This window comes from Eisenbergiella porci, from assembly GCF_009696275.1.
GTDB classification, from domain to species: Bacteria; Bacillota; Clostridia; order Lachnospirales; family Lachnospiraceae; genus Eisenbergiella; species Eisenbergiella porci.
Genome location: NZ_VUMI01000006.1, coordinates 57,672 through 115,342 on the forward strand (window position 1 = coordinate 57,672; position 57,671 = coordinate 115,342).

Consider the following 57,671-nt stretch of genomic DNA (forward strand, 5'->3'; position numbering starts at 1 on the left):
AGGTACTTTCTCACCTGCATCAGCTTCGGAGAAAGCTCCCTTCCCTCCCCGGCCTCAGCCCTGTTTTCCAGAAAACAAAGCGTAATCAAATCCGTAAGATATTTATGCGCGCTCAGCTCCATCAAAGAAGGCTTCTCCTGCATCAAACCGAAAAGGTCGGTTAAACTATCCGTAAAGGCCGCGGCATTGGCCGGATGAAAAATCGATCCCCGATCCTGTTCCTGATAAGCCTTATAAAAATCATCCGCCCCATTCCCGTTAAAATGCACCCACATCAAAGTCCACGGATGCTCCGCCGTACTTTCGTGGGCATACTGGTTCCGGCAGTTGATATACACACAATCCCCCGCCCGGATAAAATGCTTCTTCCCCCGGTAAGTCAGATATCCTTCCCCCTGAATTACCGTCAGAAAAAGATAAGAACTGATATTTTCCCTGGAGCTGATATGCGGCTCCATACTCGTCAGCGTCCCGATCTCCTGCACATAAAGATAATGCTGCCTTGCATAAGCAGAAGGCGTCGCCAACACACGATCCGACAAAGACTTCCCCATAACCATAAAACCTCCTTTTGGGTGGGGGATATCTTTGAGGTGAGTATCGGTTTCCCGGGCGCCTTCCCGGGCGGGGGTGAGGGGATGGTGTGTGGGCCGGGTGGGGACATGGGGCTGGGGGAGGGCTGTTTCTGCTGCGGCCTCTGTTCCCGGTCCCTGTTCTGTGCGGTCGAACTCAAAAATGGGGGATTCCTAACTGTTTCTTTTTCCCGCAGCCAGTCTGGTCGGCTTGAACTCCTCGCAGACGACTGGCGTCGTCTGTTCGTCAGACAAAGCCTCCCGGGCAGACTGGCTGCGGAAAAAAGAAACAGTAAGGAATCTCACCATTTTTTCGTGACTCCCTTACAGAATCAGGGACCGGAAACAGAGGCCGCAGCAGAAACAGCCCTCCCCCAGCCCCATGTCCCCGCCCGGCCCACACACCATCCCCTCACCCCCGCCCGGGAAGGCGCCCGGGAAACCGATACTCACCTCAAAGCCCACTACATTACGCAGTCCGTAAGGTTAAAAAGATAAAAGACAAAAAATAAAGGACTAAAAAACAAATGATAAAAGATTAAAAACCAAGGTACACTTTCGCTAAAGAAACTTTTTCCATATTACTATCGATTGCTTTATTCTGCTGGGCTATTGAGAAGGAACTTGGCGCCCTGTGGCGGCGGGGGGTTTGGGGGCGGGAGGAAGGCGGGGGCGGCGGGCTGGTCTGCAAGGGAGTCGCGAAAAAATGGTGAGATTCCTTACTGCTGCTTTTTCCCGGAAACGGTCTGCCCGGGAGGCTTTGTCTGACGAACAGACGACGCCAGTCGTCTGCGAGGAGTTCAAGCCGACCAGACCGTTTCCGGGAAAAAGCAACAGTTAGGAATCCCCCATTTTTAAGCCCGACCGCGAAGACCAGCCCGCCGCCTCCGCCTTCCTCCCGCCCCCAAACCCCCCGCCGCCACAGGGCTCACAATTCCTCCCTCAACAACCCTCCTACATTATAAAGCAATCCCCACCAGATAGCAATATATTACTATTTGTGGGCAAGATAGTAAATTGTAATGAGGAAAATTAAGTGGTATATTCTTTTGCAGTCACAGCAAAATAAGCCTAATAGATTAAAAACAGAGAGGTAAACAGTATGAATAACGTTGCATTGATTACAGGGATTAACGGGCAGGATGGTTCTTATCTTGCGGAGTTTTTATTGGAGAAGGGGTATGAGGTGCATGGCCTGGTGAGGCGTCACAGTATTTCTGTTACCAGCAGGATTGACCATCTGATTCATTCCCCCTATAATAATGTTAAATTCTTTCTTCATTATGCGGACACGACGGATTCCAGCGGACTGATGCGGCTGATGGCGGAAATCAAGCCTACCGAAGTGTATAACCTGGCGGCGCAGTCTCATGTTGGTATTTCCTTTGAGGTCCCGGAATATACGGCGGATGCTACAGGAATGAGTACGCTGAAGCTTTTGGAGGCCATTCGGATCAATGGGGGGCCGTGCCGTTTTTATCAGGCGTCTACCTCCGAGCTGTTCGGCGGGCTGCCGGAGACGGCTCCCCAGAGTGAGAAAACGCCTTTTTATCCCAAGAGCCCTTATGGTGTGGCGAAGCTGTATTCTTACTGGATTACGGTGAATTACAGGGAGTCTTATAATATGTTCACCTGTAACGGGATTCTGTTTAATCATGAATCACCCAGAAGGGGCGAGAATTTCGTTACCAGGAAGATTACGCTGGCCATTGCCAATATTCTGGCAGGAAAGCAGGAGAAGCTTTCCCTGGGGAATATGAATGCCAAGAGGGACTGGGGCTTTGCAGGGGATTATGTGGAAGGTATGTGGCTGATGCTGCAGCAGGATAAGCCGGGGGATTATGTGCTGTCTACGAATGAAACCCATACGGTAAGAGAATTTGCGGAGGCGGCTTTCCAGGAGGTGGGCATTACTGTCCGCTGGGAAGGGACCGGGGTGAATGAAAAGGGTTATGATTCCCGGACCGGCAGGCTGCTTGTGGACGTAAATCCTGAATTTTACCGTCCGGCGGAGGTGGAGTTCCTCTGGGGAGATTGTTCCAAGGCGGAGAAAGAACTGAACTGGAAGAGAAAAGTGGATTTTAAAGGCCTTGTGGCTATGATGATGGATGCGGATATGCAGGCCGTTGTCGGCGTGGGCTGTGAGGAATTTAAAAACAGAAAGTAGGATTTTATGTTAACTGTGCTGTTCAACTGGGGATATATTTTCGTTACGGCATTTCTGATTGGCTTTGCGGTATTGCTGCCTTTTGAAAGGGGCGGCGCGGCGGCCGGCAGGGCGCCCGGAGGCGGGACGGGTGCTGTCCGCCGGAAGATGACGGCGGTCCTGATGGCGGGGCTTGCGGCGGTAACGGTATATTCCCAGGTGTTCAGCCTTTTTGCGGGAGTGGGGCTTTGGGCAAATGTGCTGTTGGTGGCGGCGTGTGCGGTCATTGCGGTGGTCTGTCGCCGGCCTTTGGCTGTTTATTGGCGGGAAAGGGCCGGTCAACGCAGCAGGGGGTATGTGGTGTTTTTGGCGGGACTGGTCCTGCTGATGGCCTATGGGACCTCCAGAGGGTATATGCATGTGGATACCGGGCTGTATCATGCCCAGGCCATACGGTGGATCGAGGAGTATGGCGTGGTTCCGGGGCTGGGTAACCTGCACAGCCGGTTTGCCTATAACAGCGCGGCGTTTCCGTTGTGCGCGATTTACAGTATGCGGTGGCTGGGAGGAAGCCTGTTCCCGGGGGGAATCCATGCGGTGCAGGGTTTTCTGGCGCTGCTGGTGGGTATCCAGTGCAGCGGGATCCGGACGTTGGCGGCGCGCAGAAAGGTGAGGGTCTCCGACTTTGTAAGGGTGGGAGGCATCTATTATCTGACTGTGCTGTTTGGTGAGATGGTGTCGCCGGCGTCGGATTATTTTGCCATGCTGCTGCTGCTTTTTATCCTGATTGACTGGCTGGATTTGCTGGAGAGCGGGGAAAAGGAGGCGGCGCCCTATGCCCTGCTTTCCCTGCTTCTTGTATTTACGGTTACAGTGAAGCTGTCGGCGGCGGTGATTCTGCTGCTGGTGCTCAAGCCTGCGGTGCAGCTGCTGTGGGAAAAAAGGTGGAAGGAAATCGGGCTGTATCTGGGGCTTGGTTTTGGGATTGCGCTTCCCTGGCTGATACGGGGCGTGCTGATTTCCGGCTGGCTGTTTTATCCTTTTACTTTTCTGGATCTGTTCCCTGTGGACTGGAAAATCGAAAAGGGCTATGCGGATTGCGATTCCAAGGAGATCCAGGTGTTTGCCAGACTGCTTTATGATGTAAATCTGTATGACACGCCGTTTTCCGGCTGGGCGGGCAAGTGGTTTGCTTCCCTGAAGGGGCTGGAAAAGCTTTGGGTGGCGGCAAGCGCCGCATGCACCGGGCTGGGGGCTGTAACCATTGTGGGAGCGGGCCTGAGAGTATGGAAAGCAGGATTGGAAGAACGGAAAAACAGGGCACGGGAAAAGGAGATACAGAAAAAGGATACACAGGAAAACAGGCCGGAGGCGGACGAAATTCTTCCCTGGGACTGGATTTTGTATGCGGCGGTCCTGATAACAGGTTATTTTTTCTGGCAGTTTTCCGCGCCATTGGTGCGTTATGGTTATGTCTATGTGCTGGCGCTGCCTATGGCGGTGCTGGGCTGCTGTTATACATGGGTGCAGGGGAAAATTGAAAAGGGCAGCCGGTACGGATATTATGTATTCGAAGCCGGTTTCCTCCTGTTCCTTATATTTAAGGCTGTGGGCCTGGCCGGCGGCATGGCGGCGTCTGCGGGGGAGCCTTATTATGTGAGGCAGCAGGGCTATGGAAGCTTTGACGCTGTCACCTATGATGTGGACGGTGTGACGGTTTATGTGCCTGCGGACGGCGGGCAGATTGGATATGATAAATTCCCTTCCTCCCCCAGGATCCAGAATATTGAGCTGCGGGGAGAAGGAGAGCATGCGGGAGATATCAGGTATGGCTTCCGCGAGAATAGAAAAGAGGAAGATGCACAATGAGTACAATCGAAAAATCAGATAAAATATATGTGGCGGGTCACCGGGGACTTGTGGGCAGCGCTATCGTGAGGAACCTGCAGGCAAAGGGCTATGAAAATGTGATCGGCAGGACACACAGGGAGCTTGATCTGACAAGCCAGGCGCAGGTAAGGGATTTTTTTGAAAAGGAAAGGCCGGATGTGGTGGTACTGGCCGCTGCGAAGGTGGGCGGAATCAATGCCAATAATACCACGCCTGCGGAGTTTGCCTATGAAAATATGCAGATTCAGTGCAATGTCATTAAATGCTGCCATGATTTTCATGTAAAAAAGCTGCTTTTTCTGGGAAGCACCTGTATTTATCCGAAAATGGCGCCCCAGCCCATTCCGGAGGATGCGCTTCTCACCGGACCTTTGGAGGAAACGAATGAAGCCTATGCGATTGCCAAAATTGCGGGGCTGGAAATGTGCAAATTTTATAAAAGGCAGTACGGCGATGATTTTATCAGCTGTATGCCCACGAATCTGTATGGCCCCCATGATAACTATGATCTGAAGGGAAGCCATGTGCTGCCCGCCATGATCCGGAAGTTCCATGAGGCAAAGGTGAACGGCGCGTCCACGGTGGAGCTGTGGGGCACCGGGACTCCCCTGCGCGAGTTCCTTTACGTGGATGATATGGCGGATGCCTGTGTGTTCCTTCTGGAAAATTATAGCGGTGAGCAGCATGTAAATATCGGCACCGGCAAAGAGATTACAATTAAGGAGCTGGCGGAGACCGTGCGCAGGACGGTGGGCTTTACCGGTGAAATCGTATGGAACAGCGCCATGCCTGACGGAACGCCCCGGAAGCTTACCGATGTGACCAAGCTGCACGGGCTGGGCTGGACACATAAGGTTGAGCTGGAGGAAGGCGTAAGGCTGGCTTATGACTGGTTCAGGGAAAATGTGGAGGCGGCAAGGCTGTAATTGACGGCAGCATGGAGCTGCGGGAATTTTAAAGAAATGGCGGCAGCCGTAAACGAACAGTTAAAGTAACGGTCCGGTTATCTGAGCCGTTACCGGTTAAGAATGGAGAATGGACATGAAAACATACGGAGTAGTAATGGCCGGGGGCGGAGGCACCAGATTGTGGCCGCTTTCCACGAAAAAGCTGCCCAAGCAGTTTCTGAACCTGTCCGGCAGGGAAACGCTGGTGAATGAGGCTGTGGACCGGCTTCTGGGCGTTGCGGACAAGGACGATATTTTTATTGTGACCAATGCCTCGCAGACGGAGGTGATGCTTTCGCAGACCGCAGGACGGGTGAAGGCGGATCATATCCTGGCGGAGCCGGCGGCGAGGAATACGGCGGCCTGTATCGGCTATGCGGCCATAACCATTTTGAAAAAGTACGGCGACGGCATCATGTGCGTGGTGCCCTCCGATCCTTATATCAGGGATGAAAAAGGGTTCCAGGCAACGCTGCAGGAAGCGGTAAAGGCCGCTGAGGAAACGGACGCTCTTGTGACCATCGGCATCAGCCCCACCTTTGCCGCTACCGGCTACGGCTATATCCGGAGCACTGCGGTGGAAGGGAAAGCGTACCGCAAGGTAGAGGAGTTTGTGGAAAAACCGGATGAGGAAACGGCAAGGGGATACCTGGAGGCAGGCAGCTATGCCTGGAACAGCGGCATGTTTATCTGGAAGGCTTCCACCATCCTTTCTTATTATAAGAAACTGCTCCCGGATATTTACGAATGCCTGATGAAGCTGGCGGAGGGCTTTTGCACTCCCGGAGAGGAAGCGCTTCTGTGGGAGGTTTATCCTGCAATCCCGAAGATTTCCGTGGATTATGGCATTATGGAAAGGGCGGATCATGTGCTCATGTTGACAGGCGATTTCGGCTGGAGCGACGTGGGCGGCTGGGACGCTTTTGACGCGCTGAAAAGCAGGGATGAAAACGGAAATCTGACCGTGGGAAAAACTTTGCTTCTTGACAGCAGGAACTGTACCGCGTATTCTGTAGACAAGCTGATCGCTGCCGTAGGCGTTGAGGATCTGATCATTGTGCAGGCCGGGGAAGCCGTTCTGGTATGCCCGCAGGCCGAGGCGCAGAGAGTGAAAGAGATCGTGGAGGCCCTGTCGGAAAAAGGAGAAAATTCGTATCTGTAGCGCGAAATTTCTCGATCGCTAATCATTCTATTTCCGGTGATACCGTGATATCATTGTAGATGGACCTGGAAAAAACTACCTTTAAGCAGGTCTGCGCACCTGTTGCGCTGACTGTAAGAAAGTGATTCAGGAGTGCCGAAATCCATCGCCAAAGGTGATACAGGCCGGATTTTGGCTGTAACTGTGAAGGTACTGAACAGTTACCGTCACGCACGGACATCAGGAGGAGAAGAATGGTTACGGAAAATTTAACGCAGGCACAGATAGAACGCTACGTATCGGAATTCATGCTGGAGCTGGGAGTGCCGGCTCATCTGAGGGGATATTATTATCTGCGGGAGGCCATTGTTCTCACTGCTTTGGATATGGAACTGGTAGGAAGCGTAACCAAGCTTCTCTACCCCGGTATTGCAAAAAACAACCATACCAATATCCAGCGGGTGGAAAGGGCGATCCGTAATGCCATAGAGGTTTCCTGGGAGAGAGGAAACCCGGCCGTATTCGAGGATTTATTCGGCTACAGCGCCGCTTCCGGGGCGGTAAGGCCGACAAACAGCGAATACATAGCCCGGATAGCGGACCGTATACGTATGGACGGGCCGCTGGAGCCGGAAGCTTAATAAGGCTGCCTGCCTTACTGCTGTGCAGAAGGACAAGCGGCCGGTTACGTCAGGAGGAATACCCATGAGTTTACTGAGCGTCATTGTCCCATGCTACAATGAAGAGGAAAACGTAGATTGTTTCTATGAGGAATTGATGAAAAATACCCCTTTTTTTGAAAAAGAAGGGCTGGAACTGGAAATCCTGTATGTGGATGACGGTTCCAAAGACAGGACTGTGGAGGAAGTTAAGGACTTAAGGAAGAGGGATGAGAGGGTGCATCTGATTTCCTTTTCCCGGAATTTCGGGAAGGAATCCGCTATTTATGCGGGGCTGCAGAAAGCGAAGGGCGATTATGTGGTTATGATGGATGCGGATCTGCAGGATCCGCCGTCCCTGCTTCCGGATATGTTTTCATATATAAAAGAAGGTTATGATTCCGTGGCAACCAGAAGGGTGACGAGAAAGGGAGAACCGCCAATCCGTTCCTTTTTTGCACGGATGTTTTACCGCCTTGTGAACCGGATTTCCAAAACGGAAATTGTGGATGGGGCCAGGGATTACCGACTGATGACCAGGCAGGTGGTTGACTCCATTCTTCAGATGACAGAGTATAACCGGTTTACCAAAGGGATTTTCGGCTGGGTGGGATATTCCACCAAATGGCTGGAGTTCGAAAATGTGGAGCGCGCCCATGGAGAAACAAAGTGGAATTTCTGGAAGCTGTTCATTTATGCGCTTGACGGCATCACTGCTTTTTCCACGGTTCCGCTGGCATTGGCCTCCTTTATGGGGGTTCTGTTCTGTTTTGTGGCATTTCTGCTGATTCTTGTTATTGTGATTAAGACGCTGGCGATAGGAGATCCGGTGGGCGGCTGGCCTTCCATGGTATGTATTATCTGCATGGTCAGCGGCGTGCAGCTTTTCTGTCTGGGGATTGTGGGGCAGTACCTGTCCAAAACCTATATGGAAGTGAAGAAGCGGCCTATTTATCTGGTGAAGGAAGAGCTGTAATGAAGAATGATTTAATAAGTATTGTCATGCCTGTTTACAACGCTTCAGCGTATCTGGAAAAAACAGTGGAAACGGTACGGCAGCAGACCTGTACAAGCTGGGAGCTGATTGCGGTGGATGATTGTTCCACGGATGACAGCTTTCAGGTTCTCCAAAGGCTTGCCGGGGAGGATGCAAGAATCCGTCCGGTCAGGCAGGAGGGCAACCAGGGAGCGGCAGCGGCGAGAAACAGGGGTGTTGCGCTGGCTGAGGGCAGATATCTGGCCTATTTGGATGCAGACGATTTATGGATAAAAACAAAACTGGAAAAAGAGCTTGCTTTTTTAAAGGAAAAGCAGGCTGCTTTTGCATTTACAGGATATGAATTCGGAGACAGTGAGGGCGTGGGGAACGGAAAGGTAGTCCATGTGCCGGAAACCCTCACCTATAAAAAAGCGCTGTCCAGAACTGTGATTTTTACAACCACAGTCCTCTTTGATTTGGAAAAAATCAGTAAGGATCTGGTGAGCATGCCCCGGGTAAAGAGCGAGGATACCGCCACATGGTGGAGGATTCTGCGAAACGGTTATACTGCCTATGGCCTGGATGAAAACCTGGCGGTTTACAGAAGGCCCACAAGCTCCCTCTCCTCCAACAAGCTGGAAGCCATCCGGCGGATCTGGCATCTGTACCGGAAACAGGAGAAGCTTTCCCTGCCTGTGAGCGCATGGCACTTCTGCTTCTGGGCGTGGCGCGCGGTTGCAAGGAGAGTTTAGGTATGGTAAACTATTAACGATTGCTGCCACGCTGCACAAAGCGTATGAAATAAGGGCATACTATACAAAAGAAAAGGAACTGCGGCTGTGAAGAAGCACAACAGCCCCAGGGAGCTGCTGAAGGAGAAACGATGAATCAGAAGGAATCCAGAAAAAGACTGCTGATTTTGCTACTGTCATATATTGGTTTGCTGGCTATGCTGGGAGGATATGTCATAGCCTATTTCGGTTATTATTATCCGGTGATTATCAGGCATGATACGAAGCTTTATTTTAAGGGACATCTTCTGATTTTTGCTTTTTACCTGGTGGTTCTGTTCCTGTTTATGAAGACCTACGGCGGGCTGAGGATTGGATATCAGAAGCCCATGGAGGTTTTTGGTTCCCAGGTATTCGCACTTCTTTGCACCAATGTTTTTTCTTATCTGCAGATGGCGATGATCCACGGCTGGCTGATTCCTCCGGTTCCGCTGCTGCTGACGCTTATTGGGCAGATTGTGTTCGGCGCATTTTATACCTGGCTGTCCTACCGTATCTACAGGAAGCTTTTCCCGCCAAGGCAGCTGCTGCTGATTTACGGCGATCGTCCCACGGAGGATATCCAGCGTAAATTCGCCAGCCGCAAGGACAAGTATAATATTGTAAAATGTATGAACATTTCAGCCGGAGCCGACGCGATTCTTGACGAGGTGGAAAAGGGCTACGGCGGCGTGGTTCTGTGGGACATCCCCACGGCGGTGAGGAATAAGCTGATCAAGTACTGCTACAGCCGCTCCGTCCGTATTTATATGATGCCTAAAATTCCGGATGTTATCATCAAGGGATCCGAACAGCTGCATCTTTTTGACACGCCGATTTTTCTGACCCGGGAATTTGCGCTCACCGTGGAGCAGCAGATTTTCAAGCGCTGCATCGATGTTGTGTGCGCGCTGATTTTGCTGGTGCTCGCTTCGCCCTTCATGCTGATTACGGCCATTGTAATCAAGCTTTATGACGGCGGTCCGGTCCTGTATAAGCAGATACGTTGCACCAGGGATGCAAAGGAATTCAAAATCCTGAAATTCCGCAGCATGAGAGTGGATGCGGAGAAGGACGGCGTGGCTAGGCTTGCCGCCAAAAATGATTCCCGTATCACACCGGTGGGGAAATTCATCCGTGCGGTCCGGATTGACGAGCTTCCGCAGCTTATCAATATACTGAAAGGGGAAATGTCCTTTATCGGTCCCCGTCCGGAACGGCCGGAAATCATCGCCCAGTATATGGAGGAAATGCCGGAATTTGCGTTCCGCATGAAGGTGAAGGCAGGCCTGGCCGGTTACGCGCAGGTTTATGGAAAATACAATACGACTCCCTATGACAAGCTGAAGCTGGATCTGACCTATATCGAAAATTATACTGTATGGCTGGATATCAGGCTGATGCTGCTTACGCTGAAGATCCTTTTCAAGGCGGAAAGCACCGAGGGTGTGGAATCCACACAGATCACGGCGATAAAGTCGGAATCCGATGAGGACAATAAATAATGAGAGAAGAAAAATTCTGGCAGGAGGGCATGGACGGAAAGCGTTTTGCCCTCTGTCTTTTCAAAAAAGGATGGATTATCCTGGCGGCAGCGCTGGCGGGAGCCGCCGCGGCTGCGGGGATTTATCTCTTTGCGGCGCTGGTGCTTGGCGGAAAGCCGGAGTATCAGGTGTTTTCCCAGTACCGGATCTATTTTGACAAGGAGAAATACGGGGAAATCGAAGACTATTACAATGCTTATACCTGGGGGGAAATCATGAAGACCGACCAGGTGGTGGATTTTGTCATGGAGGCGCTGCCGGAGGGAATCAGCAAGGCCCAGGTAAAGGCGTCCGTTTCCGTGGGGCAGATGAACGATGTGAAAATTATGCCCTTGTACATCACCACGCAGGATGCCGGGCTTTCTCAGGAAATTGCTAAGGCCTATGTGTATGGCCTGGATAAGTTTGCCAAATCCATCGAGGGGCTTAGCGGGATGCAGTGCTGGACGGTGGAGCCTGTAACGCAGGTACCCCGTGCAACAAAAACCTTGAATGCCTTTATGTTCGGCAGTATTCTGGGTGCGGTGCTTTCTTTTCTGGTTCTCGTATTTTTTTATATTCTGGATGATTCCATTTATCTGGAGGAGGACTTTGCGAAGCGTTTCCGTATTCCGGTGCTGGGGATCCTGACCCGGGGGAAGGATGCGGATTATCTGGAGGAACTGAAAGGGAACGCGGCATTCCTGTTAAAAGGAAGCAAACGGATCTGCCTGGTGGACGGGAGCTGCCTGAAACAGACGGGGCGGATGGAGAAATCAGGGCAGACGGAAAAGACAGGTCAGACGGAGAAATCAGGGCGGACAGGAAAAACGGGTCAGACGGAGATAACAGGTCAGATGGAAAAAACGGGTCACGAAACCGGACAGGGAGCGGCTGCCGGGGCCTCTGCCGTCCCGTCGTCCTGCCGGGAGGCCGGTGAACTGCTGTCAGCCGCGGCGGGGGAAAATGCGGAGACCTTTGTTACTGCCTGGCCCTTCGGGGAAAAGGAAGTGCGCATGCTGCACAGTGCGGACAGCGTGGTGCTTGCGGTTCCCTGTGGATTCGGAAACGGCAGGGCGCTTTTTCATCTGGCGGCGCAGCTGGAAAAGCTGGGAATCACAGCCGCGGGCGCTGTGCTCACGGATGCGGATGATAAATTCCTCAGGGCCTATTACGGGAAGAAAAAACGTAAAGCGTCCGGAAAGAGAAAACAATGGACATGAAAATGCAGTTTCTTGTTTCCGCCGTGAAGGAGGATGTGGAAACGCTTGCGGAGCGTATGAACCTTCAGGCGGATGCGATTATTGTAAATCAGTGTGATGAAAATGCATACAGGGAGTATATGTATCAGGGACATACCATGAAATGCTACAGCTTTGCGGAGCGCGGCGTGGGGCTTTCCAGGAACAACTGTCTGATGCGTGCGGACGGGGATTTGTGTGTGTTCGCGGATGAGGATATCGTTTACCGGCCGGGAGCGGCGCGGGCGATTGCGCTGGAATTTGAAAAAAATCCGAAGGCGGACATGATCCTTTTTGATATGGAGGTGCCCCAGGATCGGGCTACCTATCACATTGATACGTACGGAAGGGTACGCTGGTACAACTGCGGCAGGTATCCGACCTACAGCTTTGCGGCGAGGACGGAAAAGCTTCATGAAGCCAATGTGACATTTTCCCTGCTTTTCGGGGGCGGGGCCAGGTACAGCAACGGCGAGGACAGCCTGTTTTTAGCGGAATGTATCCGGAAGGGGCTGAAGGTGTATAAGGCGCCGGTGACCATCGGAAAGGAAAACGGAAGGCCGTCCACCTGGTTTCATGGCTATAATGAAAAATTTTTCTATGACAGAGGGGTTCTGTATCATTTCCTGTATGGCAGGGCCGCTTTGCTTATGGCGCTGCGTTTTCTGTATAAGCACAAGGGCGTCATGTGTAAGGAGATGCCCTTTTCCAGAGCATTTTCGCTGATGTGCAGGGGAATACGCAGGAAAAACGGCCGGCAGGAGTAATTGGGACCGCACAGTTACCCGCAGGAGACGGAAGGTGAAGGCGGATGATATTTTATGGACTTCTTGGCGCGGTGACCATCGCGCTGGCATGTTTGGTAGAGAATAGAGCCTCCTGTTGTGCCAAAGCAGTGGGTAGAATGGGGATGACGAGGCGGCAGGCGCGCAGCTGCGCCGCGCTTTTCACTCTGTTTCTGGTGCTGGCAGGTACGGCGGCGCTGCGTATTGATGTGGGAAATGATTACGGAAATTATGTGAACATCTTCCATGAGATCTATGTGGGAGGCTATGTGGTGACGGAGCCGGGCTTCAACTGGCTGGTACGTTTCCTGTTCCTGCTTTCCGGCGGGGAGAATTACCTGCTTGTTTTCGGCTTGTTTGCGGTGGTTACGGCGGTAATTTTCCTGAAGGCCATGTATGATCAGAGCGTGGATTTTACGTTATCCTTTGCTCTGTTTATGCTGCTTGGCCTGTATTTCCGTACCTTCAATACGGTGCGTTATTATTTTGTGCTGGCGGTTACGCTGTACAGCCTCCGCTATGTGCTGAAACGGGAATACAGTAAATTCGTGCTGCTTATACTACTGGCGGCGCTGTTCCATAAATCGGTGCTGGTAGTCATTCCCCTTTATCTAATCGCCGCGCTTCCCTGGAAAAAATGGCAGGTGGCTCTGGGAGCGGCATTCGCGGTCAGCCTCCCGCTGTTTCAGGGGTTCTGGATGAAGGTAGTGCTGTGGCTGTATCCTTCCTACCAGAACACGGTATATCTGCAGAAGGAAACCGGGCTGGAGGGAAGCCTGATGGGCATCATCCGCTGCGCTGCGGTGCTGCTGCTGGGACTTTCCGCCTATCGGGAGACGATAAAGGAGAACCGGGCCAATCTTTTTTATTTTAAGCTGAACCTGCTGGGGCTGGCGCTTTATACCTGTGCTTCCTTTCTGCCTCTTGTGTCCAGGTTTGGCTACTATCTGATTACGGCGCATGTGCTCCTGGTGCCGGGGATTTTAATGGGAATGCCAGATGAGGCGCCGGAGCCTGGGGGCGCGTCCGCTTTGCGGCTCCTGAAAAAAGGCGCCGGAAAGAAGAAAAAAGTGATGTTCTTCCTGACAGCGGCTTTTTGCCTGCTGTATTTTGCCTATTTCCTCCTTACGGCCCATCAGGAGGGAGTGCGCGTGCTGCCCTATCACAGCTGGATTTTTACGGAGAAGGAATGGTTGAATGGCTCATTTATTTTTTAGTATTGTGGTCGTGTCGCTGAATCCGGGAGAAAAGCTTGTGCCCACGCTGAAGAGCGTGCTGGATCAGGACTATGGGAATTTTGAAATCATAATTAAGGATGGAGGCTCTACGGACGGCTCCGTTGAGAAGCTGGAAGAACTGCCGGCGGACAGCAGAATCCGTTTTTTCCGGGAGCCGGATAAGGGCATTTATGACGGGATGAACCAGGCGCTTGCCCAGGCCCGGGGGCGTTTCCTGCTTTTTTTAAATTGCGGCGACCGGCTTTACAGCAGAAGCGTGCTGTCGGAAACAGCCGAATTTATCGAAAAAACGGAGAAAGAAAGCCTGTGCCGCACGAGGCCGTATATTTTTTACGGGGATCAGTATAATGAACTGCAGGACTGTCCGGTGCATTCCGCGCCGCGGATGAATGATTTCGCCTGTTACCGGAATGTGCCCTGCCATCAGGTCTGCTTCTATGACGCCGGCCTGTTTGCGGAGCGGGGATATGATACGGATTTCCGGGTGCGGGCGGATTATGAGCATTTCCTGTACTGTATTTATGACAGGAAGGCGGAGGCTGTGTATATGCCGGTGACAGTGGCCTTCTACGAGGGAGGCGGTTTTTCGGAAACCAGGGAAAACCGGAAGCGTTCTGCGCTGGAGCACAGGGTGATTACACGTTTTTATCAGGGCTTTTGGAAAAGAAGCTTCTATTCCTTCCTCATGCTGGCTACTTTGGCGCCGCTGCGCACGAAAATCGCGGAAAGCCCTTCATTGTCAAAGGGCTATAATGCGGTTAAATCTGCGGTCTACAGGAGGAAAAAAGGATGAGGGAAGAAAGTAAGCGGTTGCGGGTGTTATGGCTGTGCAATATCTGTCCTCCTTCGGCGGCTGCCGCGCTGGGGCGCAGCTACAGCGTCAGGGAAGGGTGGCTGACCGGGGCGCTGAACCGTTATCTGGCGGATGAGGAGCAGGATTTGGAGCTGGGCATCTGCTTTCCTTCTGAAGAAGAGGAGCTTTCGCAGTTTAGCGGCAGGATAAAGCTTAAGGAGCTGACGGATGCGCCGGAAGCGGGAGAAAAAGAAGTATTCGTGTATGGCTTCCGGGAAAATCTGAAGAGGCCTGAGCTATATGATTTGGCGATGGAAAAGCGGTTTGCAGGAATTCTTGCAGATTTCAAACCGGATCTGGTGCATATTTTCGGTACGGAGTTTCCCCATGCGCTGGCCATGGTGAGAAGCTTTCAGCGGCCGGAACGGACGCTGGTGGGGATCCAGGGGCTGATAGGCGCGTGCGCAGAAAGCTATATGGCGGATCTGCCGGAAACCGTACAGAAAAAGACGACCTTCCGGGATTTGCTGAGAAAGGACAGCCTGCGTATGCAGCAGGAAAAGTTCCGTATCCGGGGAGAACGGGAGCGGCAGGTGCTCCAGGGCAGCGGCCATGTGACCGGGCGGACCGTTTTTGACAGGGAGGGATCCCTTGCATGTAATCAGGGGCTTGTTTACCATAAAATGAACGAAACCATGCGTTCCTGTTTTTACCAGGGAAGCTGGCGGCGGGACAGCTGCAGGAGCTATGAAATCTTTGCCAGCCAGGGGGATTATCCGCTGAAGGGATTCCATTATCTGCTGCAGGCCATGCCGGAAATCCTGCAGAAATTTCCCGAAGCGCATATCAGCGTGGCGGGAATCGGTATTACGGCCTATGGCAGCCTGAAGGAAAAGTTGAAAATCTCCGGCTACGGCAAATATCTGCGGAAGCTGATGGAAGAAAACGGGCTGGAGGATAAAATTACCGTGTTAGGCCAGCTTTCGGATGTGCAGATGAAGGAGACTTATTTGAACAGCCATGTATTCGTCTGTCCCTCCGCGCTGGAAAATTCCCCTAATTCCCTGGGGGAGGCCATGCTGCTGGGGGTTCCCTGCGTCGCCTCCTGGACGGGGGGCATCCCGGATATGGCGGAGGATCAAAGAAGCGCGCTGCTGTTTGGGAAAGGCAATGTGCATGAGCTGGCCCAATGCGTGATCCGGATATTTGAAAATGACGGGCTGGCGGACAGCCTTTCCCGGGAAGCGGCGAAGCAGGCCGGACGTAATCACGACGGGGATGAAAATTATGCCGTCCTGATGGGGATATACCGGGATATGATTAACCGGGGGAGCGTTCATGAAAATTAACTTTATTTCCAATTACATCAACCATCACCAGATTCCTTTCTGCGACTGCCTTTACCGGAAGCTGGGGGAGGATTTTACGTTTATACAGACGGAGCCTATGGAGGAGGAGCGGGTGAAAATGGGCTGGGCGGTGGACGCCCGGTCAATTCCCTATGTGCATCTGCTTTATGAAGAACCGGAGGTCTGCAGGGGGCTGATAGGGGACTGTGATCTGCTGCTTGCCGGCTGGATGGAGCAGGAGGAGCTGATTGCCGGAAGGCTTGGCAGCGGAAAGCCGGCCATACGCATCAGCGAACGGATTTACCGGGAGGGGCAGTGGAAGGCGGTTTCTCCCAGGGGGCTGGCGCATAAATACAAAGAACACATCCGGTACAGGAACAAGCCGGTCTATCTGCTTTGCGCGGGCGCATATGTGGCTTCGGATTTTTCACTGATTCATGCATATCCGGGGAAACGGTTCCGGTTCGGGTACTTTCCGGAAACCAGACATTACGATGGGAAGGGACCGGAGGATCGAAAAGCTGAGGATGGGCCGGTGCAGATTGTCTGGGCGGGCCGGATGATGCCGTTAAAGCACCCGGAATTTGTGGTGAGGCTGGCGGAGGATCTGCGGGAAAAGGGGCTGGATTACCGCATTCATTTTATCGGCAGCGGGGAGCTGGAGGATCAGCTGAAGGGCGAAATCGAACAAAAAGGCCTCTCGGACCGGGTCGTTCTGTACGGCTTTCTTGAGCCGGGTGAGGTGCGAAAGAAGATGGAGGAGTGCCATATCCATCTTTTTACAAGCAATCATCTGGAGGGCTGGGGCGCCGTGGTGAATGAAGCCATGAACAGCGGCTGCGCTGTGGTGGCGAATTCGGAGCCGGGCGCGGTGCCGTATCTCATTGAAAACCGTGTGAACGGGATGATTTACCGGGAAGGAAGCTATGAGCAGTTCCGTGAGGCGGTGGTTTATCTGATGGAGCATGAGGAGGAACGGCGGCAGATGGGACGCAGGGCCTACGACACCATCTGTTCTCTGTGGAATGCGGAAAATGCGGCCGCGCAGTGTATGCGTTTTTATGAAAACTGGCAGAAGGGAAGGGTGGAGCCGCCCGCAGAGGGGCCTTTTTCCATCGCCCCTGTCATCTGGCCGGGAAGGAGATCGGTATGAAGAATGAGAATCCGCTTATCACTGTCATCATCCCGATTTATAATATCATGGACTGTCTGGAGCGTTGTGTGAGCTCGGTGTGCGCCCAGACCTACCGGAACCTGGAAATCCTGCTGGTGGACGATGGATCCACCGACGGCACGGGGGCGCTGTGTGACCGGCTGGCGGAACGGGACGGGCGGATCCGGGTGTTCCATAAGGAAAACGGCGGCTCCTCCTCCGCCCGGAATTTAGGGCTGCAAAAGGCGCGTGGGGAATATCTGGGATTTGTGGACAGCGACGATTTTATTGAGCCGGATATGTATGAAAGGCTGATGGAACAGGTAAAGGCGGGCGGTTACAGCATCGTCCAGGCTTCCAGGGATGAGATTGATGAAAACGGGCAAAAGAGGGCGGATGTATGTACGCCGCCCGAAGAGGTAACGTTTTTGTCCGGGGAAGCCTTTCTGCGGGAGCTGCTGCTGCACAGGGGGGACTGTTCCTTCTGTACCAAGCTGACGGTACGAAGCCTTTTCGGGGAGAAACGGTTCCCGGAGGGGGAGCTGAACGAGGATTTTTACCTGCTGGTGGAGCTTTTGCAGGAGACGGAGGGCGTCTGTATCCTTCCTCAGCAGCTTTATCATGTATATTACCGCATGGGCAGCAATACCAGGCGGAAGGAGCGGAATGATTTTTCCAGGGTTTTTGTGGATATTGTGAAGAATGCAGACTTTGTCCAGGGGATAGTGGAGGAAAAATATCCGGCGCTGCAAAAGGAAGCGGTGCGCTTCGGCCTGTATCAGCGGCTGGATTATCTGCTGCATATCCCGGTGGGACTTATGGTGCGGGAGGATAGCTTTTATACGGCGGTAAAAAAATACTGCCGCAGGCATGCCGCCGATACGGTGGTTTCCCCCTATCTGACGGCAAAGCAGAAGGTGTATCTGCTGCTTCTGTCCGCCGCGCCGAAAACGGTGCGGCGGCTCCATGGCCTGACAATGCGGGCGCGGGGCGTGTAGAAGGGGGTATTATAAAAAAGGAGGGGCGGATGCTTCATTTCGAGGAAATAGATAAATACAGGGGAAATAACCGGATTGAAGCGAAACGGGCGCAGGGAGGCTTCCCGCGCAGCCTGTGGGAGACCTATTCCGCTTTTGCCAATACCATCGGCGGCGTGATCCTCCTGGGGTTGGAGGAGCTGCCGGATAAATCCTTCCGTCCGGTTAAGCTTCCTTCGCCGGAATGGCTTGTTGAGGAGTTTTGGCGTCTTGTAAATGACAGGCAGATCGTAAGCGCCAATATCCTGGAGGAAAGCCAGGTGCAGATTGTGGAGGCGGGAATCGGCGGACAGGGCGCTGGGGAGGTTCCCTTACAGGCGCAGGGCAGCAAAACTTCCCCTTTTCCGGCGGAAAACAGCGGTAGGGGAAGGATTGTGGTAATCGAGGTTCCCAGGGCGGACCGCAGAAGGGGATCTTGTGCCTGGCCTTATTGGAGAAGGAAAGTATGATTGTCCATGAGGAGGGCAAAGAAGAGGTGCGGTACCGCCTGCGAGATTGAGGGACTGTTTTTCGGGGAAAACAGTTCGGACACAGAGCGTTTCAGTTCAGCCAGGTCTGCGCATTTACCGCGCTGACGGATTCAGGTGCATTGCATTAGCCGGTAGGCTATGTTATAATGCCGATAGAAACCGGCTTTTCCTTGAAGGGTCCTGAACTCTCGGCAGTACCGGCCGAAAAGCAGAAAGGGAGCAGCTGTGATGATGCGGGGCGGCAGGCTGTTTTGTCTGCGGCTTCAGCTACACGAGTGCTTTTGTGCGCAGATGAGAGTAAAGATGTATAGACCATCAGAAGAAAAGGGAAACTATACACAAATGGAGGAAAGTTCATGTTAGATAATAAAACGATACTGATAACCGGCGGGACCGGCTCTTTTGGCAAATGTTTTACCAAGTATGCGCTGACCCACTACAATCCAAAGAAAATCATTATTTATTCCAGGGATGAATTCAAACAGTACCTGATGCAGAATGAATTCAAGGAATATGAATCAAAAATGCGTTACTTTATCGGTGACGTAAGAGACAAGGACAGGCTGAAAAGGGCTTTTGAAGGTGTGGATTATGTCATCCATGCGGCGGCCCTGAAGCAGGTTCCTGCCTGTGAATATAATCCCAACGAAGCCATTAAGACCAATATAAACGGTGCGCAGAACGTGATTGATGCGGCGCTGGATTCCAATGTAAAAAAGGTGGTGGCCCTGTCCACAGATAAGGCGGTCAATCCCGTAAATCTTTACGGCGGAACCAAGCTGGTGAGTGATAAGCTTTTTGTAGCGGCTAATGCCTATGCGGGCAATAAGGACATCAGCTTTTCCATCGTGCGTTACGGGAATGTGGCGGGAAGCCGCGGCTCCATCATCCCTCTTTTTAACAATATCATTAAAAACGGGGGCACGGAGCTGCCTATTACGGATTTCCGCATGACACGTTTCTGGATCAGCCTGACAGAGGGCGTGGAGCTTGTTATCAAAGCGCTGAAGGAGGCGAAGGGCGGCGAAACCTTCATCAGCAAGATCCCTTCCTTTAAAGTGACCGATCTGGCTGAGGCTATGCTTCCCGGCTGTACGAAGAAGGAAATCGGCATCCGTCCCGGTGAAAAGCTCCATGAAATCATGGTGACACCGGAGGATTCCTTCAATACCTACGAATATGACAAGCATTTCATCGTATATCCTCAGGTGGTATGGAATGACAGGCAGGTTCCGGATCTGAGCGGCGTAAAGGTGGAGGAGGGATTCTCCTACAGCTCAGGGAACAATAAGGAATGGCTTACCGTGGAGGATATCCGCGAGCTTCTTAAGAACGTGGAACTGGAGAAATAAAAATCAGAGGGGGCCTTTACGCGGCTGCTCCGGGTATCGCTTCCGGGAGACAGGAGCTGCATAAGGCGCCCTTCTTTTTGCAGCTTAAACAGGCCAGGCTCTGGGAAAGGACAATTTTATGGAAGAAAAAATATGGGGGCTTCCGGCGGCGGCAGGCGGATCGCCGGTCAGGGAGACAAAAATATATTACGGACATCAGTATTTGGACGAGGCAGATTATCAGGCGGTTTTGGACGTGCTCAAAAGCGACGCCCTCACCTGCGGTCCCAAAATCGGAGAGCTGGAGGAACGGCTTTGCAGTATTACGGGGGCGAAGCATGCCGTATCGGTATCTAACGGCACAGCGGCTCTACATATCGCCTGTCTTGCTGCGGGAGTGGGCCCGGGGGATGAGGTGATAACCACGCCTATCACCTTTGCGGCTTCCGCAAACTGCGCCCTGTACTGCGGCGCAAGACCTGTATTTGCCGATATCGATGACAAAACCTACAATATAGATCCGAAAAGCGTGGAGCAATGCGTGACGGAAAAAACGAAAGCGGTGGTTGCCGTGGATTATACCGGCCAGTCAACGGATTTGAAGGCTCTGCGGAAAATCTGCGACAAATATGGACTGATTTTAATTACGGACGGCGCCCATTCCATTGGCACCTGTTATGACGGGAAGGCTACCGGCTCGATTGCGGATATGACCACCTTCAGTTTCCATCCGGTGAAAACCGTAACTGCAGGAGAGGGCGGCGCCGTAATGACAAACAGCGACGAACTGTATAAAAAGCTGGTACTGTTCGGAAGACACGGCATTACCAGAAATCCGGACTGGATGGAAAACACACCGGAAGGGCCATGGTATTATGAGCAGATCGAGCTTGGCTATAATTACCGTATGACGGATATCCAGGCGGCTTTGCTGCTCAGCCAGCTGGACAAGCTGGAGATGTTCAAGGCCCGCAGGAAGGAAATCGTGAAGTGCTATAACGAAGCCTTTTCACAGATGCCACAGATTACGGTGCAGGAGGAAATCCCGGAATCCGATACTACAAGGCATCTGTATATCCTGAGAATCAGGCCGGAAGCGCTGACCATAGACAGAAAGGGATTTTTCGAGGCGCTGGCGGCGGAAAATATCTGCTGCAATGTGCACTATATCCCCACCTATTATTTTCCATATTATCAGAAACTTGGATATCAAAAGGGGCTGTGCCCGAAGGCGGAAAAGCTGTATGAGGAAATCATCAGCCTGCCTCTTTACTATGGAATGAGCGATGCGGACGTGGAGGATGTGATTAAGGCGGTTGGAAAAATAGCTTCCTATTATGCAAAATAGAGAGAAAAAGCCAGCCGCTGCATCCTGATGATAACAGGATGAGTCTGACAGGCCGGAGGAGAGTATATGCAGACAGAGGTGAAAAAAAAGAGTTGGCATCTGCCGAATGGAAAGCAGAAAGGAATATTAATCTGGGGCAGCGTAATATTTTTTACACTGCTGTATTTGTCCCTGATTTTTAATAACAATGTATGGACGGATGAAATTTTCAGTATGAATCTGTTCAAGGCGGGCTTCGGAGAAATCGTATTGGAAACGGCAAAGGATGTGCATCCGCCGCTGTATTATTTCCTGGGACGTTTGTTCCGGCTTCTGTTCGGGGAAAGCCTGCAGGTACAGAAGGTACTGACGCTGATTCCCATGAGCCTGACGCTTGTTCTGGGAGCGACGAAGGTGAGAAAATATTTCGGAGACAGAACCTCTTTTCTGTTTATCATCCTGCTTGGCTGCATTCCCTGCTCCATGGTTTATGCGGTCCAGGTGCGTATGTATTCCTGGGCTCTTTTCTGTGTTACGGCCTGCGGGCTGGCAGCCTGGGAAATCTACGTGAATGACAGATGGAGCTGTTGGATCTGGCTTACCGTAACGGCTGTGGCGGCGGCCTATCTGCATTATTTTGCATTTGCATCCGTTATCATTATTAACGGACTGCTGTTCCTGGCGCTGCTTTTTTCCAGGGAAAAAAGAAAGAAGCTTGGGAAATGGGTGCTGTTTTCGCTGCTTATGACGGTGCTTTACCTGCCCTGGATGCCTTATTTTTACGAACAGGTAACCAGGGTGGAGGCCGGTTACTGGATACCGCCCATCACCGGGGAAACGGTGTGGAGCTACTTTTTATGGGCGTTCGGACTGGCTCCGGTGCCGCAGACTACCTATGTCTTTCTTTTGATTTCCCTGCTGGCGGGAATCAGCTGCCTGGTTTCTGTGAAAAAGGGCGGAGAGGATGGAAAAGCCGGTGTATTCGCCCTGCTTTGTATGGCCGTGCCCACGCTGACGGCGGGCGGCGGCATTTTGCTTTCCCTGCTGAAGCAGCCGATTTACAGAGATCAGTACGTGTTCCCGGCCATGGGCCTGTTCTGCCTGTTTACAGCCATTGGCTGCCGGCGGTTCCGTAAGGAAATCGCTGCTTTGTTTCTTGTATTTTTCTTGGCTGTGGGGGCGATTTCCTACAGAGATAATTACCGGGCGGAATATAAGGCCACGCTGACCGCCCAGACAGAGGAGTTTTTCTCGGAAAACCTGGGCGAACGGGACCTGGTGGTATATAATTACCAGGCGTATTATTTTAACTATAAATACTATTTCCCTGAGGAACGCCTTTTCTATGTCAGGGATGTGGATTTGTCCCGGGATTTTGACCGGATCTGGTTTTTGGATACGGAAATGGAGTGGGACTTTGTGCCGGATCAAATCATTCCCTATCAACTGCAGATAGAATATGTGGGACACTATGGGATAGAGGATAACGAGTTTGATTTATATCAGGTGACCAAAGGGGCGGCGCCGGAGGCCGGGGAACCGTAAAGAGAGGAAAACTGAGAATGAAGCTGAGTGTTATCGTGCCTGTTTATAATACGGCGGCAGACGGAAAACTGGAATACTGCCTGAATTCCCTGGTGGGACAGACGCTGCAGGACATGGAAATCATCGCAGTGGATGACTGCTCCACGGATCAGTCCTGGGACATCCTTCAGCAGTTTGAAAAAAAATACCCCGGCCGCTTCCGGGCGGTCCATTCCGAGGTAAACCGAAAACAGGGGGGCGCCAAAAACATAGGCCTTACCCTGGCATCGGGGGAATGGATCGGCTTTATCGACAGCGACGACTGGATTACACCGGATATGTACGAAAAAATGCTGGCCCGCGCAGAAGAAACAGGCGCGGACATGGTGGGCTGCGACTACTGCCTGACACAGGAACACAGCATGAAAACAGGACAGGTGGTCCATAACAACAGCCCGGAGCAGGCCGGAAGCCTGGATCATGACAAATATGCCTCCCTGATACTGGACAGCGGCAGCCTTGTCGTGAAAATATACAGACGTGATATTATCCTCGGCTGTGAAAGCCGCTTCCCGGAAGGAATTTTCTACGAGGATAACGCGCTGGGAAACACCTGGATGCTACGGGCAAAGCACTTTGCATACATGCCGGAGCCCATGTACTACTATTACCAGCACGAGGCCTCCACCGTTCATACCATCACCCGCAAAAGATGCGAGGACAGGATGGAAGCCGGCAGAATCATGATAGCGGAGGCAAAGCGGTACGGCTACCTTGAGGAATACTACAAGGAACTGGAATGCAGCTTTTCTGTCCTTTTCTACGTGAATACCCTGTTCACCTATATGTTCGGCGTAAAAAAGAAGGAGCTTTCCTTCGTAAAAGCGTTGGGCGATGAAATGCGCAGCACCTTCCCGGATTTCCAGGAAAATCCCTATTATCAAAAACGTTTTAATGAGGAGGAGAAAAAACTGGTGCGCATGCAGCAAAAATCCTCCCTGTTCTTCATGATATATTTCAGCCTGCTCTGGACCTACAGAAATTTCAGAAAAAGATTAAAGCCATAAAGAACCGAGAAATTACGAAACATATAAAACATGCAATACGGGAAACCGGCGGAGGAGAAGCAGATGAAAGCAGCATTGATAGGCGCAGGAGAGGAATCCCTGCATACCATCCAAAAAGCACAGGAGCTGGGCGTCTACGTAACAGCCCTTGACGGCAATCCGGAGGCGGAAGGACTGAAAGCGGCAGATGAAGGACTTGCCATAGACATTTCGGATGAAAAGGCCGTACTGGACGCCCTGCAAGACAGAAAGCCGGATTTCCTGATCACCGGCCCTATCGGCAGATACCTGACCACGGCAGGCGCGGTAAATGACGCCCTGGGACTTGCCGGCATCAGCAGGCAGGCCGCCGAATACTGCACAGACAAATACCTGTTTCACAAAAAACTCCAGGAAAAGAAACTGAGGAACTGCCGCTGCTTTCTCATATCCGCAGAAGCAGCCCCGGCGCAAACAGGGGATCTTGCCAGAGATTTCAGTACCCTCCAATACCCCGCAATCCTCAAGCCAAGATACGGCTCAGGAAGCAGGGGCATCTTCTTCCTGAATAATCCCCGGGAACTGGAACACGCCCTTACCTGCATCTTCCCCGAAAACCAGGACACAGCAGCCCCTGCAGAAGACTACGTCCTGGAGGAAGCCGCGCCGGGCGTGGAATACGGCGTGGACGCCTGCATGGACAAGGACCGCTTCCGCATGATATTGCTGCGCAAAAAACTCATCACCCCACCCCCCGCCAGACAAGCCGTAGGCTACCTGAGCATATCCCCCCAGGAAGATGAAACACAACGCCTCCTCTGGGAAAGAGCAACCGCCTACCTGACGGAAACCACGGCCCTGCTGGGCCTAAAAGACTGCCTCCTCCACGCAGACCTCATGATCACCGAAAACAGTATTTTCGCCATCGAACTGTCAGCCAGGCCCTCCGGCCACAACCTCCACAACCTCTTCACCCCCCTGGCCACAGGCATCGACATGGCGGAACAATACATCAGAAGCCAATGCAACATGGACTACGCCTACAAGCCCGCAAAAACAGAAAAACTCCTGATTCACTACTTCAACCTGGAACAATGCCGCATCAAAACAATCCCCCAGGCCTCCCAACTCCGCCTCCCGCAAGGAATCACCCTCAAAGCCTGGAACTGCCGCATAACTCCCGGAGACTACATGCAGAAAGTAACCACCGGCCACTCCCTCATGGGAAGAGGCTACTTCATCCTCCAGTCCGCCCCGCTCCGCCCCTCTGCTTCCGAAACCACAGAAACCAACCTCATAAACGCCGCCGACCACATCCTCACCCAATTCGAAACAGAGTAACCCACCCGGGAAAACATAAGGGGGTGTCACGGATGCTTATGAAGTTTTGGAGCAGTTTCTTAAAGTATCCCAGGAAAGCTTTCCCCCTAAGATACGGCAGCTGTCTGAGGAGCCTGCGACGAGTTCCTGCCGTATCAGGGACGCCAAAGCTATCCTGGGATACTTTTAGAAACCGCCCAAAACTGAGTAGCATCCGTGACACCCCCTCACAGCCGCCCCCCCGCCCTCCAAAGCCCTCTCCCCAACGCCCCCACCGGATACCAGGACAGCAGGCCCCCTTCGGGACCGCCCCCGCCGGAAGGATGTGGATTTATTTACTTTATCTTGCTATGTTCCATACTTTCTTTTATAATATTCTTATAGAAATCCCTTTTGATATTTATTATGATTTGGTTTGCAGAAGCGATTTTTTCTTGAAAAATACAATATTCAAGGAGAGCAATTGCCATGCAGACAAAAGAAGCAGCACTGACCCCAAAACCCCAGAAACAGTATAAGGACCGCCTGTTCCGATTGTTATTTTCGGAGCGCAGTGACCTGCTGGAGCTGTATAACGCATTATGCCAAAAATGCTATACTGATCCGGACGCCCTGGAGATCACCACCTTCGATGATGTGATTTATATGGGGATGAAGAACGATATTTCCTTCCTTCTGGACGGAAGAATGGGGTTATTTGAACATCAGAGTACCTTAAATCCCAATATGCCGCTGCGGGGACTGTTTTACTTTTCCGATTTGTATAAACGTTTTTTCCATGACAGAATGATTTATTCCACAAGGCTGCTGCGGATTCCCACGCCGGTATATGTTATTTTTTACAATGGGGAGAGCAGGATGCCGGATACATCGGTTTTGAAGCTGTCGGATGCATTTATGCAGGGAGAGGATATGGCCTGTCTGGAAGTGCGTGTCCGTATGCTGAATATCAATGCGGGGCACAATACGGAATTGATGGGACGGTGCAGGAGGCTGGAGGAATACGCTGTTTTCATTGAACGCGTCAGGGAGAAACTGAGGGCTATGGAGCCTGCCGCGGCGATCCGGGCGGCAATGGAACAGTGTATTGAGGAAGGGATCCTTGCCGAATTTTTAAGCCGGAGGAGGGCTGAGGTTATGAATGCACTTTTAACGGAATATGACGAAGAAAAGGTTATGAAGAGCCTGAGCGGGGAATTTTACGAGGATGGATATGAAGCCGGTAAGGAAGACGGCAGAAAAGCCGGTTTGACGGAGGGTATCCGTATTTTTGTGGTGGATAATCTGGAGGAGGGAGTCGGCAAGGACAGGATTATCAGTAAGATAGAAAAAAGGTTCTCTCTGTCAAAGAAGCAGGCGGAAGAGTATTTCGCAGAGTTCTCGGAGAACTTTGTGAAAAATTACCTTTGAATGGAACGGGAAGAATAAATATAAAATAATTACAGCGTGTGGCAGGACTGCGTAAATCCAGTTGAAGGCCGCACGCTTTTTTGTGTCCGGAAACGGACCGAAATCCCCGGAAGTGTGGAGGATTAGGCAGTTTTCTGCCACAGATTTTTCTTGCGGTATAATAACTGCCAAAAATCAGACAGGGCCTCCGTTTTCTGCGTAAGACCCTGTTGGCATAATGCGCCCGCAGGGCGTTTTAGGGAAATTTGGATTATAAAATTTCGTTTCGGCTTTAATCCGTAATCAGGTTCCAGGCAAGGGGAGTACCCCTGCTGATATCGCGCGCTGCGTGCTGCCCGAGAATCTGTTCATAATACATGGTATGCAGGCCGTTTCCGGGACGGATGGAACGGACATTTTCCGGAGTCAGGGCCTCGCCTTTTGCAATATTCTTAACGGCAAAAAGAGAACGGGAGCCTTCATGCTCAATTTCCTGTTTTTCCGTTAAATGGAAATCAGAGCTGCCCAGGGCTTTTTCCATGATGCGGATATTTTTCACCATTTCGGCAAATTCTTCCGGTTCCATGGAGAATGCGCCGTCGGGGCCGCCGTCGCTGCGGCGCAGCGTCAGATGCTTTTCCACCATTTTTATGCCGAGAGCAATGGAGCCGGATGCCACCGCGGTTCCCATGCTGTGATCAGACAGGCCCATAACGCAGTCAAACATATTGCCCAGCGTTGGAATCATGTTCAGGTTAATATCTTCATAGGGCGTGGGATAGGAAGAAACACATTTCATCAGAACCACATTTTCGTTTCCTTCTTCCCTGCAGACGCGGAGCGCGCGTTCAATATCCTCCAGATGAGCGATGCCCGTGGCAAAAATCACAGGCTTATGCAGGCGGGCGATTTTGCGTATCAGGGGAATGTCGTTGATTTCGTAGGAAGCCAGCTTATAGGCGGGCATATTCATGGATTCCATAAAATCAACAGCCGTAAAATCAAAGGGAGAGGAGAAGCATTCCATTCCCAGGCGGTTCGCCTCTTCCATCAGCTTCGGCTGCCAATCCCAGGGAGTGTAAGCCTCTTCGTAAAGTTTATAAAGGGTGGTGCCGTCCCAGATAGTTCCCTGTGTTATCTGAAAACAGGATGACTCGCTGTCCAGGGTGATGGTTTCAGGCCTGTAGGTTTGAAGCTTCACGGCATCGGCGCCGGCCTCTTTGGCGGCATGGATGATTTCCACCGCCCGGCCGTAATCCTGCAGGTGATTGGCGGACATCTCCGCCACGATAAAAACGGGAGCGTTATTTCCCACGGAGTGGGAACCTATGGTAAACTCTTTATTCATGGAAATCCCTTTCTTCGGTATAATTTTTCTGCATAAATTCATCCACGTCCCACTGGTCACGGGCTTTAAAAAGCGTGCCGTCACGGTGTTCCACATAAACGGGAGGGAAATAATTGATGAAGAGCGGATTCAAACACATGGTATAGCCGCCGGCGGTGTCGTATACCACCTTATCCCCGGGCTTCATGGCCGGACCGTTCTTGATTTCAAAAAGACGGTCATACTCCATACAGGTAAAGCCGGTGACCCATTGGCTTTTTATTACGGGCCTTTTTTCAGGCTCATCCACATAAACCATATGGTGGGGATAAACATGTCTGGTGACAAGCGGGTTCAGGTTTGTACGGCTGCCGTCAGTGATGAGGAAGGAATGGTTACGGATTTCCTTCACATCTTTTACGGAGGTGACGAATGTCGTAGCCCTGGAGATCAGGGATACGCCGGGTTCAGCGATCAGCGTGGTACATGCGGGATCGAATTTTCTGCGCAGCTCCTTACAGATGGCGTAAAAATAATCCCGGTAATCCGGCTTGTCCTCCCGCCCCCCGAAATAACCGCCTCCCATATCCACATAGGAAAGCTCCAGATTATATTCCTCCGCTATCCTTACGGCCATACTGGCCAGCGCGGCATAGACGGAAACGGTGCGGGACTGGGTGGAGGAATGCAGGTGCAGACCGGCGACTTTGACATTGGGGAGCCTGTTTATGCGGGAAATAACTTCCTCCAGCCTTCCGTTTTCATAACAGTAGCCAAAGCGGCCGCCTTCTTCCTCCACCAGTACCTCCTCCGGACAAAGGGCGGCGATATCACAGTTTACACGTACGCCAACAGAAAAATTACGCTGAGGGTAAGCTGCGCTTAATTCCTCCAGCCATATGGGTTCTTCAGTGGAATCTATGTTGATATATCCGCCGTCAAGAAGAATGGAGTTAAAAATTTCTTTTTCTTTAATCGGCCCGTTATAAATCATATGGGCATTGTCAAAGCCAAGCTTTTTGACCAGGCGGTATTCCGTGTCGGACACGATTTCTGCAAAAAAGCCCTGTCCCTTCATATATTGAAGCAGCCAGGGGAGGGAATTGGTTTTTACGGAATAGCCCACGAGATGGTTCGGCCCCCAGTTTTTGGAGAGGGCTTCCTTCAGGATGGCTGCATCCGTATCCAGGCCGGTTTCCCGGATGTAAAAATAGGGGGTCTGCAGTGTATCAGAATTCATTGGTTTTCCTTTCTTTCTGTCGCAGAGGTCAGCGGTGTCGATCCGTGTATCACTGATGGATTTACTTCAGGTTCTGCATTTTGCGGTATTTTAATTCGGCAATGGCCCAGTCTTCTTCGGTATCGATATCCTGTACTTCCATTTCCGGCATGATCATGGGGACGAGGTCGTCCACGTCCGTTGTGCTGTCACGGAAGAAGGCATCCGTACGGCAGGCGTAGAACTGTCCGCAGTCATGATACAATTTTTCCAGATCCTGAGAGCGGGCGGTGAGAAATTCCGGGTATTTGCGGCGGATTCGGCCATTCTCCAGAATAATGCCCCGCTGTGGCGGATAGGAAAACGCAACTACCGGCATGACGGATTCGGCCTGGTCAAGAAGTGCCATGGCATTTTTCAGTTTCTCCGCCGTCACAAAGGGGGCGGTGGGATAGATGCAGCAGAACCGGTCAAAGCGGGTGCCGCCGGCTTCATAGGTCCTCAGGACTTCGGCGATTACATCATCCGTGGAGGCATAATCATTTGCGGACTCTGCAGAACGCATGAAGGGGACTGCGGCCCCAAAGCTCCTGGAAATGGAAGCAATTGCCTCATCATCCGTGGAAACCATGACCTCATCAAAGACGCCTGACGAAAGCGCGGCTTCGATAGAATAGCTGATAATCGGTTTTCCGCAGAAGTCACGGATATTTTTATGGGGAATCCGCTTGCTGCCGCCTCTGGCGGTGATGATGGCAACGGATTTTTTTTGAGGTTGTATGGTGGCTTGATTCATGATGTTTATTTTACTCCTTTTTGAAGTATTTTAATCGATGAGGGTGTTTAAGCCTTGACCGATATAAGTCTGCAGGCAAACTAATGTGCACTGTACATTCGCACTAATATAACCAATATAAATCGAAAATGAATCGTAACTGTTCAGTACCCCTCACAGTTACTGCTAAAATCCATCCTAAATCGCCTTTGGCGATGGATTTTAGCACTCCTGAATCACTTTCTTACGGTCAGCGCAAAGCGCTGGCCTGCGCAGCTAAATGCGCTGACCTGCTGAACAGTTACAATGAATCTACATATATTATACATGCGAAGCCTCAGAACACAATAGCTTTTCCAACCCTTCCGCAATTCTTACGCTTCCATTTCCGTCAACCATTTTATGCATGGAATGTGCCAGGAAATATCTGTTATCATAACTGCTGCTCAGAGAAATAATGGCTTCCGCCAGCTTTTCTATAAAATCAGTCGCAGTCCTCACATCGCCAACATAAGGGATTCCGGCAAAACGTTCCATATCCCTGGCTCCGGTCAGCTGATTATCCGCCATAGTAAAGCTGACGGCCGGGACTCCTGCGGCACACAGTTCATATAATGTGGTTCCGGCCGCGGAAACGGCAAGATCACACCGGCATATCAATGCCGCCATATCTGAAACCTTTTCATAGAGCCTGATAGCTGGATTCCCATCTGCCAAAAGGTTCAGGGCGGCGCGGCCGGAATGCATGGGACCGGCCAATATATGATAGCATATTTCCTGTTCCCCGGGGAGGCAAAGAAGCCTGTTTATGAGACGTTCCGCCACGCCACAGGGGTCGGTGCCCCCGGTAGAAATAAGAATGTCCTTCGCTTGCGGCCTTACTTCCGGATGAAGGCCGCGGAACTGTTTCCTGAGGGGAGTATAAGACAGCCCCAACAGTTTGTAAGGGCAGTTTCTGTAAAAATCCGCCGGAGGGGCGGCATCATAGTTTATAATCAGATCCACCGGATAATCAAAGGAATAGATATCGTCAATATAAGCAGTTTTCGCCGCCTTATGAAGCCCCTCCAGATATGGCGGGGTAACAAAATAGGAATCTATCAGCACACAGCCGATATTATTTTCAAATACGGCAGTGAAAAGCCTGTCCAGTTCAGCGGCAGGATTGCGGTAGTCCGTATCCAGACATATCACGGGAAAATTTTCTCCCCCAGCCATAAAAGAACGGAGCAGCTGTCCGCTGTTGTGATCAGCGACCGCAAAAAGAACAGGAAGATTCCGTTCCTTCAATGCTTGCGCAACAGACAGGCAGCGCATCAGATGCCCCGTTGCAATTTCCTGATTACCGTCTGCCCGGATAAGAATTCCCTTTTTCCCAGTCTCCATTTAACAGTCTCCCAAAAACGGATATTAAATTATCCTCTTTTATTTTCTTTTATTATTATACCTGCTGGAATAAATCCGGTAAAGGAAAAAGTAACAGTTCGGCCGAAGACTGAACTGTTACAGGAAAAAAGAGAAGACTTGTTTTTTATTTGCCTGCAATCCCGAAAAGTGCTATACTTGCATCAGTTAACGGCACATGATACTTTACCACGTTGAAGTGCATGGAAAGCCGGAAACAGGGAGGTATAAAGGATACTGTGCAGGCCGGTTTAAATTATTGGAAAAAGAACAATGTGTTGATACTTGGCACATTGGTTGGAATTGTTACGTTTATCTGTATATTTGGGGTTCATGTACTGAATGTCACCTACACGGACTGGCTCCTGGGTGGCGGGGATCTGACTCAAAATTATCTGGGCTGGTGCCTTTTCAGGAACAGTGACTGGTTTTTCCCTTTTGGGCTGATGGATAATGCATCTTATCCTAATGCGGTATCCGTTATCTTTACGGATTCCGTGCCTCTGTTTGCCGTATTTTTTAAAATATTCAAGGCGGTTCTGCCGGATAGATTCCAGTATTTTGGTATCTGGGTCATGCTTTGTATGGGCGCCCAAGGCGCTTTTGGGGCGCTTCTGATTTATCATTATGTAAAAAAGAAAGCGGAAGCAGTTGTGGGCAGCCTTCTTTTTGTAATTACGCCTGCGATGCTGGGGCAGATGTCCCTGAACCTGGCGCTGGGCGCTCAGTGGCTGGTGTTGTGTTCTCTGTATCTGGGAATCCGCAGAATGGAAATGAGCGAAAAAAGGTTTGAGCTTGCCTGGGGAATTGCCGGGTTTTTGACGGGAAGTATACAGATGTATTTTATTCCCATGTGCGGTTTTGTCCTTCTCAGCTTTCTGCTTTCCGATCTGCTGCGGAGAAAAAAAATCAGGCAGGATGTCCTTGCACTGCTGGCATACCTGGGAGCTGCGGTTGGAGTTGTAGCATTGCTGGGAGGTTTTTCACACAATCATATGCCGGATACGTCTCAGTTCGGACAGTCCAGCTTTAATCTGAATGGCCTGTGGAATCCGCAGGGGTGGTCTCAGTATCTGTCGGATCTTCCGGTTTACGGCGCAAATCCCTCAGAAGGGCTGGCCTTCCCTGGTACCGGAATTGTACTTACACTGATTGCGGCGGCCGCAGCCTGTCTGATACATACCATTTATAAGGTATTTATAAAAAAAGAAAAAAAGCTGACTCATCTTCGTTTTGACTGGGGCGAAAACGGTGTTGCATTTCTGATACTGGCAATGATTTCTCTTTCTGTGGCTCTTTCCCCTCAGGCCGCCTGTGGAAGCAGTCTGATCTGGAACTATGAGCTTCCGGCCTGGCTATCCTCTCTGTGGCAGAGAATCAGCTGCTGCGGCAGGTTTATCTGGCCGGTGCTGTACCTGATAATTCTTGGCAGCGTTGTATGGATGGAGAAGGAAATGCCATGGGAAACCATGGCGGCAGTTCTTCTGGTGATTTTTGCCGTCCTGCAGATTGCCGACGGAAAATGGCAGCTGATGCAGCGGCAGGTGCAGTTTGGAACCGAGTTTGCTTACGACAGCCGCCTGGAGGATGAAAAGTGGGATATGTGGGCCCGGGAGGGTGATAATAAGCATATGGTTTTTGTGGGCCTGGATGACGAGGATTTATTGAATGACCTGAGCGCATATGCGGCTGAAAATGGTATGACGATTAATTATTTTAATGCCGCCTGCCAGACGATAAGGACAAAGGCAGTGGAGGATTTGGTGGAGTCGCTGATTAATCCGCGGGAGGATACGATGTATATTTATAAGGCGGCTGATGAGGGGAACTGTATTGATACACGCATGGAGTATGATGCGGTGGATGGGGTAATTGTGGGGATGGTGAAGAAACAGGGTTAGTTTTGACGGGAAAGGATAAAAACAGCTATGAATGAAAATAGAGATACCTTTAAAGAAATATTATTAAAAATCCCCTTCCATATCAGGTGCTGCCTGGTTTCCGGAATCCTGTGGGGAATTATAACTCATGCCTATATGCTGACCAATAAGCTGCCGAACTGGGATGACATCAATAATGTGGGCGGGTATGCAGTCGGCTCGGAATTCGGCAGATGGTTTTTGAAATATGTCAATCCGCTGGATGGGATTTGGAGCGTACCCTGGCTGAGTGGGATTTTCTCCATCGTCCTGATTTCCGCTGCCGCCTGCTTTGTCCTTTCCACGCTGCATCTTAGAAGTACAACCTCCGCGGTCCTGATTCCGCTGATGATGCTGTCCTTCCCCAGCATGTGCAGCCTGTTTACCTTCATGTTTACCGCGGACTGCTATGCCGTAGGCATATTGCTGGCCTGTGCGGGTGCGTGGCTGATTAGGAAATACCGCTTCGGTTTCCTGCCAGGGATAGTCTGCCTGGTTCTGAGCATGGGAATCTATCAGGCATATCTGTGCCTGGCGCTGGGCATTCTGGTAATGGGGCTTTTTCTGGATATGCTTGAGGAAAACAGCCGGACCGCCGATGTTTTCCGAAGGGGAGTGAAGGCCTTTGTCGTGGCCTGCATTTCCGTCGTTATCTATACGATTGTTTCCAGAATCGTATATCCCCAGCTGGATGCCTATAACGGCCTGGATCAGATGGGGAAAATTGATTTAATCCGTCTTCCCAGGCTGATACTTCGTTCCTACAAATGGGTGGTGCAGTATTTTATTCTGAAGCCCTTTTCCTTTGTGACTGCGGCCGCCTGGGCGCTGAATGTGGCTTCCTGCCTTCTTACGGCTGGCCTGGTTATCGCCTTTTTTATAAGAAAAAAAATATATAAAGATTCAGGCAGCGCCATCCTGTACATTTTTCTTGCCATGATGGTGCCCCTGGCTATGGGTTCTATCATTATTATGGCGCCGGATGCCAGCATAAGCATGCTGATGCTTTACCAATACCATATCCTGTATACCTTTCTTGCCGCCCTTCTGGAAAAAAGCCAGGATACCCAGTCCGGCCTGTTCCTGGCGGATGCGGGAAAGGTGAGGGCAGGCAGGATACTGGGCTATGTGGTTGCGGCAGTTCTTCTGCTGGTGGGCTACCAGAATTTTGTTGTGACAAACCAGGCCTATTTCCGGATGGGAATTGCCTATGAAAGATCCTATGCATATTACAACCGTATCATGGAAAGGATTGAAGCCACAGCAGGCTATCAGCCGGGCGACCCCTTTGCGCTGATAGGGGAATATGGCCTGAGCGAGACGCCTGATCTGCTGGGCAGCTATTCCATGGATGGTGACAGGTTTACGGATTTATCCGGCGTGGCGAAGGAAACCGGGCTCCTTACCAGCGGCGTACGTTATAATTTTATGAAGACCTATATTGGCGTGGAAATGCCGGAGGTAAGCGAGGAAGCTGTCGAGGCCATTAAGGAGACAAAGGAATATCAGGAAATGCCTGCTTATCCGGCGGACGGCTGCGTGAAACAGATAGAGGGTGTATGGGTTGTTAAAACCTGTGAGGAAACAAAAGGGTAAATTTGGTAACAGTTCAGGAAGGTTTGTGCATTCACTGCACAAACCGTGAGAAAACGTGGTGGCAGCAGGCATCCGCCCCTCGCCGAAGGCGAGTTATAATGGGCGGATGCGGTAATAGTTCGGCCGAAGGCTGAACTGTTACTAAATTTGCTTTTTGAAGGTAATGTATGGTAAAATATAATGATATTTTTTTATAAGGAGCAGCGGCATGAATGAGAGAATCTATGTCTGCCACACTTTTTATCATGTATATATTGCCTGTCTGAAGGAATTAAACCTGCCCGGAGACAGAAGGGGACAGGCCTGCCTGGTGCTGAGTACGATGTCCAATGATTTTGGGAATCTGAAGGCCAGGGCGGAGCGTTCCGGTCTTTTCCGGCAGGTTTTTGTTTTTGAGGAAAAGGAGGAGGGCTTTTTTCCTGTTTTGAAAAAGTACCATACGGATCGAGGGAACCTGGTACTGAACATGCTGGCAAGAATCCGTTTCTGCAAGCTTTTGGGGAAACTTCAGGAGCCTTTTGTGCCGGTGGATTTCAGGGCTTATAAGGACATTTATGTATTCTGTGATTCTGATCCGATAGGATATTATTTAAGCTGGAAGAAAATCAGGTATCATGCCATGGAGGACGGGCTGGACTGTATCCGCTATTATGATACGGCCAGATATGATAACAGAGGACATTTCAGGCTGAAGGCCTTTCTCGCCTCCCTGAACCTGATTTTCATACAGAACGGCTGGGGAAAATACTGTATCGATATGGAAGTGAATGATATTTCCGTTTTGGAGTATCCCTGCCCCAAATATGTGGAATGCTCCAGGGAAAAGCTGACACAGCGGCTGACGGCAGAGGATAAGAGCTGCCTGCTGGGAATTTTCCTGGAGGACAGGGAACGGCTGGTAAAACAGCTGACGGAAGGGAAGAATCATGAAAATAAAATTCTGATACTGACCGAGCCGCTTTGTGATTTGGAAACGAGAGAACGGATCTTCCGTGATATTATAGAGCTTTACGGAAAAGGAATGCAGATCATTTTAAAGCCCCATCCCAGAGACCTGCTGGATTATGAAAAATGTTTTCCGGGCTGCGTGGTGTTATCTGGGAAGTTTCCTATGGAAATGATGAATTTTCTTCCGGATATCCATGTGAAAAAGGTGATCTCCGTATTCACCGTGCCCGCCTCCATCGGTTTTGCAGAGGAAACCGTCTTTCTGGGGGAGGATTTCATGGACAAATACGAAGCGCCGGAAATTCACCGGCAGAATGAGCAGATAAAGGATTAAGGTATTGCGATGAGAAAAATCATAAAGAAAATGAACATCCTTCTGGATGGAAAACAGAAGGCCAAGATGGGGGGGATTGTGGTGCTGATGATTATCGGCGCCCTTCTTGAGGCCTGCAGCATCGGCCTGGTCATCCCTGTGATCACCACGCTCCTGGATCCGGCGGCTGTGACCGGGGATGGGTATCTGGGAGATATCTACCGTTTCCTCGGCATGGAGAGCACCGGGCAGTTTACCATAATCATGCTGCTGGCCATTATCGCAGCATTTGTGTTAAAAAATATTTTTCTTTATTTTCAGAATGTAATTCAGCTGCGCTTTGTATACACGAATCAGTTTGCCACCTCCCGTAAGATGATGATTAATTTTATGGAGCGTCCCTATGAATATTATCTGAACGCGGACACTTCCGTGATCCAGCGAAGCATCACCTCGGATGTGAACAATATGTATGGTCTGATCCTTTCCTCGCTGCAGCTGACCAGTGAAATTATCATGTTTGTTGTCCTTATCGTGGTGCTGATGACTCAGGACCCGGTGATGATTCTTACCATTGCCGCGCTGCTTGTGGTGGTGCTTCTTATCATTAAGGGGATTCTCAAGCCCATTATGATCAGGGCGGGAGAGGAAAACCAGGAATATTACAGCGGCCTGTATAAATGGATTGACCAGTCCGTTATGGGAATCAAGGAAATCAAAATTGCCAATAAGGAAAATTATTTTATCAACGAATATTCCAAGTGCGGCTCGGGCTACGTGGGGGCGGTGCAGAAATATAATATCTATAACGCAACCCCCCGCCTGCTGATAGAAACGGTATGTATTGCAGGGCTGGTGTTGTATTTGATCCTGCAGATTGCGGCGGGAAAGGATGTTACCCAGATGCTGAGCCAGATCGGCGTTTTTGCAGTGGCGGCCATGCGTCTTCTGCCAAGCGCCAACCGCATTAATAACTATCTCACCTCAATTTCCTACTTTGAGCCCTTTTTCATGGGGGTAAGCGACAACCTGCAGCAGGATATCAATGACGGGAACGTGAATTATGACGAGCAGAATTACCGCAGGAAAAAGGAGGTTCCCAAGCTTCCTGTCCTGTCGAAAATAGAACTGCAGGATATTGTTTATAAATATCCCAACTCGGAGGCTCTGATTTTTGATCACGCACAGATGGAAATTCCCGTGGGCTGCTCCGTGGGCGTGGTAGGCACCTCGGGCGCCGGAAAGACGACGATCATTGACATCCTTCTGGGTCTTTTGGATATCCAGGAGGGCAGGATCCTGGCTGACGGCGTGGAAGTGAGGGAACACTATGAGGAGTGGCTGAAAAATATCGGCTATATTCCTCAAACCATTTTCATGATTGATGCATCTATCAGAAAGAATGTTGCTTTCGGCGTGCCGGATGAGGATATTGATGATGCCAAGGTATGGCAGGCGCTGAAGGAAGCGCAGCTGGATGAATTTGTGAGAGGGCTTCCGGAGGGGCTGGATACGGGAATCGGGGAGCGGGGAATCCGTCTTTCCGGCGGTCAGAGGCAGCGTATCGGTATTGCCAGGGCATTGTTTGAGGATCCTGAGGTACTGGTGCTGGATGAAGCCACCTCTGCGCTGGATAATGAGACGGAAGCGGCGATTATGGACTCCATCAACCGCCTCCATGGCAGGAAAACCCTCATTATTATAGCGCATCGTCTGCAGACGATTGAAAAATGCGATATGGTTTACCGGGTGGAAAACGGACAGATTGGCAGGGAGAGATAAAGTTATCGATCAGGGCGGAAAGGAGAAAGCGGTGGCAGCAGGGAAAAAGAGACAGGCTAATTTTGAATTACTGCGTATGACAGCCATGCTCATGGTGGTTGCCATGCATTTCCTTTCCCATACGGGCGGGCTTCCCGAAGCGGGGCAGATGCCGGGGGCAAGAGGTACGGCGGCGGTTCTTGCGGAGTCCTTCTGTATTGTTGCGGTCAATGTTTATGTCCTTATCAGCGGCTACTTTTTATCGGAAAGCGGCTTTTCTCTGAAGCGGCTTCTCAGGCTGCTGTTCCAGGTGCTCTTTTATACACTGCTGATTCCTCCCGTGCTGGTGCTCGCCGGGGTACTGCCTGCCGGGGAGGCTTTTCAGATATACCATATCTGGCAGTGCCTGTTTCCGGTGCAGGCGGGGCATTACTGGTTTGTGACTGCTTATGTGGTCATGTATCTGTTTTCCCCGGTGCTGAATGCGGCGGCGGGGGCCATGACGCAGAAGCAGCTGCGGATTACGCTCATGGGACTGCTGGTTTATTTCAGCCTTGGGAAAAGCGTGAGCATCCTTTTATTTTCATCAGACCGGTACGGCTACGATTTCGGCTGGTTCATTTTCCTTTATCTGACGGCGGCCTATATACGGAGGTACGGAATCCGTTTTTTTCAGGAAAAAAAGAGAGGTGCGCTTGTCTATTTCGGCTCCTGCGCGGCCGTGGCGGGAATTACCCTGGCTGCGCTTGTGGTATGTGCAAGGACCGGGGCGCTGGAATATTATGTAACGGTGCCCTTTCACTATAATTTCATTTTCTGCCTTACCGGGGCGTTGGGGCTGTTCATGGCCTTTGGCAGTCTGCGCATCCGTTCGGAAAAACTGGAACGCTGTATTTGCCGTCTGTCGCCGGGAATGTTCGGCGTATACCTGATCCATGAGCACATGGATATCAGCGCAAGGTGGACCGGCTGGATTATCGGAACGCCGTCGGAGCATCTGGGCGGTTATCTGATGCAGATGACGGAGAGCGTACTGCTTGTGTTCCTTCTTGCAGCGGCAATTGACCTGCTTCGGGGCAAATGCTTTTTGCTTGCGGAGCACCTGCTTGCAAAGACCTCCTTCGGGAAAAAATGCGGGGAAGCCATCCGCCGCATTGATGACAGCATGGGAAGGCAGAAAGGGTGATTCACAGTAACAGGATTGATATGGGGATAGAAATACCAATGGATAAAAGAAAAAAACTGACAAAAATTCTGGAAAAATTCATATTTCCCTGTCTGCTGCTGATCTACCCGCTGCTGTGGGTAAATCAGGGGATTGATGTGTCGGATCCGATGTACAGCCTCACCAACTTCCGGTTTTTCCCGGAGCTTAAGGGCAGTTGGGCGATTGCCACCTATCTTGCCAATGTGGCTGGCTGGCTGTTGATGAAGCTTCCTTTCGGCGGCACCCTTTTGGGCATCAGCTTTTATACAAGGTTGGTTATCAGTGCCATGGCGCTGCTTTCCTATTATTTCCTGAAGGGGAAAATGCCGGCCTGGGTGGTTTTTGCAGGGGAAATCATTGCCATCAGCTTCTGCTGGTGCCCGACGACGATTTTATATAATTATCTTACCTATTTCCTGTTCCTGGCGGTATGTATTTTATTATACAGGGGGCTTATCTGGAACAGGCCGGGCCTGCTCATCTGGGCGGGCGTTTGTCTGGGGCTGAATGTGATGGTGCGCACTCCGAATATTGCGGAAGCGCTTCTGATTATTGCCGTATTTTTCTATGGAAAGCTTTGCGGTAAAAGCGCGCAGGAGATGTGGAAACAGGCAGGCTTTTGTGTCGCAGGCTTTTTGGCAGGCTTCCTTGGTGTTTTCCTTGTCATATGCATCCAATATGGCCCGGGGGCCTATTTCGGAATGTTCGGCAGCCTGGCCGGGTATACGGCGACGGATGAGAGCTATTCGCCGTTTTCCATGATTACCTCTATTTTCACGGCCTATGGCAAAACCATGGTGTGGCTGATGGTAATTGCCGTGTGTGTGCTGGCGGGCTGGATTTTTTTCCATATTCTTCCCAAACGTTTTCACACAGCGGGAAAGATTATATACTGCCTGTGTATTCCGGTGCTGATCCGGTTGTTTTGGGGCAGAGGGATGTTTACCTTTACCTATTATAATTACCGCAGCATCTATGAATGGGGAATGCTTTTTCTGTACCTTGTGCTTATCAGCTGTGTTGTATGTATCGGAAACAGCCGTTTTTTCCGGAGGGACAGGCTGCTGGCGCTGATTATCCTGCTGTCGGTGGCGGTGCTCCCCATAGGAAGCAACAACGATACCATGCCGAACCTGAACTGCCTGTTTCTGGCAGCCCCTTTTACACTCTGGATGCTGGGAAAATATATCAGGCGGATGAGAAGAAAGCCTGAGGCTTTTCCTGTGACGGCCATGTCCGTTATGGTGGCGGGAATGGTTCTGATCCAGGGAATGGGCTTTCACAGCCATTTTGCCTTCGGCGACGGCATTTATGGTGAAAAAAGGGATGCAAAAATTGAAAATTCCTATATACTGAAGGGGATGAAGACGCGCAGCCTCAATGCGGACCAGCTGACAGGCCTGTTAGGATATGCAGGACAGAACGGTCTTTCCGGCCGGCAGCTTATTACCTTTGGCAATGCGCCGGGACTACATTTCCTTCTGGATATGCCGCCGGGACTCACCCATGCGTGGCCGGATCTGGACACCTATCCGGCAGTACAGATGAAAGAGGAGCTGGAGCAGCTTGGCGAAGGGACTGTGGTCATCTTCTATAAGGAAAATGGAGAGCTTCCCGGGGACAGTGAAAAAATGCAGGCGCTTATGGGCTGGCTTGATAAAGAAAATTATATTCCGGTTTTTGAAAATGAAGGCTATCTGATTTATAATATTGGTTCAGAATAAAAAAAGAAAGGCGACAGCTATGATTCGGTTCAACGTACCGCCCTTTACGGGAAAAGAAATGGACTATATCCGGCAGGCCGTGGAAAACCAGAAAATCTGCGGCGACGGGGAATTTACCAGAAAATGCAGTGAATGGATTGAGGAAAGGACGGGCACACGCAAGTGCCTGCTTACCACCTCCTGCACCCATGCCACGGAGCTTGCGGCGCTGCTTGCCCACATTCAGCCGGGAGACGAGGTTATCATGCCCTCCTATACCTTTGTTTCCACGGCGGACGCCTTTGTGCTCAGGGGAGCCGTGCCCGTATTTGTGGATATCCGTCCCGATACCATGAATATTGATGAAACGCTGATCGAAGCGGCTGTAACCGAAAAAACGAAGGCTGTCGTTCCCGTGCATTATGCGGGCGTGGGCTGTGAAATGGACACCATAATGGACATCGCGGCGCGTCATCACCTGTATGTGATTGAGGACGCGGCCCAGGGAATCATGGCTTCCTATAAGGGAAAGCCGCTGGGAGCCATCGGTGATTTCGGCTGCTTCAGCTTCCATGAAACTAAGAATTACAGCATGGGAGAGGGCGGCGCGCTTCTGATCCGGAATGAAAAGGACATTGAGGATGCTGAAATTTTCCGGGAAAAGGGAACGGACAGGAGCAAGTATTACAGAGGACAGGTGGACAAATACCGTTGGCAGAATTACGGCTCCAGCTATCTTCCCAGCGAACTGAATGCGGCTTATCTGTATGCACAGCTGGAAATGGCCGATGCTATCAATGAGGAACGTCTGAACCTATGGAACCAATATTGGCGGGAGCTGGAACCTCTGGCAGAGGCGGGCAGAATTGAGCTGCCCTTCATCCCCGATTATTGTGTGCAGAACGGCCATATGTTCTATATCAAAAATGCGGATCTGGAAGAACGTGCCGCACTTATTGATTTCCTGAAGGAAAATGACATTCTTGCGGTGTTCCATTATATTCCCCTTCATTCCGCGCCTGCGGGACTGAAATACGGCCGTTTCCACGGGGAAGACCGTTACACCACCAGGGAAAGCGAAAGGCTTCTCCGCCTGCCCATGTACTATGGGCTGAAGGAGGATCAGGTGAGCTTTATTGCCGGAAAAGTAAAGGAATTCTATGGTTTCTGAAAAACAGGTAAAATTTTACCGTAAATGGGAAAACTGGATATTGCCGCTGCTGTTTACCCTGGCGCTTCTTCTTTTTACCAGCCTTCGGTTTGATTACTATTATTCGCTGAATGACGATGTGCTGATGAAGGATATCCTTGCGGGTGTGTACACAGGCGTCCCGGAAAGCCGCAACGTGCAGATGCTCTATCCGCTCAGTCTGCTTTTGAGCCTGCTTGTGAAGGTGTTTCATACCTCCTATGTATATGGCATCTTTTTATGCCTCTGTCAGTTTGGCAGTCTGTATCTGATTTTGTACCGGAGCATGAGGTATGGGAAGAAAACAGTGGGAAAGGTCCTTCTGTGCCTTTTGGAGAGCCTGCTTTTTGCCGGCCTTCTGCTTCCTCATCTGGTTTTTGTGCAGTATACGGTGACCAGCGGCCTGCTGGGAGCCGCGGGAATTTTCTGGTTCCTGACCGGGGAAGCGGCGGCGTGTCCGGGCATGCAGACTCGCTCCGGGAAAGAGAACGGCTGGGTCTGTTTTGCAAAAAGAAATCTGCAGGCGGTCCTGTTGTGTGTGCTGGCGTTTTTGCTGCGCCCGGAAATGATGCTGCTGCTTCTGCCGCTGGCCTGTGTGGCCGGGGTATGGAAATGGGGGATGGAACGTCCTGTTTTTACAAGATATAATGCGTTTTGTTATGTGGGTGTTTTTTCCCTGATCCTTATCGGGCTGCTTCTGGGCGAGGTGAGCAATACGGCTGCCTATGGCAGCGGGGAATGGAAGGAATTTTTCCGGCTGTTTGATGCCAGGACGGAGGTTTATGACTTCAAAACAGAAACAATCCTGAAGTTTGAAGAAAATCAGGAATTTTATACCTCTCTGGGACTGGATGAAACGCAGGGCGCGCTGCTGGAAAATTATAATTACGGGATAGATGACAGCATTGATGCGGCTCTTATGGAGAAAATTAGCGGGTATTCCCGGGAAAAGGAAGGCTATTTCGGGAAGACGCTAAAGGAAGGAATCTGGCTGTATAAGGCCAGGCTCCAGAATATGCCGGGTCTGGATTTCGACGCGGCTGTGGAAATGCCATTCCTTCTTACGGAGGCGGCGCTTGCAGTGCTTTTGCTGCTCACGGCTTTCCTGAAAAGGCGCGCTGGCGTTATCTGGCAGCTGCTTGCGTTCGGCGGTGTGCGCAGTATTCTGTGGATGTACCTGATACTCCGCAACCGGGTGCCTGAGCGGATCAGCCACCCTCTGTATACTGTGGAAATCGTAATGCTGGCGGCGCTGCTTTTTATGTATCTTACCAAAAATGGGGCGGCGGATGAAGCTGCGCAGGGGGGGATGGAAAAAGTGCGTAATCCGTACCGCTGGCTGAATCCGGTCTTTGTAACGGCGGCGCTTCTGCTTGTCACCGCGCTCTCCATCCTGCCCCGCACTTTTGCCCGCACAGTACAGGAATATGCGGCGCGGGAGGAAATTAACCGTACGGATATCGCTGCCAGGGCGTATTATCAGAGCCATCCGGAGAACCTGTATCTTGCAGATGTGTACTCCACCGTAAAATTCTCAGAGAAAATGTTCCGGGATGGTGAGTGCGTCCTGGGAAATTATGATCTGCTGGGCGGCTGGCTTAGCAAGAGCCCGCTGGCGGAGAAAAAGCTGAAGGCCTTTGGATATGCCTCCCTGGGACAGGCGCTACTGGAAGGGGAAAATGTATATCTGGTGGCGGAAACGGGGCAGAGCCTTGACTGGCTGACGGATTATTTCGGCAGGAGAGGGACCGTGCTGCGGGCTGAGGCCAAGGAGGTCATCGGGGCGGCGGATTCCGGTCTGGTGATATACAGTCTGCACAGGGAGGAAGAGATAAATGACTGAACAGTTCAGAATCGATTTGGGACCGGTATATCTGCGGCCGATCACGCTGGAGGATACGGAAAACATTGTAAAGTGGCGTAATACGAACCGGGTGAGAAAAAATTTTATTTATCAGAAGCCTTTTACCAAAGAGGGACACCTGGCCTGGATGCGTGATAAGGTGGCCGCCGGAGAGGTGGTACAGTTCATCCTGTGTGAGACGGCAGGGGACAGGCCTGTGGGCAGCGTCTACTTCCGGGATATCGATACCGAAAATAAAAAGGCGGAGTACGGTATTTTTATCGGGGAGGAGGATGCGGCGGGGAAGGGCTATGGAACACTTGCGGCCCGGGCCGCGATTCAATATGCCGGCAGCGGCCTGAAGCTCCACAAGCTGATGCTGCGGGTATTTGCGGACAATACGGCCGCGGTGAGAAGCTATGAAAAGGCGGGCTTCGAAAAGGAGGCGCTGCTCAGGGATGAGATAAAAACCGGGGACGGTTATCGTGATTTGATACTGATGGCCCGTCTGTATCCCGAAAACAGATAAGAGTAACAGTGCGGACCGCTTGACTGTTACAGATAAAAACAAAAAAGTCCGCCGTATGGCGGGCGGATGGGAAGATTTCATGAATAAACTGGTAAGCATAGTAATTCCCTGCTATCGTTCGGCCGAAATGCTGGAGGGTGTTGTGGCGGATATCGGCAGGGAGATGGAGAATTTGAAGGACAAATACCGCTGGGAGCTTATTCTTGTCAACGATTGTTCTCCGGATAATACTTTTGAGGTAATCAGAAGGCTTTGCGAGAAGCATAAAAATATATGCGGCGTAAACCTGGCGAGGAATTTCGGCCAGCATGCTGCGCTGATGGCCGGTTTCCATCAGGTAAAGGGAGACTATCTGGTGTGCATGGACGATGACGGCCAGACGCCCGCCGATGCCATCGGGGATTTACTGCAGGGGCTGGAGGAGGGCAGCGATGTGGTGTATGCCAGATATGAGCATAAGCACCATAATGCGTTCCGCAATTTCGGCAGCAGGGTCAATGATCTGATGTTGAAATTCATGCTGGGAAAGCCATCGGATTTGTATGTCTCCAGCTTTTTTGCCGCAAGAAGGTTTATTGTGGACGAGATGCTTCGTTACCAGAATGCGTATCCTTATGTGATCGGCCTTGTCCTGCGCGCTACACGCAATATAAAAAATGTTACGGTGGAGCACCGTGACAGAAAAGCAGGAGAATCCGGCTATACCCTGGGAAAGCTTCTGGGGCTGTGGTTTAACGGTTTTACCGCCTTCAGTGAAAAACCGCTGCGGATCGCCACCATGATCGGCACCGGCTGCGCATTCCTCGGCTTTTTGTACGGCTTGTATACCATTATCAAAAAGCTGGTGAATCCGCTGGTGCCCATCGGCTTCAGTTCACTGATGTCCGCGATCATGTTTATCGGCGGTATGCTGATGCTGATGGTGGGGCTTGTGGGCGAGTACATCGGCAGGATGTATATCTGTATGAACAATGCGCCGCAGTATGTGGTGCGGGAAATTGTAGGCGAGGAGATGCACAAGCCCGAGGACGGCCTGTGCAACGGGTCGGGACAGGGGCCAGGACAGAAGGAACAGGAACAGAACGGGCAGGAGCGGACCAGGCCGGGAAACAATTAACCGGGGCAGGAACCCCGCGGCGGGGACAGGCAGCAGCATCCGGCAGCCGCGCAAATCAAAGACCCCGCTGCAAGCAACTGGGTATCAAACTTGCAGCGCTGCAGAGCAGCGGGGTATTTGACCCTCGCGGCAGTCGCCAAATATCCATGCAAGCATGGCTACTTGGCTCGTTGCTCGCGGGAATAAAAGCGGCTGCCTCACAGACTGAGGAAAATGAAAATGAGTATGAGTGAAGGAAAGAAAAAATTCATATCTGCCGTAGTTACTCTAGCGGGAGTGATCTGTCTTCCGCAGATGCTGATTTCTTCGGGAAAAGGGCTGGATTTTTCCAACAGCTTTCTTTCTGTGCTTGTTTTCCTGCTCTGCTTTCCGGTAGTCCACAGGTCGCTTTGGAACGGAGCGAGGAGCATCTGGTCCTTTCTCATGTCACTTGTGCTGGTGACAGCATGCTGTCTGGGCAGCCGGCTGGAAGCTTTGGGCTATGTCTGGCTGACGGATTGGCATATGTGGGCGGCCATGCCATTTCTGCTTTTATTTTTTATGCTGCTCACGGACGGGCTGTGGGGAATCCTGGAAGATGCCGGAAGATACGAAAAACAGGAACAAGAAGCAGCAAGGATAAAAAGGGAAACGCTTTATATATTCCTGTTTTTCCTGCTGGTATGGGGAATTGTGCTGCTGGCCGTTTATCCCGGCTTTTTCGTATATGACGCCCAGGATGAGTTTAATCAGGTGGCCATGCGCCGGTTCACCACCCATCATCCGTTGCTGCATGTAGTGCTTCTGGGAGGGATTGTCAGCCTGGGAAATAAAATATTTGCATCCTATAATGCGGGAATTGCGCTTTACATGGTTTTTCAGATGCTGCTGATGGCAGGCTGTTTTACGTATATCCTGTCTTATTTCAGACAGTACAGGGCGCCTGTGTGGCTTCGCAGGGCAGGCGTACTGTATTTCGCTTTTTTCCCTGTCATTCAGATGTATGTGCTCTGCTCCGCAAAGGATACCCTGTATTCTGCGGGGATGCTTTTAACCATAGTCCTGCTCCTTAGGCTTTTCAGGGAGAAAGCAGAGTTTTTTGGGGATCGGAAAAAAGCGGCGCTGCTTTTGCTGGCCCTGTTTTCCATGGCAGCCATGCGTCACAACGGTTTTTATATCCTGCTGTTAATGATTCCTGTAATTATCCTCTGTGCCGGAAAAAACTGCCGGGCAAAAGCGGCGGCGACTGCCTGTACAGCGCTGCTTCTTTATCTGCTTGTATCAAACGGACTTGCGTTTGCACTGCATGCGCAGGTGCAGGAAAACCAGGAAATGCTCACCGTGCCGATTCAGCAGCTGGCCCGTGTATATACCACCAGCCCGGAGGTGATGACAGAGGAAGAAAAGTCCGTGCTTCTGGAGGTACTGCCCCGGGAAGCGCTGGAACGATATACGCCGAAGCTGTCTGACAGTGTGAAGATTGATTTTAACAATGCAGCGTACAGGGCGGAGCCGTCCCGATACTGGAAGCTGTGGTGGTCCGTGGGCAAAAAAGCGCCTGCCGTCTATCTGAACGCCTGGCTGCTGACCTCCTACGGCTTCTGGTACCCGGATGCGGTGATCGATGTATACCGGGGAAATACTGTGTTTACCTATACCTATGAGGACAGCTCGTATTTTGGCTTTGAAACGGAACTGCCAGGCACCCGTGACAGCAAAATCCCTCTGCTGAACGAATGGTTCCGCAAGCTGAGCCTGGAATTGTTCCAGCAGAAGGTCCCGGTCGTTTCCATGCTGTTCTCCCCGGGATTTCTATTCCTTGTATACCTGTCCGGTCTGCTTTTCCTCATGCGCCGGAAACAATATAAAACCGTGCTGGCCTTCCTCCCGGCGATATTAAACTGGCTGACCGTAATACTTGGGCCGACCTATCTGGTACGCTACGTCCTCATATTCTGGCTGGCCCTCCCGGTACTGGCATATGTTGTAAGTACGGGGAAATTATGCTATACTAACAGGAATTAATAAATCGTAACTGTGAAGTTACTGGACAGTTACCAATTAACCTAAAAACCATCAGGTATAATAAATGAACAGAAAGTTAAAGAAATCCCGTGCAATCGAATACATTGTACTATGCTATGCCGCAGTTCTGATACTGCTCGCAGGCCCTCTGGGAATATTTGACGGTACCCGCCAAATTACAGGGAACGAGACTCCGGCAGGAACCTCTCAGATCATTGATCAGGATTCCAGAATTCAGCAGGTATTCATAGCGGACGGCGGCTATCTGGAGAAAATCAGTATATATGCCATGGAAGACCTCTCCCGGAAGGTAATAAATCTCACAATATCGGATGAACTGGGAGAAACGGTCTTTTCCAGGAATGTAGCGCTGGATGCTTATGAAGCACCCGGCTTCTTTACCGTTCCCGTAGAATTCCAGACAGTCCGGGGCAGGGCCTATGTATGGCAGATCAGCCATCCGGAGAAGCCCATAAGCTTTGGCTGTCAGAATACGGCCGAGTCCGGACTGGGCATTTACGGAAATTATTATTATGTAGGAAGCGATCAGTCTAATCAGGAGCAGGTGGGAAACAATATTATTATGCGTTTCCAGTACGAAGATAAATGGAGCCCTGGGAAAAAAGCCGCTGCTGCGGCAGTGATTGCACTCCTTGCCGGTTTCCTGATACTTCTTGTGGAGAATTCCGCCAGAAAAAAGAAAAAGGGAAAAGAAGTACGTGTACAATGGGTTTTCCGCAGGATTTTCAACCCTCTGCTCATAATCGGCGCAGCGGCCGGACTGGCTGCTGTTTATCCTATGGATTACTATGGAGGCGTCAGGGCTGACAAAATGGTTTATGCGGCCGGCATCCTTGTGTTGACGGCGCTGCTTCTCTACGTGGTCAATGCCAAGAGAGACAGTATAGCGCCTCTCCTTCCGCCCATCAGGGAAACGCTCCTGGACAGGGGAATGGACTGGCTGCAGTGCCTTTTCTGGGCCGGAGCGCTGTGGGGCTGTATTGATTATGTAAATGCGATGTATAATATCTATCAGGACTATGCCTACAGAAAGGTTCTGATTTATTTCTGCCTTGTCCTGCTTACCATGTGCAGTAAAAAATATGTGTTTCATTGGGGGAATCTGATATGGATTGCGCTTTCCTCCATTGCAGGCTGGCTGTACTACCGTCCGTATGCCGGCGTAGAGGAGCTGGACAGGCTCGCCCGGTTAAATGCCATTCTGTTTGTGACTGTGGGGCTGGTGGTCATTCAGCTCATCCTGCTTTTATGGAAAAAGAAGCCGGCCTGGAAGCAGCTGTTCCTTCCTTACGCGGGGCTTGTTGCAGTATTTTTCGCCTTGCTGGTGATTTTCCGCAATACAAGAGGCTGGCCGATTTATCTGGCGGCGGCTTTCGGCCTTTTTTATGTTTTTTATCTGTCCTGGGAGAAAAGAGAGCGGTTTCTGGGGATTTTCTGTAATGGTATCATCCTGAATTTTTTCTGCGCCCTGGTATTCGCCGTGCTGCGCAGGCCAATCCGTGCCTGGGGCTTTTACCGCTACAATTTTGTATTCCATACGGTTACTGTTACAGCGGCTTATCTGACGCTGATAATTTGTGCGCTGTTTGTGAAGCTGCTGATGCAGTACCATAAATCACGCAGGCTTTATACCTGCTGGACAACGGCTCTTTTATTCGGCATGGCGGTTTCGCTGCTTTTGATGACGCTTTCCCGTACCGGATATCTGGCGGCGGTGGTAATGGGCATTGTGGTTCTCCTTTTTGTATCCCTCGTCTGCTATCGGGAACGGTTACCCGTATTCCTGGCAAAAACGGGGCTTGCGATCGTCCTCGTGCTTGCCTGCTTCCCGGTTACCTATTCGGCGGTGCGCCTGATACCGCCGCTGTATGACGATCCCTATATTTTTGAACTGGAGGCAAATGAAGAAGAGTGGGCGGTGCATAAGGGCGATCCGGCTGACTCTGAAAATTATATCACATTCCCCCGTTTTGCCTACTGCATGGATGTGAAGCTTTTCGGGGAAGAGCACAGTATTGTCAGGAAATTCGTGGATACCTTTATGGCATCCGCTGAAGAAGAGAGCAAATCCATACCTGGCGGACACCTGGAGGTCAGCCGGATATCAACGATGCTGGCATCGGCAGACGGCGCCGTCGGGGCGGAAGCATCCGATGATGCCTCTTCGGGAAACGGCCCGGAGGAAACGGAGGAGGATTACTCCAACGGCCGCTTCGAGATTTTTAAACGTTACATTTCCCATTGGAACCTGACCGGCCATGATGGAATGGGCGTGGAGCTTGCGGACGGATCCCTCAGTGTCCATGCGCATAATACTTATCTGCAGGTAATCTACGATCACGGCCTGATTACCGGTGCGGTCTATCTGATATTGGGGGCTGTCAGCCTGATGCAGATGTTCCGTTACGCTTATTGGGCAGGCAGGAAAAAAAGGGAAGACAGCGCCGACCCTTACGCGGCCCTGCCCCTTGCCATATTCCTGGCATTTGCCGTGGCGGGGCTGGTGGAATGGCTGTTCCATCCCTGCAATCCGTTGGGCTTTTCCACCATGGCAGTACTGGCGCCGCTGCTTATATTCCGCAGAGAAAAGAAAGTGTAGAGTAACTTAAAAGGCTGCCTGACAGTTAAGAAAAAGAAAAGAGTAAACGATAATGAAGGATAAAGAGAACAAGACAAAACAGCATTTTAATTATCAGTTGTTTTACCGCAGGACCGCGCTCATCATATATGATATCCTGAGCGTGACAGCTTCCAGCTTTCTGGCGATCCTGCTGCGGTATGATATGCATCTGGATGAGATTCCGGATCAGTTCCTGATGCCCATCAGGAATTTCCTTCCGCTGAATATCCTGCTGACCATGGGGATTTTCTATCTCTTTCGCCTGTATCACAGCCTGTGGGCCTTTGCCGGGGAAAATGAAATGCAGAGCCTGGTCATGGCCTGCTTCCTTTCCGCCGTGGTTTCCGGAGTGGGGCTGAATCTTTTCAAGGTGTCGGGCAAGCCGGTGCCGGACAGCTACTATTTTATGTATCTGTTCATGCTCATCAGCTTTACCTTTGTCAGCCGTTTTTCCTATCGGTTTTTAAGAAGCCATAAGCACAGGCTGCAGAACAAGAAAAATAACATTTCCGTCATGATCATAGGCGCCGGGGAAGCCGGAAACGCGCTGATCAAGGAAATCGTCACAAGCAATTACAGCACCATGGTCATCCGCTGCATCATCGATGATGATAAACAGAAAATGGGCCAGTTCATTCAGGGAATCAAGGTGGTTGGCGGCCGTGATAAAATCATCGAATCCGCCGATTTGTATGATATTGATGAAATTTTTATCGCCATGCCTTCGGCGCCCCGTACGGAAATCAGGGATATCCTGGACATCTGCAAGGAAACAAGCTGTAAGCTGCGTTCCCTGCCTGGCATGTACCAGCTGGTCAACGGTGAAGTGAGCGTGAGCAAGCTGCGTGACGTGGAGGTGGAGGATCTTCTGGGAAGAGAGCCTATCCGCGTGGATTTGGATTCCATTCTGAGCTATGTGCAGAATAAAGTGGTTATGGTAACCGGCGGAGGCGGTTCCATCGGCAGCGAGCTTTGCCGTCAGGTGGCATCCCATAAACCGGCGCATCTGGTAATTGTGGATATTTATGAAAATAATGCCTATGATATTCAACAGGAGCTGCTGCAGAATTTTCCTGAGCTGAAGCTGACCGTCCTCATTGCTTCGGTCCGTAATACGAAGCGCATCAATTCCATTTTTGAGACGTACCGGCCGGATATTATCTACCATGCGGCAGCGCATAAGCATGTGCCGCTCATGGAGGTCAGTCCCAATGAGGCGATTAAGAACAACGTATTCGGAACCTGGAAAACAGCGCAGGCCGCCGCTCTGAACGGCGCGGAAAAATTTGTCATGATTTCCACGGACAAAGCGGTGAACCCCACCAATATCATGGGGGCCAGCAAGCGGATCTGCGAAATGATCATACAGACCTTTAACAAGCACTATGACACTGAGTTCGTGGCCGTCCGCTTCGGTAATGTGCTGGGCAGCAACGGCAGCGTGATTCCCCTGTTTAAGAAGCAGATAGCGGCCGGAGGGCCGGTAACGGTGACCCACCCTGATATCATCCGCTATTTTATGACCATACCGGAGGCGGTTTCCCTGGTGCTGCAGGCGGGCGCCTATGCCAAGGGCGGGGAAATATTCATCCTGGATATGGGTGAGCCTGTAAAAATCCTGGATCTGGCGAAAAACCTGATCCGGCTCTCCGGCTATAAGCTGGGGGAAGACATTCAAATCGAGTTTACCGGCCTGCGCCCGGGAGAAAAGCTCTATGAAGAGCTTCTTATGGATGAGGAAGGAATGCAGGATACGGACAACCGGCTGATTCATATCGGCCGCCCGATACAGTTGGATGAAAGGGAATTTTTTATTCAGCTCAAGCAGCTGGAGGATGCCTCCAAAGATGAAATCGCGGATATCAGGCCGCTTGTGGCGCAGATTGTGCCTACCTATGTGTATGGCCAGAATGCGGCATACGGAAAGGAAGAATAAATGAAGGTTCACCATATTGGATATCTTGTAAAAAAGCTGGAAAAGGCAGCGGAGGAATTTGAAAAGCTGGGCTATGTCAGGTTGGGGGAAATCACCCCGGATCCACATCGCAAAATCGATATCCTGTTCCTGGAAAAGGACGGGTATGTGGTGGAGCTGGTAAGCCCCAATGCTCCTGACAGCGTGGTTTCCGGGCTGATGAAGACCTATAAGAACGCGCCTTACCATATTTGCTATGAATGTACCGATTTTCAGGAGGATCTGGAGCGGCTCGCGGCGAACGGCTATGTGCAGATTGACCAGCCCACGCCGGCGCCGGCCATTGGAAACCGCAGGGTTGTATTCCTTATGAACAGCCGGCTGGGAATGATAGAGCTGCTGGAAGGCTGCTGAATAATAAAGCTTCCCGAGGCAGACCTGTGATAGTCAGGAGGAAAATCCTCCGCTCGCAGAGAGCTCGCATTTTGCTTCCCAAAACTACTAGGAGGAATAAATATGGACAAAGACAGTGTAATGCAGAAGAAAAAAATATTTCTCTCTTCTCCTACCATGCATGGAGAAGAGCGTAAATTTGTGGAGGAAGCCTTCGACACCAACTGGGTAGCCCCGCTGGGCCCCAATGTCAATGCTTTTGAAAAGGAAATGGAGGAGTACACAGACTGCGGATATGCGGCGGCGCTCAGCGCGGGTACAGCGGCAATCCATCTGGCGCTGCGCCTGATAGGAATACAGCCGGGGGATGTAGTATTTTCTTCTGACCTCACTTTTTCCGCCACCTGTAATCCCATATGCTATGAAAAGGGAACTCCGGTTTTCATCGATGCGGAAGAGGATACCTGGAATATGGACCCCAAGGCCCTGGAAAAGGCTTTTAAAAAATATCCTGGGGCAAAAGCGGTGATTTGCGCCCATCTTTACGGGACGCCTGCGAAAATTGATGAAATCCGCGCAATCTGTGATGCCTATCATGTACCGCTTATCGAGGATGCGGCGGAATCCTTAAGCTCTACCTTCCGGGGAAAAATGACAGGCACCTTTGGGGATTACGGCATTTTTTCCTTTAACGGAAACAAGATTATCACCACCTCGGGCGGCGGCATGCTGGTTTCCAGGGACGGTGAGGCAATTGAAAAAGCCCGCTTCCTTTCCACCCAGGCCAGGGATAAGGCAAGGCACTATCAGCATTCCCAGATTGGCTTTAACTACCGGATGTCCAATGTGGTAGCGGGTATCGGCAGAGGCCAGCTGCTTCATCTGGAGGAGCATAAAAAGAAAAAACAGGAAATTTACAGACAATATAAAGAGGCGTTTGCCGATATTCCGGCAATTGCCATGAACCCCCTGAATCCCGACGGGGACGCCAATAACTGGCTCTCCTGTATGACGATTGCACCGGAAAGCGGCGTGACGCCCAACATGGCCATGGATGCGCTGGAGGCGGAAAATATTGAATCCCGGCCTATCTGGAAGCCCATGCACCTGCAGCCGGTCTTTGCCGATGCCGATTTTATTACACTGCAGGAGAACGGCAGCGTGGGAGAACGTATTTTTGAGAAAGGTTTCTGTCTTCCCAGCGATATCAAAAACACGCCGGAGGATATGGAACTCATTATAAATACCATCAGAAACCTGTTTTAAAGGGATGCGAAGCTTGCAGGACGCATTTTACGGACCGCGGCAGTGGCTGTGGTGTTCTGAAAAAAGGCGGCAGCTATGCGGCATCCGGGCAGCAGAGAAATGAGGAAACAATGTTTTACAGGAAATTCGGCAAAAGATTTCTGGATTTTTTTCTTTCTTCCATAGCGATCATACTTCTGAGCCCCATCCTTCTTGTGGTGGCGGTCCTTGTGCGCATCAAGCTGGGAAGCCCCATTCTTTTTCACCAGGAAAGGCCGGGAAAGGATGAAAAAATATTTACCCTTTGTAAGTTCCGCACCATGACGGATAAGAGGGACGCACAGGGAAAGCTTCTACCTGACGCGCAGCGTCTTACGAAATTCGGTAAAATGCTGCGGGCCACCAGCCTGGATGAGCTGCCGGAGCTTTTCAATATCTGGAAGGGCGACATGAGCATCATCGGTCCCCGGCCGCTTCTGGTTTCCTACCTTCCCTGGTATACACAGGAGGAGAAGCTGCGCCATACGGTGAGGCCCGGCCTGACAGGCCTGGCCCAGGTATCGGGCCGGAATTTCCTGGACTGGGATAAGCGTCTGGCCAAGGATGTGGAATACGTGAAGAAGCTTTCTCTGGCCATGGATTTAAAGGTCCTGTGGAAAACGGTAATGGTGGTATTTGATCACAGCGAGGTGGCGGAGGATACCTCCGCAGCGGAAGGAAATCTGGCTGAAATCCGCAGCAAAAGGCAGGAAAGGGAAAAGCAGGCATGATTAATATATTAATTTTAAGCGCAGGAACCAGAAATAAGGTGGTGCAGTATTTCCGGAAGGAGCTGGAAGGAAAGGGTAGAGTATACGCCACGGATTGCAGCGAGCTGGCCCCGGCGATTTATGAGGCTGACGAAGCAATCCTCGTACCCCGGATTACAGAGCCGGGATATCTGGAAAAAATCCTGGATATCTGCCGGGAGAAGGAAATTACCGGCGTCTTCTCCCTGATAGATCCGGAGCTGACAATGCTGGCGGAACACAGGGAGGAATTTTTAGCCATTGGAACAACGCCCATTATATCCCCGGCGGAGGCGGTTGCCATATCCTTTGATAAATACCGGATGTTTGAAAAGCTGATGGAGCTTGGAATCCCCACAGGACGCTGCTTTATGGATGTGCAGGAGTTTGAGAGGGCGGTGGAGAAGGGGGAGATTGCATATCCTGTTTTCGTGAAGCCAGCCAAAGGAAGCGCCAGCATCAATATCAATAAAGTGACCTGCCGGGAAGAAGTGGAGCTGCTTTGCAGGCATAATGAGGACATGATGATCCAGGAATACATGGACGGCACGGAATATGGCGCGGATGTGTATGTTGATATGCTTACGGGAAAGGTAACTTCAATTTTTGTCAAGGAAAAAGTAAAAATGCGCGCAGGAGAAACGGATAAATCCGTTTCGGTGAAAGACGCGAAACTGTTTGGCCTTATAAAAAAATTCGTTGAATCCGTCGGATTTTGTGGTATTATTGACATAGATATTTTTAAGGTGGACGGAACGTACTATATTTCCGAGGTCAATCCCCGCTTCGGCGGCGGCTATCCCCATGCGTATGCCTGCGGCGTCAATGTGCCCGCGCAGATTATCCGTAATCTGGAGGGAGCGGCCAATGAGGAGAATATCGGCGATTACGAAGAAAATATCTGCATGATGAAATATAATGAAATCATGATTCGGAAGTTGTAATTGTCCGGCAGGCCGGCGCATTTGCCGTAAGGGTGAAGCTTGGTGTCCGGATAACCGAACGGAGACAAAAAATAGGAAAATAAGGAGAAAGCCATGGCTTCTTCCATACTGATACTGTCCAACAGCGATTCGGGGCTTTATGATTTCCGCAAGGAAGTCCTGAAGGCGCTCATGGAGAAAGGGTTCCATGTCCTTGTATCCGTCCCGGATACCGGATATGTGGAGCGGATTAAGGCCCTGGGCTGTGAATACATCCCCACCGCGTTTGAGCGGCGCGGCATGAATCCGTTTAAGGACATGAAGCTGCTGCTGTTTTACCGGAGGCTGATAAAGACGCACAGCCCCGCGGCGGTGCTGACTTATACGATAAAACCGAATATTTACGGAGGGCTTGCGGCAAGGCTCACAGGAATACCCTACCTGGTCAATGTGACGGGGCTTGGCACTACGCTGGAGCATGGAGGCGTGCTGCAGAAAATGATTGTCCTCATGTACAGGACAGCCCTGAAAAAGGCTTTCTGTGTTTTTTTCCAGAATCAGGGCAACCGGGATTTCCTGGTTCAGAGGGGCTGCGTCACCGGAAAGACGCGGGTGATTCCGGGATCCGGCGTAAACCTGAAGGAACATCTGCCGCAGGAATATCCGGCGGATACGCCTGTGCGGTTTGTTTCTATTATGCGGCTTATGAAGGATAAAGGAATTGAAGAATTACTGACAGCGGCGCAAAGGATACATGAAAGGCATCCGGACACCCTGTTTCAGATACTGGGGGCCTACGAAGAGGAAACCAGGCAGCTTTATGAGCCGTGTGTGAAGGCGCTGGAGGAGAAAGGCGCCATCCGCTACTACGGCTATCGGGACGATGTCCCTGAATTTTTAAAGGAATGCCAGGCAGTGGTGCATCCCTCCTATCACGAGGGAATGTCCAATGTGCTTCTGGAAGCGGCGGCAACCGCCAGACCGGTGCTTGCCAGCGCGGTGGAGGGATGCCTGGATACCTTTGAGGAAGGCCGCAGCGGGCTGGCTTTTGCACCGCAGGATGCGGACAGCCTGGAAGAGGCGCTGGAGCGCTTCCTGCGACTTCCTTATGAAAAGCGCAGGGAAATGGGGCTGTGCGGCCGCAGGTTCGTGGAGGAGAGGTTCGACAGGAATTTTGTGGTGGCTGCTTATCTGGAAGAGCTGGCCGCGGGAATAAATTTTATCCATAAAACAGACAGATACGAATGAAACAGATTCGGGAAATGAGGTCACAGATGGAATTATATGAAAAACTTGTAAACGGAGAAGAAAAGCTCTCTCTTGTGGGGCTTGGCTATGTGGGGATGCCCATTGCCGTTGCCTTTGGCAGAAAAATCAAAGTTATCGGTTATGATTTGAATGCAAAGAAGGTGGAGCAGTACAGGGCCGGCTTTGATCCTACCAGAGAGGTGGGGGATGATGTGATTAAGCAGGCGAACGTGGAATTTACTTCCGATGAAACAAAGCTGAAGGAAGCAAAATTCCATATTGTAGCGGTTCCTACGCCGGTAAATGACGATCATACGCCGGATCTCCGTCCCGTTGAGGGCGCCAGCCGTACGGTAGGCCGTAACCTGACAAAAGGAAGCATTGTCGTATTTGAATCCACCGTTTATCCGGGAGTTACGGAGGATATTTGTGTACCGATTATGGAGAAGGAATCCGGCCTGAAGTGCGGCGTTGATTTTAAGGTGGGCTATTCTCCCGAGCGTATTAACCCCGGCGATAAGGTGCACCGTCTGGAAACCATTGTAAAAATCGTTTCCGGTATGGATGAAGAGACGCTTGATCAGATTGCAAAGGTATATGAGCTTGTGGTAGAGGCGGGAGTTTACCGTGCAGATTCCATAAAGGTTGCGGAGGCTGCCAAGGTAATTGAGAACAGCCAGCGGGATATTAATATCGCTTTCATGAACGAGCTTTCCATAATTTTCAATAAGATGGGCATAGATACCAAATCCGTACTGGAGGCGGCGGGAACCAAATGGAATTTCCTGAAGTTCTTCCCCGGCCTGGTGGGCGGACACTGCATCGGCGTGGATCCTTATTATCTTACCTATAAGGCGGAGGAAATGGGATACCACTCCCAGATCATTCTGTCCGGCCGCCGGATCAATGACGATATGGGGAGATATGTGGCGGAGAACGTGGTGAAGAACCTGATCAGGGCGGATATTGCGGTAAAAACTGCCAGAGTAGCCATTCTCGGCTTTACCTTCAAGGAAAACTGCCCGGATACGAGA

Annotated in this window: 46 protein-coding genes (2 of these 46 cut by a window edge); 41 read left to right on the forward strand and 5 right to left on the reverse strand. The window is 51.1% G+C overall.

All coding sequences use genetic code 11. The features are described from left to right. Window positions 1-554, reverse strand: the 5' portion of a protein-coding gene (locus FYJ45_RS05250) for a helix-turn-helix transcriptional regulator (protein WP_162162442.1). Its footprint begins 283 nt before the window's first position; 554 of the gene's 837 nt are visible here — the first part of the coding sequence; it begins with the start codon at window positions 552-554; its stop codon lies beyond the left edge, outside the window. A gap of 1,120 nt (window positions 555-1,674) precedes the next feature. Between FYJ45_RS05250 and gmd the strand changes: the two genes are divergently transcribed. From gmd to FYJ45_RS05360, 22 genes are all read left to right on the forward strand, one after another. Next, a complete protein-coding gene (gmd, locus tag FYJ45_RS05255; protein ID WP_154463757.1) occupies window positions 1,675-2,739 on the forward strand; it encodes a GDP-mannose 4,6-dehydratase in 1,065 nt (354 codons plus the stop codon). A gap of 6 nt (window positions 2,740-2,745) precedes the next feature. After that, complete coding sequence (locus FYJ45_RS05260; RefSeq protein WP_154463758.1) at window positions 2,746-4,587, forward strand: LIC_10190 family membrane protein; 1,842 nt, start codon at window positions 2,746-2,748, stop codon at window positions 4,585-4,587. Beyond that, window positions 4,584-5,534 carry a GDP-L-fucose synthase family protein gene (locus FYJ45_RS05265; protein ID WP_154463759.1) on the forward strand — a complete coding sequence of 317 codons (951 nt, stop codon included), beginning with the start codon at window positions 4,584-4,586 and terminating at the stop codon, window positions 5,532-5,534. The genes FYJ45_RS05260 and FYJ45_RS05265 overlap by 4 nt, the downstream gene beginning before the upstream one ends. Before the next feature lie 115 nt (window positions 5,535-5,649). Beyond that, window positions 5,650-6,717, forward strand: coding sequence for a mannose-1-phosphate guanylyltransferase (locus FYJ45_RS05270; protein ID WP_154463760.1), 1,068 nt, complete (start codon window positions 5,650-5,652; stop codon window positions 6,715-6,717). Window positions 6,718-6,950: 233 nt separating this feature from the next. Further along, the gene (locus FYJ45_RS05275) at window positions 6,951-7,337 is read left to right on the forward strand and encodes a sporulation initiation factor Spo0A C-terminal domain-containing protein (protein WP_021636699.1); all 387 of its coding nucleotides are present in this window, start codon (window positions 6,951-6,953) and stop codon (window positions 7,335-7,337) included. A 64-nt stretch (window positions 7,338-7,401) separates the two neighbouring features. Beyond that, the gene (locus FYJ45_RS05280) at window positions 7,402-8,331 is read left to right on the forward strand and encodes a glycosyltransferase family 2 protein (RefSeq protein ID WP_154463761.1); all 930 of its coding nucleotides are present in this window, start codon (window positions 7,402-7,404) and stop codon (window positions 8,329-8,331) included. Continuing rightward, window positions 8,331-9,086, forward strand: a complete 756-nt coding sequence (locus FYJ45_RS05285; RefSeq protein ID WP_154463762.1) for a glycosyltransferase family 2 protein — start codon at window positions 8,331-8,333, stop codon at window positions 9,084-9,086. The genes FYJ45_RS05280 and FYJ45_RS05285 overlap by 1 nt, the downstream gene beginning before the upstream one ends. Window positions 9,087-9,217: 131 nt before the next feature. Next, window positions 9,218-10,609, forward strand: a complete 1,392-nt coding sequence (locus tag FYJ45_RS05290) for a sugar transferase (RefSeq protein WP_021636702.1) — start codon at window positions 9,218-9,220, stop codon at window positions 10,607-10,609. Beyond that, window positions 10,609-11,850, forward strand: coding sequence for a YveK family protein (locus FYJ45_RS05295; protein ID WP_154463763.1), 1,242 nt, complete (start codon window positions 10,609-10,611; stop codon window positions 11,848-11,850). The genes FYJ45_RS05290 and FYJ45_RS05295 overlap by 1 nt, the downstream gene beginning before the upstream one ends. Further along, window positions 11,841-12,635, forward strand: a complete 795-nt coding sequence (locus FYJ45_RS05300) for a glycosyltransferase family A protein (RefSeq protein ID WP_235930589.1) — start codon at window positions 11,841-11,843, stop codon at window positions 12,633-12,635. Before FYJ45_RS05295 ends, FYJ45_RS05300 begins: the two co-directional genes overlap by 10 nt. Before the next feature lie 44 nt (window positions 12,636-12,679). Beyond that, the gene (locus FYJ45_RS05305) at window positions 12,680-13,870 is read left to right on the forward strand and encodes an EpsG family protein (RefSeq protein WP_154463764.1); all 1,191 of its coding nucleotides are present in this window, start codon (window positions 12,680-12,682) and stop codon (window positions 13,868-13,870) included. Then, on the forward strand, window positions 13,851-14,684 hold the full coding sequence (locus tag FYJ45_RS05310) for a glycosyltransferase family 2 protein (RefSeq protein WP_154463765.1): 834 nt from the start codon (window positions 13,851-13,853) through the stop codon (window positions 14,682-14,684). Before FYJ45_RS05305 ends, FYJ45_RS05310 begins: the two co-directional genes overlap by 20 nt. After that, window positions 14,681-16,033, forward strand: a complete 1,353-nt coding sequence (locus FYJ45_RS05315) for a glycosyltransferase family 4 protein (protein WP_235930590.1) — start codon at window positions 14,681-14,683, stop codon at window positions 16,031-16,033. The genes FYJ45_RS05310 and FYJ45_RS05315 overlap by 4 nt, the downstream gene beginning before the upstream one ends. Next, window positions 16,023-17,186, forward strand: coding sequence for a glycosyltransferase family 4 protein (locus tag FYJ45_RS05320; RefSeq protein ID WP_154463766.1), 1,164 nt, complete (start codon window positions 16,023-16,025; stop codon window positions 17,184-17,186). The genes FYJ45_RS05315 and FYJ45_RS05320 overlap by 11 nt, the downstream gene beginning before the upstream one ends. After that, window positions 17,183-18,184, forward strand: a complete 1,002-nt coding sequence (locus tag FYJ45_RS05325; RefSeq protein ID WP_154463767.1) for a glycosyltransferase family 2 protein — start codon at window positions 17,183-17,185, stop codon at window positions 18,182-18,184. Before FYJ45_RS05320 ends, FYJ45_RS05325 begins: the two co-directional genes overlap by 4 nt. A gap of 29 nt (window positions 18,185-18,213) precedes the next feature. Continuing rightward, window positions 18,214-18,672, forward strand: coding sequence for an AlbA family DNA-binding domain-containing protein (locus FYJ45_RS05330; RefSeq protein WP_154463768.1), 459 nt, complete (start codon window positions 18,214-18,216; stop codon window positions 18,670-18,672). 377 nt (window positions 18,673-19,049) lie between these two features. Next, window positions 19,050-20,045, forward strand: a complete 996-nt coding sequence (pseB, locus tag FYJ45_RS05335; protein ID WP_021636712.1) for a UDP-N-acetylglucosamine 4,6-dehydratase (inverting) — start codon at window positions 19,050-19,052, stop codon at window positions 20,043-20,045. Window positions 20,046-20,163: 118 nt separating this feature from the next. Then, window positions 20,164-21,372, forward strand: a complete 1,209-nt coding sequence (gene pseC / locus FYJ45_RS05340) for a UDP-4-amino-4,6-dideoxy-N-acetyl-beta-L-altrosamine transaminase (RefSeq protein ID WP_154463769.1) — start codon at window positions 20,164-20,166, stop codon at window positions 21,370-21,372. A 66-nt stretch (window positions 21,373-21,438) separates the two neighbouring features. Then, window positions 21,439-22,896 (forward strand): glycosyltransferase family 39 protein, encoded by a 1,458-nt coding sequence (locus FYJ45_RS05345; RefSeq protein ID WP_154463770.1) that lies wholly within the window; start codon window positions 21,439-21,441, stop codon window positions 22,894-22,896. Between the two features lie 17 nt (window positions 22,897-22,913). Continuing rightward, complete coding sequence (locus FYJ45_RS05350) at window positions 22,914-23,942, forward strand: glycosyltransferase family 2 protein (RefSeq protein WP_154463771.1); 1,029 nt, start codon at window positions 22,914-22,916, stop codon at window positions 23,940-23,942. A gap of 63 nt (window positions 23,943-24,005) precedes the next feature. Further along, window positions 24,006-25,262 (forward strand): ATP-grasp domain-containing protein, encoded by a 1,257-nt coding sequence (locus FYJ45_RS05355; RefSeq protein ID WP_195841671.1) that lies wholly within the window; start codon window positions 24,006-24,008, stop codon window positions 25,260-25,262. 447 nt (window positions 25,263-25,709) lie between these two features. Further along, complete coding sequence (locus tag FYJ45_RS05360) at window positions 25,710-26,651, forward strand: RpnC/YadD family protein (protein ID WP_154463773.1); 942 nt, start codon at window positions 25,710-25,712, stop codon at window positions 26,649-26,651. A 271-nt stretch (window positions 26,652-26,922) separates the two neighbouring features. Here FYJ45_RS05360 and pseI read toward each other — a convergent pair whose 3' ends face one another. From pseI to pseG, 4 genes are all read right to left on the reverse strand, one after another. Next, window positions 26,923-27,978 (reverse strand): pseudaminic acid synthase, encoded by a 1,056-nt coding sequence (gene pseI / locus FYJ45_RS05365; protein ID WP_154463774.1) that lies wholly within the window; start codon window positions 27,976-27,978, stop codon window positions 26,923-26,925. Then, entirely contained in the window at window positions 27,971-29,197 is a 1,227-nt protein-coding gene (locus tag FYJ45_RS05370) for a type III PLP-dependent enzyme domain-containing protein (protein ID WP_154463775.1), read from the reverse strand. Before FYJ45_RS05370 ends, pseI begins: the two co-directional genes overlap by 8 nt. 61 nt (window positions 29,198-29,258) lie before the next feature. After that, complete coding sequence (gene pseF, locus FYJ45_RS05375) at window positions 29,259-29,972, reverse strand: pseudaminic acid cytidylyltransferase (protein ID WP_154463776.1); 714 nt, start codon at window positions 29,970-29,972, stop codon at window positions 29,259-29,261. Window positions 29,973-30,272: 300 nt separating this feature from the next. After that, window positions 30,273-31,337, reverse strand: coding sequence for a UDP-2,4-diacetamido-2,4,6-trideoxy-beta-L-altropyranose hydrolase (gene pseG / locus FYJ45_RS05380; RefSeq protein ID WP_154463777.1), 1,065 nt, complete (start codon window positions 31,335-31,337; stop codon window positions 30,273-30,275). Window positions 31,338-31,594: 257 nt separating this feature from the next. Between pseG and FYJ45_RS05385 the strand changes: the two genes are divergently transcribed. From FYJ45_RS05385 to FYJ45_RS05475, 19 genes are all read left to right on the forward strand, one after another. Then, window positions 31,595-33,256 carry a DUF6311 domain-containing protein gene (locus FYJ45_RS05385; protein ID WP_154463778.1) on the forward strand — a complete coding sequence of 554 codons (1,662 nt, stop codon included), beginning with the start codon at window positions 31,595-31,597 and terminating at the stop codon, window positions 33,254-33,256. 27 nt (window positions 33,257-33,283) lie between these two features. After that, window positions 33,284-34,870, forward strand: coding sequence for a glucosyltransferase domain-containing protein (locus FYJ45_RS05390; protein WP_154463779.1), 1,587 nt, complete (start codon window positions 33,284-33,286; stop codon window positions 34,868-34,870). Between the two features lie 208 nt (window positions 34,871-35,078). Then, window positions 35,079-36,152 (forward strand): glycosyltransferase family 52, encoded by a 1,074-nt coding sequence (locus tag FYJ45_RS05395; RefSeq protein ID WP_154463780.1) that lies wholly within the window; start codon window positions 35,079-35,081, stop codon window positions 36,150-36,152. Between the two features lie 9 nt (window positions 36,153-36,161). Beyond that, window positions 36,162-37,913, forward strand: a complete 1,752-nt coding sequence (locus tag FYJ45_RS05400; RefSeq protein ID WP_154463781.1) for an ABC transporter ATP-binding protein — start codon at window positions 36,162-36,164, stop codon at window positions 37,911-37,913. After that, window positions 37,897-39,078, forward strand: a complete 1,182-nt coding sequence (locus FYJ45_RS05405) for an acyltransferase (RefSeq protein WP_154463782.1) — start codon at window positions 37,897-37,899, stop codon at window positions 39,076-39,078. Before FYJ45_RS05400 ends, FYJ45_RS05405 begins: the two co-directional genes overlap by 17 nt. Window positions 39,079-39,116: 38 nt before the next feature. Further along, window positions 39,117-40,823: a hypothetical protein gene (locus FYJ45_RS05410; RefSeq protein WP_154463783.1), complete on the forward strand. Its 1,707-nt coding sequence runs from the start codon at window positions 39,117-39,119 to the stop codon at window positions 40,821-40,823. A 19-nt stretch (window positions 40,824-40,842) separates the two neighbouring features. Continuing rightward, window positions 40,843-41,973 carry a dTDP-4-amino-4,6-dideoxygalactose transaminase gene (gene rffA / locus FYJ45_RS05415; RefSeq protein ID WP_154463784.1) on the forward strand — a complete coding sequence of 377 codons (1,131 nt, stop codon included), beginning with the start codon at window positions 40,843-40,845 and terminating at the stop codon, window positions 41,971-41,973. Then, a complete protein-coding gene (locus tag FYJ45_RS05420; protein ID WP_154463785.1) occupies window positions 41,963-43,834 on the forward strand; it encodes a hypothetical protein in 1,872 nt (623 codons plus the stop codon). Before rffA ends, FYJ45_RS05420 begins: the two co-directional genes overlap by 11 nt. Then, a complete protein-coding gene (gene pseH, locus FYJ45_RS05425; protein WP_154463786.1) occupies window positions 43,827-44,363 on the forward strand; it encodes a UDP-4-amino-4,6-dideoxy-N-acetyl-beta-L-altrosamine N-acetyltransferase in 537 nt (178 codons plus the stop codon). Before FYJ45_RS05420 ends, pseH begins: the two co-directional genes overlap by 8 nt. A 79-nt stretch (window positions 44,364-44,442) precedes the next feature. Then, entirely contained in the window at window positions 44,443-45,480 is a 1,038-nt protein-coding gene (locus tag FYJ45_RS05430; protein ID WP_235930592.1) for a glycosyltransferase family 2 protein, read from the forward strand. Between the two features lie 219 nt (window positions 45,481-45,699). Beyond that, a complete protein-coding gene (locus FYJ45_RS05435; RefSeq protein ID WP_154463787.1) occupies window positions 45,700-47,484 on the forward strand; it encodes a DUF6020 family protein in 1,785 nt (594 codons plus the stop codon). Between the two features lie 64 nt (window positions 47,485-47,548). After that, window positions 47,549-50,104 (forward strand): O-antigen ligase family protein, encoded by a 2,556-nt coding sequence (locus FYJ45_RS05440; protein ID WP_154463788.1) that lies wholly within the window; start codon window positions 47,549-47,551, stop codon window positions 50,102-50,104. 52 nt (window positions 50,105-50,156) lie between these two features. Further along, on the forward strand, window positions 50,157-52,061 hold the full coding sequence (locus FYJ45_RS05445; protein ID WP_195841673.1) for a polysaccharide biosynthesis protein: 1,905 nt from the start codon (window positions 50,157-50,159) through the stop codon (window positions 52,059-52,061). Continuing rightward, the gene (locus tag FYJ45_RS05450; RefSeq protein ID WP_154463789.1) at window positions 52,062-52,454 is read left to right on the forward strand and encodes a VOC family protein; all 393 of its coding nucleotides are present in this window, start codon (window positions 52,062-52,064) and stop codon (window positions 52,452-52,454) included. It begins immediately after the preceding gene. Window positions 52,455-52,556: 102 nt separating this feature from the next. Further along, window positions 52,557-53,699, forward strand: coding sequence for an aminotransferase class I/II-fold pyridoxal phosphate-dependent enzyme (locus FYJ45_RS05455; RefSeq protein ID WP_276917966.1), 1,143 nt, complete (start codon window positions 52,557-52,559; stop codon window positions 53,697-53,699). Between the two features lie 110 nt (window positions 53,700-53,809). Then, entirely contained in the window at window positions 53,810-54,448 is a 639-nt protein-coding gene (locus tag FYJ45_RS05460) for a sugar transferase (protein WP_154463790.1), read from the forward strand. Further along, entirely contained in the window at window positions 54,445-55,410 is a 966-nt protein-coding gene (locus FYJ45_RS05465) for an ATP-grasp domain-containing protein (protein ID WP_154463791.1), read from the forward strand. The genes FYJ45_RS05460 and FYJ45_RS05465 overlap by 4 nt, the downstream gene beginning before the upstream one ends. 93 nt (window positions 55,411-55,503) lie before the next feature. Then, window positions 55,504-56,637 (forward strand): glycosyltransferase family 4 protein, encoded by a 1,134-nt coding sequence (locus tag FYJ45_RS05470; protein ID WP_154463792.1) that lies wholly within the window; start codon window positions 55,504-55,506, stop codon window positions 56,635-56,637. Between the two features lie 26 nt (window positions 56,638-56,663). Next, window positions 56,664-57,671, forward strand: the 5' portion of a protein-coding gene (locus FYJ45_RS05475; protein WP_154463793.1) for a nucleotide sugar dehydrogenase. 309 nt of this gene lie beyond the right edge of the window; the window shows 1,008 of its 1,317 coding nt (coding positions 1-1,008); the start codon lies at window positions 56,664-56,666; the stop codon falls past the right edge of the window.

Bases quoted from the DNA above. Each gene is read 5' to 3' on its own strand.
- gmd (WP_154463757.1), top strand. From the start codon at position 1,675: ATGAATAACGTTGCATTGATTACAGGGATTAACGGGCAGGATGGTTCT.
- FYJ45_RS05260 (WP_154463758.1), top strand. From the start codon at position 2,746: ATGTTAACTGTGCTGTTCAACTGGGGATATATTTTCGTTACGGCATTT.
- FYJ45_RS05265 (WP_154463759.1), top strand. From the start codon at position 4,584: ATGAGTACAATCGAAAAATCAGATAAAATATATGTGGCGGGTCACCGG.
- FYJ45_RS05270 (WP_154463760.1), top strand. From the start codon at position 5,650: ATGAAAACATACGGAGTAGTAATGGCCGGGGGCGGAGGCACCAGATTG.
- FYJ45_RS05275 (WP_021636699.1), top strand. From the start codon at position 6,951: ATGGTTACGGAAAATTTAACGCAGGCACAGATAGAACGCTACGTATCG.
- FYJ45_RS05280 (WP_154463761.1), top strand. From the start codon at position 7,402: ATGAGTTTACTGAGCGTCATTGTCCCATGCTACAATGAAGAGGAAAAC.
- FYJ45_RS05285 (WP_154463762.1), top strand. From the start codon at position 8,331: ATGAAGAATGATTTAATAAGTATTGTCATGCCTGTTTACAACGCTTCA.
- FYJ45_RS05290 (WP_021636702.1), top strand. From the start codon at position 9,218: ATGAATCAGAAGGAATCCAGAAAAAGACTGCTGATTTTGCTACTGTCA.
- FYJ45_RS05295 (WP_154463763.1), top strand. From the start codon at position 10,609: ATGAGAGAAGAAAAATTCTGGCAGGAGGGCATGGACGGAAAGCGTTTT.
- FYJ45_RS05300 (WP_235930589.1), top strand. From the start codon at position 11,841: ATGGACATGAAAATGCAGTTTCTTGTTTCCGCCGTGAAGGAGGATGTG.
- FYJ45_RS05305 (WP_154463764.1), top strand. From the start codon at position 12,680: ATGATATTTTATGGACTTCTTGGCGCGGTGACCATCGCGCTGGCATGT.
- FYJ45_RS05310 (WP_154463765.1), top strand. From the start codon at position 13,851: ATGGCTCATTTATTTTTTAGTATTGTGGTCGTGTCGCTGAATCCGGGA.
- FYJ45_RS05315 (WP_235930590.1), top strand. From the start codon at position 14,681: ATGAGGGAAGAAAGTAAGCGGTTGCGGGTGTTATGGCTGTGCAATATC.
- FYJ45_RS05320 (WP_154463766.1), top strand. From the start codon at position 16,023: ATGAAAATTAACTTTATTTCCAATTACATCAACCATCACCAGATTCCT.
- FYJ45_RS05325 (WP_154463767.1), top strand. From the start codon at position 17,183: ATGAAGAATGAGAATCCGCTTATCACTGTCATCATCCCGATTTATAAT.
- FYJ45_RS05330 (WP_154463768.1), top strand. From the start codon at position 18,214: ATGCTTCATTTCGAGGAAATAGATAAATACAGGGGAAATAACCGGATT.
- pseB (WP_021636712.1), top strand. From the start codon at position 19,050: ATGTTAGATAATAAAACGATACTGATAACCGGCGGGACCGGCTCTTTT.
- pseC (WP_154463769.1), top strand. From the start codon at position 20,164: ATGGAAGAAAAAATATGGGGGCTTCCGGCGGCGGCAGGCGGATCGCCG.
- FYJ45_RS05345 (WP_154463770.1), top strand. From the start codon at position 21,439: ATGCAGACAGAGGTGAAAAAAAAGAGTTGGCATCTGCCGAATGGAAAG.
- FYJ45_RS05350 (WP_154463771.1), top strand. From the start codon at position 22,914: ATGAAGCTGAGTGTTATCGTGCCTGTTTATAATACGGCGGCAGACGGA.
- FYJ45_RS05355 (WP_195841671.1), top strand. From the start codon at position 24,006: ATGAAAGCAGCATTGATAGGCGCAGGAGAGGAATCCCTGCATACCATC.
- FYJ45_RS05360 (WP_154463773.1), top strand. From the start codon at position 25,710: ATGCAGACAAAAGAAGCAGCACTGACCCCAAAACCCCAGAAACAGTAT.
- pseI (WP_154463774.1), bottom strand. From the start codon at position 27,978: ATGAATAAAGAGTTTACCATAGGTTCCCACTCCGTGGGAAATAACGCT.
- FYJ45_RS05370 (WP_154463775.1), bottom strand. From the start codon at position 29,197: ATGAATTCTGATACACTGCAGACCCCCTATTTTTACATCCGGGAAACC.
- pseF (WP_154463776.1), bottom strand. From the start codon at position 29,972: ATGAATCAAGCCACCATACAACCTCAAAAAAAATCCGTTGCCATCATC.
- pseG (WP_154463777.1), bottom strand. From the start codon at position 31,337: ATGGAGACTGGGAAAAAGGGAATTCTTATCCGGGCAGACGGTAATCAG.
- FYJ45_RS05390 (WP_154463779.1), top strand. From the start codon at position 33,284: ATGAATGAAAATAGAGATACCTTTAAAGAAATATTATTAAAAATCCCC.
- FYJ45_RS05395 (WP_154463780.1), top strand. From the start codon at position 35,079: ATGAATGAGAGAATCTATGTCTGCCACACTTTTTATCATGTATATATT.
- FYJ45_RS05400 (WP_154463781.1), top strand. From the start codon at position 36,162: ATGAGAAAAATCATAAAGAAAATGAACATCCTTCTGGATGGAAAACAG.
- FYJ45_RS05410 (WP_154463783.1), top strand. From the start codon at position 39,117: ATGGATAAAAGAAAAAAACTGACAAAAATTCTGGAAAAATTCATATTT.
- rffA (WP_154463784.1), top strand. From the start codon at position 40,843: ATGATTCGGTTCAACGTACCGCCCTTTACGGGAAAAGAAATGGACTAT.
- FYJ45_RS05420 (WP_154463785.1), top strand. From the start codon at position 41,963: ATGGTTTCTGAAAAACAGGTAAAATTTTACCGTAAATGGGAAAACTGG.
- pseH (WP_154463786.1), top strand. From the start codon at position 43,827: ATGACTGAACAGTTCAGAATCGATTTGGGACCGGTATATCTGCGGCCG.
- FYJ45_RS05430 (WP_235930592.1), top strand. From the start codon at position 44,443: ATGAATAAACTGGTAAGCATAGTAATTCCCTGCTATCGTTCGGCCGAA.
- FYJ45_RS05435 (WP_154463787.1), top strand. From the start codon at position 45,700: ATGAGTATGAGTGAAGGAAAGAAAAAATTCATATCTGCCGTAGTTACT.
- FYJ45_RS05440 (WP_154463788.1), top strand. From the start codon at position 47,549: ATGAACAGAAAGTTAAAGAAATCCCGTGCAATCGAATACATTGTACTA.
- FYJ45_RS05445 (WP_195841673.1), top strand. From the start codon at position 50,157: ATGAAGGATAAAGAGAACAAGACAAAACAGCATTTTAATTATCAGTTG.
- FYJ45_RS05450 (WP_154463789.1), top strand. From the start codon at position 52,062: ATGAAGGTTCACCATATTGGATATCTTGTAAAAAAGCTGGAAAAGGCA.
- FYJ45_RS05455 (WP_276917966.1), top strand. From the start codon at position 52,557: ATGGACAAAGACAGTGTAATGCAGAAGAAAAAAATATTTCTCTCTTCT.
- FYJ45_RS05460 (WP_154463790.1), top strand. From the start codon at position 53,810: ATGTTTTACAGGAAATTCGGCAAAAGATTTCTGGATTTTTTTCTTTCT.
- FYJ45_RS05465 (WP_154463791.1), top strand. From the start codon at position 54,445: ATGATTAATATATTAATTTTAAGCGCAGGAACCAGAAATAAGGTGGTG.
- FYJ45_RS05470 (WP_154463792.1), top strand. From the start codon at position 55,504: ATGGCTTCTTCCATACTGATACTGTCCAACAGCGATTCGGGGCTTTAT.